Origin of the sequence: Marinomonas lutimaris, assembly GCF_019426345.1 — a bacterium.
Lineage (GTDB): Bacteria > Pseudomonadota > Gammaproteobacteria > Pseudomonadales > Marinomonadaceae > Marinomonas > Marinomonas lutimaris.
The window spans coordinates 1-57671 of sequence record NZ_JAHLLW010000004.1 but is presented as its reverse complement, the minus strand read 5'-3'; the positions used below and the strand labels follow the sequence as shown (position 1 = coordinate 57671).

The 57671-nt window shown below is 42.2% G+C and carries 57 protein-coding genes (1 of these 57 running past the window's edge); 45 read left to right on the top strand and 12 right to left on the bottom strand.

Annotated features, from left to right (window positions below; all coding sequences use genetic code 11):
• The 18 genes from frr to KPL72_RS06535 all read left to right on the top strand — a co-directional run.
• Positions 1–95 carry the final stretch of a ribosome recycling factor gene (gene frr, locus KPL72_RS06620; RefSeq protein WP_212918076.1) on the top strand. The gene continues 463 nt to the left of window position 1, outside the view, so 95 of the gene's 558 nt are visible here — the last part of the coding sequence; its start codon lies beyond the left edge, outside the window; the stop codon is at positions 93–95.
• A 49-nt stretch (positions 96–144) separates the two neighbouring features.
• The gene (uppS, locus tag KPL72_RS06615; protein WP_219702256.1) at positions 145–876 is read left to right on the top strand and encodes a polyprenyl diphosphate synthase; all 732 of its coding nucleotides are present in this window, start codon (positions 145–147) and stop codon (positions 874–876) included.
• Between the two features lie 2 nt (positions 877–878).
• Complete coding sequence (locus KPL72_RS06610; RefSeq protein WP_219702255.1) at positions 879–1682, top strand: phosphatidate cytidylyltransferase; 804 nt, start codon at positions 879–881, stop codon at positions 1680–1682.
• Positions 1682–2857, top strand: coding sequence for a 1-deoxy-D-xylulose-5-phosphate reductoisomerase (gene ispC, locus KPL72_RS06605; protein WP_219702254.1), 1176 nt, complete (start codon positions 1682–1684; stop codon positions 2855–2857). Before KPL72_RS06610 ends, ispC begins: the two co-directional genes overlap by 1 nt.
• Entirely contained in the window at positions 2854–4200 is a 1347-nt protein-coding gene (gene rseP / locus KPL72_RS06600; RefSeq protein ID WP_219702253.1) for an RIP metalloprotease RseP, read from the top strand. Before ispC ends, rseP begins: the two co-directional genes overlap by 4 nt.
• A gap of 10 nt (positions 4201–4210) precedes the next feature.
• Positions 4211–6526: an outer membrane protein assembly factor BamA gene (gene bamA / locus KPL72_RS06595; protein WP_346729497.1), complete on the top strand. Its 2316-nt coding sequence runs from the start codon at positions 4211–4213 to the stop codon at positions 6524–6526.
• A gap of 32 nt (positions 6527–6558) precedes the next feature.
• A complete protein-coding gene (locus tag KPL72_RS06590) occupies positions 6559–7053 on the top strand; it encodes an OmpH/Skp family outer membrane protein (RefSeq protein ID WP_212918082.1) in 495 nt (164 codons plus the stop codon).
• A gap of 3 nt (positions 7054–7056) precedes the next feature.
• The gene (gene lpxD / locus KPL72_RS06585) at positions 7057–8088 is read left to right on the top strand and encodes a UDP-3-O-(3-hydroxymyristoyl)glucosamine N-acyltransferase (protein ID WP_219702251.1); all 1032 of its coding nucleotides are present in this window, start codon (positions 7057–7059) and stop codon (positions 8086–8088) included.
• A 6-nt stretch (positions 8089–8094) separates the two neighbouring features.
• On the top strand, positions 8095–8532 hold the full coding sequence (fabZ, locus tag KPL72_RS06580) for a 3-hydroxyacyl-ACP dehydratase FabZ (protein WP_219702250.1): 438 nt from the start codon (positions 8095–8097) through the stop codon (positions 8530–8532).
• Positions 8532–9308 carry an acyl-ACP--UDP-N-acetylglucosamine O-acyltransferase gene (gene lpxA, locus KPL72_RS06575; RefSeq protein ID WP_212918085.1) on the top strand — a complete coding sequence of 259 codons (777 nt, stop codon included), beginning with the start codon at positions 8532–8534 and terminating at the stop codon, positions 9306–9308. The genes fabZ and lpxA overlap by 1 nt, the downstream gene beginning before the upstream one ends.
• Before the next feature lie 64 nt (positions 9309–9372).
• Positions 9373–10530 carry a lipid-A-disaccharide synthase gene (lpxB, locus tag KPL72_RS06570; RefSeq protein ID WP_219702249.1) on the top strand — a complete coding sequence of 386 codons (1158 nt, stop codon included), beginning with the start codon at positions 9373–9375 and terminating at the stop codon, positions 10528–10530.
• Positions 10530–11129, top strand: coding sequence for a ribonuclease HII (rnhB, locus tag KPL72_RS06565; RefSeq protein WP_219702248.1), 600 nt, complete (start codon positions 10530–10532; stop codon positions 11127–11129). Before lpxB ends, rnhB begins: the two co-directional genes overlap by 1 nt.
• Positions 11130–11133: 4 nt before the next feature.
• Positions 11134–14610, top strand: a complete 3477-nt coding sequence (gene dnaE, locus KPL72_RS06560; protein ID WP_219702247.1) for a DNA polymerase III subunit alpha — start codon at positions 11134–11136, stop codon at positions 14608–14610.
• A gap of 126 nt (positions 14611–14736) precedes the next feature.
• The gene (gene accA, locus KPL72_RS06555; protein ID WP_212918089.1) at positions 14737–15684 is read left to right on the top strand and encodes an acetyl-CoA carboxylase carboxyl transferase subunit alpha; all 948 of its coding nucleotides are present in this window, start codon (positions 14737–14739) and stop codon (positions 15682–15684) included.
• Positions 15685–15768: 84 nt separating this feature from the next.
• Entirely contained in the window at positions 15769–17079 is a 1311-nt protein-coding gene (tilS, locus tag KPL72_RS06550) for a tRNA lysidine(34) synthetase TilS (protein ID WP_219702246.1), read from the top strand.
• 139 nt (positions 17080–17218) lie between these two features.
• Positions 17219–17422 (top strand): DUF1656 domain-containing protein, encoded by a 204-nt coding sequence (locus tag KPL72_RS06545; RefSeq protein ID WP_219702245.1) that lies wholly within the window; start codon positions 17219–17221, stop codon positions 17420–17422.
• 4 nt (positions 17423–17426) lie between these two features.
• Positions 17427–18287, top strand: coding sequence for an efflux RND transporter periplasmic adaptor subunit (locus KPL72_RS06540; RefSeq protein WP_219702244.1), 861 nt, complete (start codon positions 17427–17429; stop codon positions 18285–18287).
• Positions 18288–18306: 19 nt separating this feature from the next.
• Entirely contained in the window at positions 18307–20352 is a 2046-nt protein-coding gene (locus KPL72_RS06535; protein ID WP_346729499.1) for an FUSC family protein, read from the top strand.
• A gap of 52 nt (positions 20353–20404) precedes the next feature.
• On the opposite strand, the gene KPL72_RS06530 is transcribed toward KPL72_RS06535, so the two are convergent.
• Complete coding sequence (locus KPL72_RS06530; protein WP_219702242.1) at positions 20405–21085, bottom strand: P-loop domain-containing protein; 681 nt, start codon at positions 21083–21085, stop codon at positions 20405–20407.
• A gap of 127 nt (positions 21086–21212) precedes the next feature.
• Here KPL72_RS06530 and KPL72_RS06525 point away from each other — a divergent pair, with 127 nt between their 5' ends.
• The gene (locus KPL72_RS06525; protein WP_212918095.1) at positions 21213–21509 is read left to right on the top strand and encodes a DUF6482 family protein; all 297 of its coding nucleotides are present in this window, start codon (positions 21213–21215) and stop codon (positions 21507–21509) included.
• Here KPL72_RS06525 and KPL72_RS06520 read toward each other — a convergent pair.
• Positions 21506–22231: a GntR family transcriptional regulator gene (locus KPL72_RS06520; protein WP_212918096.1), complete on the bottom strand. Its 726-nt coding sequence runs from the start codon at positions 22229–22231 to the stop codon at positions 21506–21508. The genes KPL72_RS06525 and KPL72_RS06520 overlap by 4 nt on opposite strands.
• Positions 22232–22485: 254 nt before the next feature.
• On the opposite strand from KPL72_RS06520, the gene KPL72_RS06515 reads away from it, so the two are divergent.
• From KPL72_RS06515 to rpoS, 13 genes are all read left to right on the top strand, one after another.
• On the top strand, positions 22486–23589 hold the full coding sequence (locus KPL72_RS06515) for an aromatic ring-hydroxylating dioxygenase subunit alpha (protein WP_212918097.1): 1104 nt from the start codon (positions 22486–22488) through the stop codon (positions 23587–23589).
• A gap of 76 nt (positions 23590–23665) precedes the next feature.
• Positions 23666–24622, top strand: coding sequence for a PDR/VanB family oxidoreductase (locus tag KPL72_RS06510; RefSeq protein WP_212918098.1), 957 nt, complete (start codon positions 23666–23668; stop codon positions 24620–24622).
• A 209-nt stretch (positions 24623–24831) separates the two neighbouring features.
• Entirely contained in the window at positions 24832–26466 is a 1635-nt protein-coding gene (gene pyrG, locus KPL72_RS06505; RefSeq protein WP_212918099.1) for a CTP synthase, read from the top strand.
• A 195-nt stretch (positions 26467–26661) separates the two neighbouring features.
• A complete protein-coding gene (gene eno, locus KPL72_RS06500) occupies positions 26662–27963 on the top strand; it encodes a phosphopyruvate hydratase (protein ID WP_212918100.1) in 1302 nt (433 codons plus the stop codon).
• Positions 27964–28072: 109 nt separating this feature from the next.
• The gene (locus tag KPL72_RS06495) at positions 28073–28351 is read left to right on the top strand and encodes a septum formation initiator family protein (RefSeq protein ID WP_012069014.1); all 279 of its coding nucleotides are present in this window, start codon (positions 28073–28075) and stop codon (positions 28349–28351) included.
• Positions 28348–29097 carry a 2-C-methyl-D-erythritol 4-phosphate cytidylyltransferase gene (gene ispD, locus KPL72_RS06490; protein ID WP_219702241.1) on the top strand — a complete coding sequence of 250 codons (750 nt, stop codon included), beginning with the start codon at positions 28348–28350 and terminating at the stop codon, positions 29095–29097. The genes KPL72_RS06495 and ispD overlap by 4 nt, the downstream gene beginning before the upstream one ends.
• A gap of 16 nt (positions 29098–29113) precedes the next feature.
• Positions 29114–29605 (top strand): 2-C-methyl-D-erythritol 2,4-cyclodiphosphate synthase, encoded by a 492-nt coding sequence (gene ispF / locus KPL72_RS06485; protein WP_212918102.1) that lies wholly within the window; start codon positions 29114–29116, stop codon positions 29603–29605.
• Positions 29602–30696 carry a tRNA pseudouridine(13) synthase TruD gene (gene truD, locus KPL72_RS06480; RefSeq protein ID WP_219702240.1) on the top strand — a complete coding sequence of 365 codons (1095 nt, stop codon included), beginning with the start codon at positions 29602–29604 and terminating at the stop codon, positions 30694–30696. Before ispF ends, truD begins: the two co-directional genes overlap by 4 nt.
• Entirely contained in the window at positions 30674–31420 is a 747-nt protein-coding gene (gene surE, locus KPL72_RS06475; protein WP_219702239.1) for a 5'/3'-nucleotidase SurE, read from the top strand. The genes truD and surE overlap by 23 nt, the downstream gene beginning before the upstream one ends.
• A complete protein-coding gene (locus KPL72_RS06470; protein WP_212918105.1) occupies positions 31417–32082 on the top strand; it encodes a protein-L-isoaspartate(D-aspartate) O-methyltransferase in 666 nt (221 codons plus the stop codon). The genes surE and KPL72_RS06470 overlap by 4 nt, the downstream gene beginning before the upstream one ends.
• Entirely contained in the window at positions 32075–33004 is a 930-nt protein-coding gene (locus KPL72_RS06465; protein WP_219702238.1) for a DUF368 domain-containing protein, read from the top strand. The genes KPL72_RS06470 and KPL72_RS06465 overlap by 8 nt, the downstream gene beginning before the upstream one ends.
• 130 nt (positions 33005–33134) lie before the next feature.
• On the top strand, positions 33135–33881 hold the full coding sequence (locus KPL72_RS06460; RefSeq protein ID WP_346729496.1) for a peptidoglycan DD-metalloendopeptidase family protein: 747 nt from the start codon (positions 33135–33137) through the stop codon (positions 33879–33881).
• 27 nt (positions 33882–33908) lie between these two features.
• On the top strand, positions 33909–34925 hold the full coding sequence (rpoS, locus tag KPL72_RS06455; RefSeq protein WP_212918107.1) for an RNA polymerase sigma factor RpoS: 1017 nt from the start codon (positions 33909–33911) through the stop codon (positions 34923–34925).
• Between the two features lie 72 nt (positions 34926–34997).
• Here rpoS and KPL72_RS06450 read toward each other — a convergent pair whose 3' ends face one another.
• Positions 34998–36437 (bottom strand): AhpA/YtjB family protein, encoded by a 1440-nt coding sequence (locus KPL72_RS06450; protein ID WP_219702237.1) that lies wholly within the window; start codon positions 36435–36437, stop codon positions 34998–35000.
• Between the two features lie 145 nt (positions 36438–36582).
• On the opposite strand from KPL72_RS06450, the gene serB reads away from it, so the two are divergent.
• Positions 36583–37494, top strand: a complete 912-nt coding sequence (gene serB / locus KPL72_RS06445; protein WP_219702236.1) for a phosphoserine phosphatase SerB — start codon at positions 36583–36585, stop codon at positions 37492–37494.
• 91 nt (positions 37495–37585) lie between these two features.
• Complete coding sequence (locus KPL72_RS06440) at positions 37586–38551, top strand: LysR family transcriptional regulator (RefSeq protein ID WP_219702235.1); 966 nt, start codon at positions 37586–37588, stop codon at positions 38549–38551.
• Between the two features lie 17 nt (positions 38552–38568).
• On the opposite strand, the gene KPL72_RS06435 is transcribed toward KPL72_RS06440, so the two are convergent.
• The 4 genes from KPL72_RS06435 to moaA form a co-directional block, all read right to left on the bottom strand.
• A complete protein-coding gene (locus tag KPL72_RS06435) occupies positions 38569–38997 on the bottom strand; it encodes a HepT-like ribonuclease domain-containing protein (RefSeq protein WP_212918111.1) in 429 nt (142 codons plus the stop codon).
• 121 nt (positions 38998–39118) lie between these two features.
• A complete protein-coding gene (locus tag KPL72_RS06430; protein ID WP_219702234.1) occupies positions 39119–40312 on the bottom strand; it encodes a molybdopterin molybdotransferase MoeA in 1194 nt (397 codons plus the stop codon).
• Between the two features lie 5 nt (positions 40313–40317).
• The gene (moaB, locus tag KPL72_RS06425) at positions 40318–40857 is read right to left on the bottom strand and encodes a molybdenum cofactor biosynthesis protein B (protein ID WP_212918113.1); all 540 of its coding nucleotides are present in this window, start codon (positions 40855–40857) and stop codon (positions 40318–40320) included.
• 13 nt (positions 40858–40870) lie between these two features.
• The gene (gene moaA / locus KPL72_RS06420) at positions 40871–41896 is read right to left on the bottom strand and encodes a GTP 3',8-cyclase MoaA (protein WP_219702233.1); all 1026 of its coding nucleotides are present in this window, start codon (positions 41894–41896) and stop codon (positions 40871–40873) included.
• A gap of 175 nt (positions 41897–42071) precedes the next feature.
• Here moaA and KPL72_RS06415 point away from each other — a divergent pair, with 175 nt between their 5' ends.
• Positions 42072–42929 carry an acyl-CoA thioesterase gene (locus tag KPL72_RS06415; RefSeq protein ID WP_219702232.1) on the top strand — a complete coding sequence of 286 codons (858 nt, stop codon included), beginning with the start codon at positions 42072–42074 and terminating at the stop codon, positions 42927–42929.
• Between the two features lie 3 nt (positions 42930–42932).
• Here the strand turns inward: KPL72_RS06415 and queG are convergent, their stop codons facing one another.
• Positions 42933–44006: a tRNA epoxyqueuosine(34) reductase QueG gene (gene queG / locus KPL72_RS06410; RefSeq protein ID WP_219702231.1), complete on the bottom strand. Its 1074-nt coding sequence runs from the start codon at positions 44004–44006 to the stop codon at positions 42933–42935.
• Between the two features lie 59 nt (positions 44007–44065).
• Complete coding sequence (locus tag KPL72_RS06405; RefSeq protein WP_012069032.1) at positions 44066–44326, bottom strand: hypothetical protein; 261 nt, start codon at positions 44324–44326, stop codon at positions 44066–44068.
• A 438-nt stretch (positions 44327–44764) separates the two neighbouring features.
• On the opposite strand from KPL72_RS06405, the gene KPL72_RS06400 reads away from it, so the two are divergent.
• The 3 genes from KPL72_RS06400 (at position 44765) to KPL72_RS06390 (ending at position 47533) form a co-directional block, all read left to right on the top strand.
• Positions 44765–46477, top strand: coding sequence for an acetolactate synthase 3 large subunit (locus tag KPL72_RS06400; RefSeq protein ID WP_219702230.1), 1713 nt, complete (start codon positions 44765–44767; stop codon positions 46475–46477).
• 1 nt (position 46478) lies between these two features.
• Positions 46479–46970 (top strand): acetolactate synthase small subunit, encoded by a 492-nt coding sequence (gene ilvN, locus KPL72_RS06395; protein WP_012069034.1) that lies wholly within the window; start codon positions 46479–46481, stop codon positions 46968–46970.
• 101 nt (positions 46971–47071) lie between these two features.
• The gene (locus tag KPL72_RS06390) at positions 47072–47533 is read left to right on the top strand and encodes an Lrp/AsnC family transcriptional regulator (RefSeq protein WP_219702229.1); all 462 of its coding nucleotides are present in this window, start codon (positions 47072–47074) and stop codon (positions 47531–47533) included.
• Here KPL72_RS06390 and KPL72_RS06385 read toward each other — a convergent pair.
• Positions 47530–48411 (bottom strand): DMT family transporter, encoded by an 882-nt coding sequence (locus KPL72_RS06385; protein ID WP_219702228.1) that lies wholly within the window; start codon positions 48409–48411, stop codon positions 47530–47532. The genes KPL72_RS06390 and KPL72_RS06385 overlap by 4 nt on opposite strands.
• A 313-nt stretch (positions 48412–48724) precedes the next feature.
• Between KPL72_RS06385 and KPL72_RS06380 the strand changes: the two genes are divergently transcribed.
• Positions 48725–49360, top strand: coding sequence for a LysE family translocator (locus KPL72_RS06380; protein WP_212918119.1), 636 nt, complete (start codon positions 48725–48727; stop codon positions 49358–49360).
• 91 nt (positions 49361–49451) lie between these two features.
• Here KPL72_RS06380 and luxS read toward each other — a convergent pair whose 3' ends face one another.
• Together luxS and yjeH are read right to left on the bottom strand one after the other, a co-directional pair.
• Positions 49452–49964 carry an S-ribosylhomocysteine lyase gene (gene luxS, locus KPL72_RS06375; RefSeq protein WP_212918120.1) on the bottom strand — a complete coding sequence of 171 codons (513 nt, stop codon included), beginning with the start codon at positions 49962–49964 and terminating at the stop codon, positions 49452–49454.
• 64 nt (positions 49965–50028) lie between these two features.
• The gene (gene yjeH, locus KPL72_RS06370) at positions 50029–51306 is read right to left on the bottom strand and encodes an L-methionine/branched-chain amino acid transporter (RefSeq protein WP_212918121.1); all 1278 of its coding nucleotides are present in this window, start codon (positions 51304–51306) and stop codon (positions 50029–50031) included.
• A gap of 157 nt (positions 51307–51463) precedes the next feature.
• On the opposite strand from yjeH, the gene KPL72_RS06365 reads away from it, so the two are divergent.
• The 6 genes from KPL72_RS06365 to KPL72_RS06340 all read left to right on the top strand — a co-directional run bounded on the left by KPL72_RS06365 (position 51464) and on the right by KPL72_RS06340 (position 57631).
• On the top strand, positions 51464–51892 hold the full coding sequence (locus KPL72_RS06365) for an Lrp/AsnC family transcriptional regulator (protein WP_212918122.1): 429 nt from the start codon (positions 51464–51466) through the stop codon (positions 51890–51892).
• A gap of 158 nt (positions 51893–52050) precedes the next feature.
• Complete coding sequence (locus tag KPL72_RS06360) at positions 52051–53718, top strand: chloride channel protein (protein WP_249422131.1); 1668 nt, start codon at positions 52051–52053, stop codon at positions 53716–53718.
• Positions 53719–53844: 126 nt separating this feature from the next.
• Positions 53845–55128, top strand: a complete 1284-nt coding sequence (hemL, locus tag KPL72_RS06355) for a glutamate-1-semialdehyde 2,1-aminomutase (protein WP_219702227.1) — start codon at positions 53845–53847, stop codon at positions 55126–55128.
• A 30-nt stretch (positions 55129–55158) separates the two neighbouring features.
• Positions 55159–55929 (top strand): CDP-diacylglycerol--serine O-phosphatidyltransferase, encoded by a 771-nt coding sequence (pssA, locus tag KPL72_RS06350; protein ID WP_219702226.1) that lies wholly within the window; start codon positions 55159–55161, stop codon positions 55927–55929.
• Positions 55930–56031: 102 nt separating this feature from the next.
• The gene (gene msrP, locus KPL72_RS06345) at positions 56032–57024 is read left to right on the top strand and encodes a protein-methionine-sulfoxide reductase catalytic subunit MsrP (protein WP_219702225.1); all 993 of its coding nucleotides are present in this window, start codon (positions 56032–56034) and stop codon (positions 57022–57024) included.
• Between the two features lies 1 nt (position 57025).
• On the top strand, positions 57026–57631 hold the full coding sequence (locus KPL72_RS06340) for a protein-methionine-sulfoxide reductase heme-binding subunit MsrQ (RefSeq protein WP_346729495.1): 606 nt from the start codon (positions 57026–57028) through the stop codon (positions 57629–57631).
• The last annotated feature ends 40 nt before the right edge of the window (positions 57632–57671 follow it).

Here is a 57671-nt window from a genome sequence, read left to right as displayed (position 1 = left end):
GTGGTCAGGATCAAGTGCAAAAAATAACGGACAAGTATGTTGCTTTAATAGAAGAGCGTCTTGCTGTAAAAGAAAAAGACTTGATGGAAATTTAATGAAAAAGGCGAGCCTTGGCTCGCTTTTTTTATTGACTAGGGTAACGCTATGTCTGAATTGGATGGCGCTGATTTTGATTCAGCTGTCAGTCCAGCTCATATTGCTATCATAATGGATGGTAATAACCGCTGGGCAAAGAAAAAACACCTTCCGAGTATTGCTGGCCATACAGCAGGAGCCGCAGCTGTTCGACGAGTGGTTGAGGCTTCAGCTAAGTCTGGTGTCGAAGTGTTGACGTTGTTTGCGTTTTCTAGTGAAAACTGGAAGCGTCCAAAGCTAGAAGTGGATGGGCTGATGACATTGTTTATGCGGTCTTTGAAGAAAGAGCTTAAACGATTAAATGAACATAAGATCAGGCTTAGAGTGATAGGTGACCTTTCTGGTTTCAGTGTAGGTTTGCAAAAGCAAATCAAAAATGTTGAAGATGCTACAAAAGACAATGATCAAATGACCTTGGTGATTGCTGCAAATTATGGTGGGCGTTGGGATATTGCTCAAGCCGCGAAAGCGGTGGCTGAACAAGTTTCACAGGGAGAGCTTTCACCAGAAGATATTACAGAGGCTGTATTAGCCGAACATATGCAATTAGCTGATTTGCCTGCGCCAGATCTGCTGATTCGTACCTCTGGAGAAGAGCGTATTAGTAATTTTTTGCTTTGGCAAACGGCTTACTCCGAGTTTGTTTTTCTTCCGGTGTTGTGGCCGGATTTTGATCAAAAACATTTTGATGAGGCTATTCGGACTTATCAAAACCGTCAACGTCGTTATGGTGGTCGATAACCATGTTACTCCCTAGAATTCTTAGTGCCATCGTTATGGCTGTTTTGTTTATTTGCGCCGTGTTTGTATTAGAGGCCTCTAGTTTTATTTTGGCTATGGGGGCTGTCGTGTTCTTGGCCGGATGGGAATGGGCGCGCTTGTCTGGTGTGACGAATCATTTCGGGCGTATTTTCTTTGCAGCTCTTATTGGGGGGATCTGCTTCTTAGTCTTTCATTATGGCGTGCAAAAGGCCTTACTCAATTTAAGCCCGATATTATGGTTGCTCGCATTATATTGGGTAATGCGTTATCCAACAGAACTAATTTGGAAACATGTTTTTAGTCGTTTGCTGTTCGGTATTCTCGTGTTGGTGACCACTTGGTCTGCTTTAGTCGTGTTAAAACAATCAGACAATTTTGTTGTCTGGGTGTTGCTTCTTATGGGCTTGATCTGGGGGGCGGATTCCGGTGCCTATTTCGCAGGGAGAGCATTTGGTAAAAGAAAGCTTGCACGCTTTGTAAGCCCAGGGAAATCCTGGGAGGGTGTTATTGGTGGGGTCGTATTAACCCAGGTTGGTGTGATTATTTTTGCAACATTAAGTGATTTCACTCTTTCTAATTGGTGCGTGTTGGCTGTTATCGCGTTAATAACATCGTTTGTTTCGGTGTTAGGTGATTTGACGGAAAGTTTATTTAAGCGCCATGAGGGGGTGAAGGACTCTAGTCATCTTATTCCTGGTCATGGTGGTATTATGGATCGTGTTGATAGTTTGACTGCCGCCGCTCCTATTTATGTTTTATTGCTTAGTTTGGCAGGATGGCTTTGATGCAAGGAATCTGCTTGTTAGGTGCAACTGGGTCGATTGGTCAAAGTACCCTAGATATTATTGCTCAGCACCCAGATAAATTTGCCTTGATTAGCGCATCGGCGAATGAAAGTGTTGATAAAATGGCGGATATATGTCGTCGCTTCGAGCCTCAGCGTGTCGTAATGGGCTCGCAAAAGGCGCGAGATGAATTGGCTCAACAGTGTCAAGGTTTAGCCATCTCGTTTGAGTGGGGGGAAGATGCTTTGGATAGCATTGCCTCTGACTCTGCTGTTGATCAGGTTATGGCTGCTATCATGGGCTTTGCTGGGCTAAAGCCTACTTTGGCTGGCATACGTGCTGGTAAGCGAACACTGTTAGCTAATAAAGAGTCCTTGGTAACCGCCGGTAAGCTCTTCATGGACGAAGTAGCTCGTCATGATGTTATGCTTCTTCCTATCGATAGTGAGCACAATGCAATTTATCAGAGTCTGCCTCAAACAGCTCGTGGTGCGCATAAGCAAGACGTTGCTAAGGTGATTTTGACAGCTTCTGGAGGGCCTTTTAGAACTTGGTCTTTAAGTGAGATGGCTTCAGTTACTCCTGAACAGGCGTGTAAGCATCCAAACTGGTCCATGGGGCAAAAAATATCCATAGATTCAGCTTCCTTGATGAATAAAGGTTTAGAGTTAATTGAGGCGTGCTGGTTGTTTGATGTCACACCGGATCAGGTGGATGTTGTTGTTCATCCTGAAAGTATCATTCACTCGATGGTGTCATATCTTGATGGGTCTGTGATTGCACAGATGGGGAATCCTGATATGAAAATTCCAATAGCTTACGGCATGAGTTGGCCAAGCCGTGTCGAGACAAATGTCCCATCTTTAAATTTGATCGATATTGCTCGTTTGAATTTTGAATCTCCTGATTTGATACGTTTCCCTAATTTGAAATTGGCCGCAGATGCTTGGTTTATGGGCGGTACAGCGATGGCTGTATTGAATGCAACAAACGAAATTGCGGTAGCGGCTTTTTTGAGTCGTCAGATTGGTTTTCTTGATATTGCAAAGCTGAATGAGCGGGTATTGATGGCAGCGAATGTGGTTACTGTGAATGACCTTGATGATGTTTTCGAAGCTGATCGATATTCACGCCATTTGGCACTGGATATGATTTCTAGCGGTAATTTTTCATGATACAGAATATTCTTTCTATTGTTGTTGCTTTAGGCCTTCTCATTACTTTTCATGAATTTGGGCACTTTTTTGTTGCTCGTCGTTGTGGTGTCAAAGTGTTGCGTTTTTCTGTGGGTTTCGGAAAACCGATTTATCGTTATGTCGGTAAAACGGGAACGGAATTTACATTGGCAATGATACCTCTTGGCGGCTATGTGCGAATGCTTGATGAGCGTGAGGGTAGTGTTCCTGCGGAGTTGAGAGGCCAAGCGTTTAATACAAAGAGTGTTTGGCAGCGCATTGCTATTGTCGCAGCAGGTCCTGTTGCCAATTTTATTTTGGCAATTGTTATCTATGCAATTGTTGCTTTGCTGGGTGTTCAATCTGTTGCTCCAAAAATCGGTTTTATTGATCAAAATACTCCTGTTTCTCAAACTCAAATTAAGGCAGGAGACGAGCTTGTTTCTCTTGCTGGTGAACCGGTAGCGTCATGGGAAGATGTAAATTTAGTGCTAGCAGGCTTGATCGGTAAAACAGGAACCATTATCGTTCGTTACCAACCTGAAGGGTTGGGTTCTTTGCAGGAGGATACGGTAGAGCTAAATCGATGGTTGGTTGGCGATGAGCCAAGTAATTTGATACGAGCGTTTGGACTATCGCCATGGCAGCCTGAAGTGCTTCCTATTATTGCTCAGGTTGTTGGTGATGGCGCTGCGTCTGCAGCAGGGTTTCAAGCAGGCGATAAGATTTTAGGGATAAATGATCAGCCTGTTTCTAACTGGCAGCAAGTTGTTGCATTGGTTCAAGCAAATCCCAATAAGACGTTGAAGGTTGATGTGCAGCGCTCGCAAGATTTTTTGGAATTATTATTATTGCCTAAATCTACCGAGCAAAATGGCAAAACGATAGGATATGCTGGATTGGCAGTGGTTCCGCCAAAATGGGATGAAGATCTTATTAGAGAACGTTACTATGGTCCACTAGAAGCCCTCTCTTATGGTGTTGCACAGACCTCTAAGATGGTATCTTTAACAGTTTCTTCTATCGGGAAGATGTTACAGGGATTGATTTCTGTTGATAATCTATCTGGACCGATAACGATTGCAAAAGTGGCGAGTGCGTCAGCAGATTCAGGTTTGCAATCTTTTTTGAAATTTATGGCTTACCTCAGTGTTAGTTTGGGGGTACTTAATTTGTTGCCTATTCCAATGTTAGATGGTGGGCATTTGTTATTTTTTGGCATTGAAGCTATTCGTCGAAAGCCTGTCTCTGAGAAAATCCAGAGTATGGCTTATCGAGTTGGTGCTTCTCTTTTATTTGCTCTAATGGCTGTTGCCATTTTTAATGATATTGCCCGCTTGTAGAGAGGTATATGTGAAAGTCGTTTCAGCAGTATTTTTGGCTTTAATAAGCGTGCAGAGTTTTGCAAAAACGGTAGAGGACGTGCGAATTGATGGCTTAGTACAAATGCCATCAGCTAGAGCATTTGATGTTATAGGCTTTGATAAAAGTGAGTCCTATGACTCCAATAAAGTGTATCAAGCGATTAACTCTCTTTTTAATACGGGTTACTTTAGTAACATCGATGTTTATGAAGATAATGACGTCTTGGTTTTTGATGTTGAAGAGCGGCCTTCAATTGGTAATTTGACGATTGAAGGTAACGATCTCATTAAAACCGAAGATTTAGAACGAGGTTTGAAGCTGTCAGGTTTGGAGGTTGGTGAGATATATAAGCCAGAAACTCTAAATCAGATAGTACAAGAGTTGCAGCGTCAGTATTACGCTTTGGGGCGTTACAGTGCGAAGGTCGATATTTCTATTGAAGATATGCCGCGTAACCGAACTGGAATTGTGATTAATATTGATGAGGGTGATACCGCTAAAATTGTTCATATCAATATTGTTGGCAATAAAGATTTTGACGAAGAAACATTAACCAAAGATTTCGAATCTGCTGAAACTGGCTCATGGAATCCCTTCAGTTCGGCTGATGAGTATGCTAAGGCTAAAATTGAAGGGGATATTAACACTCTAAAAAGCTTTTATATGGATAAGGGCTATTTAGATTTTAATGTGGTTTCAAGTCAAGTGAGTTTGTCACCAGATAAACGTGATGTTTATATCGTTATTAACGTCGATGAAGGTAAACCTTATAGTATTAATGACGTTACTTTGAGTGGCAGTTTGCCTATTGCTGAAGATCGTGTTTGGAAGCAAATCACTCAGAAAAAAGGCGACGTTTTTTCTCGTAGTGAAGTGACAAAAATTATTGAAGGTATTTCGACTGAGTTAGGTGATGATGGTTATTTGTTCACTAACGTAAATGTTATTCCTGAGAAGCTAGATAACCATACTGTTAATCTTAGTTATCAAATAGCACCAGGACCTAAGGTCTATGTGCGTCGCATCACTTTCAGTGGAAATAGTGAAACACAAGATGAAGTGTTGCGCCGTGAAATGACGCAATTCGAAGGGGCTTTAGCAACGCACTCTAAAATCCAATCATCTAAGCGTCGTATTGAGCGACTTGGTTTCTTTGGTAGTGTTGATTTACGTACACGACCTGTGGCGGGAACGTCTGATCAGGTTGACCTTGATGTTGTAGTGCAGGAGCAAGCATCAGGCAGTATTCAAGCTAGTATTGGTTATTCACAAGAAGATGGTACGGTGCTTGGTTTTGGTATTTCGAAGCGTAACTTTTTAGGAACAGGTAATAAGCTGTCTTTTAATGCGCAACGTACCAATCAAACGCAAGATTATTCTGTTAGCTACGATAATCCATACTTTACTGTAGATGGCGTGAGTCGTGGTTTCCAGCTTTTCTATAAAACTAGTGATCATGCCGACGATGATGTGGAAGATTACGATCTAGACGAAATTGGTGCAGGGGTTAGTTACGGTTATCCGATTTCTGATACTCAGCGTCTATCGTTCGGTATGACTGTAAAAGAAAGTACGGTGAAATTGGGTTATGACCCATCCAATGAAACAAAAGACTATGTGGATAATCAAGGTGATAACTATGATGACGTTATTGCAAGTCTAACTTGGAGTGATAGCGATTTGGTTGGTGGTGTATTACCGACAAATGGTTATTCAACAAAAGCTACATTAGAAGTTGCCTTGCCTGTTGGTGATCAGCAATACACTAAATTAGGTCTAACTTCTCAGCGTTTTTGGAATTTGAATGGCTCAGATTTGTGGTTGTTCCATTTGAAAGGGCGCTTAGGTTACGGTAAAGGCTATGGGGATACTGATACCCTTCCTTTCTTTGAAAACTATTTTGCTGGTGGGTCTTATTCCGTACGAGGGTATGGTGCTTCATCCTTGGGGCCTAAAAACTCTTATGATGCCGGGTCGAGCAATAGTACTTCTGCACTAGGTGGTAATATTCTGATGACAGCGTCGGCTGAGCTTATTTTCCCATTGCCTATGGTGGAGGATCATAAGTCTGTAAGAACCGCTTTATTCTTGGATGGTGGTAACGTATTTACTGATACTTGTCTTGCCGGTAATAGTGAGTGTAATGAAGGTATAGATCCCGCTGAGCTACGTTATAGTGTTGGTTTAAGTTGGACATGGATTACACCGATTGCACCTCTGTCATTTAACTTTGCACGTCCTTTGAATTCAAGAAGTGGCGATAAAACAGATTTCTTCCAGTTCCAATTAGGAACGACTTTTTAATTTGAAAAGTACTATGTAATAGGATTTTAAAAATGAAAAAACTCATAACTGTGATTTTTACTCTATGCTTTATTGGTAGTGTGCAAGCAACCGAAGTTGCTGTGGTTGATTTCAGAGCGGCTCTGTTACAAAGTAATGCTGGTCAAGAAGCGGCCAAAGAGCCTAAGAAAAAAGTGGCCGAGATGGATGCTCGCTTGAAGAAAGAGCAAGAAGATCTTGAGGCATCAGCAAAAGATTTGAAGCGTGATGAATTAACATTGTCTGAGGATGAATTCAAAAAACGTCGTCAGCAATTAGGTGAGCGCCAAAATCAAGTTCGAGCAATGGCTGCAAATATGCAGCGTCAGGCTAAAGAGTTAGAACAACAATTAATACAATCTTTGACGCCCAAAGGTGAAGCCGCTCTAAAGTCTTTGATTGAAGAGCGTAAATTAGAATTGGTACTAAATAGACAGTTAAGTTTGTATGCGGACGCAAATGCGGATATTACAGATGAATTAGTAAAACGTATTAATAAGGATAATTAATCTATGAGTTATACGCTAGGACAATTAGCCGCCAAGGTGCAGGGTGTTGTAAAGGGTGATGCTGATCTAGTTATAGATAAATTAGGGTCGCTAGAAAATGCGACTCAAAACGAGCTGAGCTTTTTAGCAAATTCCAAGTATCAAAGTCTGCTTGGGTCGACATCTGCAGGTGCAGTCCTTGTAAAAACGGAAGAGCTGGCTCAATTAGTGGGTAATGCCATTATTGTTTCCAATCCTTATTTAGCGTTTGCTCAAATATCACATCTTTTTGTGCCAGCAACACATGGTTGGTCTGGTATTCATCAAAGTGCGGTAGTATCGCCTAAAGCGACAATAGCTGAAAATGTCGTGGTAGGGCCTAATGCTGTGATTGATGATGATGTCTTGATTGCGGAAGGTTGTGTCATTGGCGCAGGTTGTGTTCTTAGTCGAGGTGTTAAAATTGGTCAGGGTTCTCGTCTATACCCTAATGTCACTCTTTATCATGATGTCGAAGTTGGTGATGCGTGCATTATTCATAGCGGTACCGTGATTGGAGCTGATGGTTTTGGCTTTGCTCCAAATGATGTGTTTTGGGAGAAAATTGATCAGCTAGGCTCTGTCGTTATCGGTAATAATGTTGAAATAGGGGCGAATTCAACAGTTGATCGTGGTGCTATAGAGAATACGCAGATAGGTAATGGTGTTAAAATAGATAACCAAGTACAAATTGCTCATAACGTCGTAATTGGCGATAATACGGCGATTGCAGGATGTGTCGGGATTGCAGGTAGTGTGAAAATAGGTGCTTCCTGTACTATATCTGGTGGGGCAGGGCTTGCTGGTCATATTTCAATAGTTGATAACACTCATATTACAGGGATGACTATGATAACCAGATCCATTGAGGAGGCCGGTTCATATTCTTCAGGTACGGGGATGGAGCCTACTGCTAAGTGGCGACGTTCAGTCGCAAGATTTAGACGAATTGATAATATGGCAAAGCAGATCTCATCACTGGGACAACAAATTAAAAAGCTTTCAGAAAAAGGTTGATGTTTAATGATGGACATAAATGAAATTCGTCAGTATTTACCTCAAAGGTACCCATTTTTATTAGTAGATCGTGTTGTTGAGTTAAATCTGAACGATTCCATTATAGCCTATAAAAATGTAACGATTAATGAGCCTTTTTTTAATGGCCATTTTCCAGACCATCCAATAATGCCCGGTGTATTAATTATTGAAGCCATGGCTCAGGCAGCCGGTGTATTGGGTTTCAAAACAATGGAGAAAAAACCAGAAGATGGTTTTATCTATTATTTTGTAGGCGCAGATAATACGCGTTTTAAGCGACCAGTTGTGCCAGGGGATCGTTTGCAATTAGAAGCAAAAATAATTACTGAAAAACGCGGCATTTGGAAATTCGAATGTAGAGCAACAGTTGACGGTCAGTTAGCTTGTTCTGCAACTATTTTGTGTGCAGTCAGGAATATATAGTGGCGATACATCCAACTACTTTGATCGATTCGAAAGCAGAGATTGACTCCAGCGTGGAGATTGGTCCTTTTTGTGTAATCGGACCGAATGTAAAAATTGGTGCTGGTAGTATTATTAAATCTCATGTTGTCATTAATGGTCATACGACAATAGGGTGTAATAATGAGATTTATCAGTTTGCTTCTGTTGGAGAAGCGAACCAAGACAAAAAGTATAAGGGTGAGCCAACACAGCTTGTGATTGGTGACAGTAATGTTATTCGTGAGAATGCGACAATTCATCGCGGTACTATTCAAGACAATGGTATTACGACGGTAGGTAGTCATAACTTGTTTATGGCAAGTACGCACGTTGGTCATGATTGCATTGTGGGTGATCACAATATATTAGCGAACTTTGCAGCCCTTGCAGGGCATGTGACAGTTGGTGATCATGTAATCCTTGGTGGATACACAGGTATTCATCAGTTTTGTCAGGTTAACTCCTTTAGCATGTGTGGTATGGGGTCAATGGTTTCTAAAGATGTGCCTCGGTATGTCATGGTTTCCGGTAGTCCAGCTAAAGCACACGGAATGAACTTTGAGGGGATGCGTCGTCGAGGCGTACCTGCAGAAGTTATTCGAGCATTACGCACTGCATACAAGACAGTATACCTAAAGGGCTTAACCTTAGAGTCTGCGTTACTAGAGCTTGAACAAGGGGATATATTTCATATTCCTGAGGTGGCAGAGTACATTTTGTCAATTCGGCGTTCAAAACGTGGAATTGTTCGATAGGCACCATGTTTTAAAAGAAAACCCCGGACTGTTTCGGGGTTTTTTATTATTAGAGGTTGTATAAATGCAAGTAACGTCTGCGACACGTTATGTGTTGGTAGCTGGTGAAGCTTCGGGTGATATTTTGGGCGCAAATTTGATTGCTCACCTAAAGATGTTACAACCAGATGCGATTTTTGAAGGAATTGGTGGTCCATTAATGGAAGCGCAAGGGTTCAATAGTATTGTGCCAATGGATCGATTGTCTGTCATGGGATTAGTCGAAGTCTTAGGGCGTCTTAGAGAGCTTTTGGGCATTCGTAAGCGCCTATATCAGTCTTGCTTAAAAAATCCTCCAACCGCTTTTATCGGTATAGATTCACCCGACTTTAATATTCCGCTTGCGAGAAAATTAAAACAAGCCGGCATACCGACGATTCATTATGTTAGTCCGTCCGTTTGGGCGTGGCGCCAAAAACGTATTTTTAATATCAAAAAATCTGTTGATCTTATGTTGGCACTTTTTCCGTTTGAATTGCCTATTTACCATGAACATAAGATTCCGGTAGTTTGTGTTGGGCATACGTTAGCGGATGATATACCTCTTGAAAGTGATGCTACTCTTGCCAGAGAAAAGCTTAATCTAGGGTCTATTAATGGTCCTATTTTTGGTATTTTACCTGGGTCTCGTGAAGGTGAAGTGTCTCGTTTGGCGCCGCTTTTTATTGAAACCATTAAGCTGATTAAGCAGAAAGAGCCATCTGCTAGATTTTTGATTCCAGCATCGAATAAAGACCGACGCAACCAAATAGAAGCAATATTGCATGAAGCTAATGCCGAAGCGATTTTAATCGATGGGCAATCACGTACGGTTATGGCGGCATCAGACGCTATCTTGCTGGCTTCTGGGACGGCCGCATTAGAGGCCATGTTAGTGAAGCGGCCAATGGTTGTGTCTTATCGGGTCAATAAGCTTACTTTCGCTATCATGTCTAGAATGGTTAAAGTTCCTTATGTTTCTTTGCCTAATTTGTTGGCTAATGAAGCGTTAGTACCTGAGCTTCTTCAGGATGATGCGACGCCAGATAATTTGGCGACACGATTGTTACAAACTTGGCGGTCTTTTATAACCGATAAAACGATTCAAGCTAAGTATCTCGATTTGCATACTATGTTACGAAAAAATGCAGGTGCGCAGGCAGCGCAAGCAATTGTTACTATGCTTGAAGGAAAAGGGAAATAATGGAGCCTTTTGTTAGTCAGGTATATTTTGGAAATTTATTGGCTGGGACTGATGAAGCTGGTAGAGGTCCGTTAGCAGGAGAGGTGGTTGCTGCTGCGGTGATTTTAGATCCTGCACGACCTATTATTGGGTTAGCAGACTCCAAAAAGTTAAGTGAGAAAAAGCGCGAAGCTTTATTTGTTGAAATACAAGAAAAAGCCTTGGCTTATGGTATTGCTAGCGCCACGATAGAAGAAATTGACGAGATAAATATCCTGCATGCCAGTATGCTGGCAATGTCTCGTGCTGTTGCTTTACTTTCCATTGTGCCTGAACATGTATTGGTTGACGGTAATCGTATTCCGCCCCATTTACCTTGTTCTGCAGAAGCTGTGGTGAAAGGCGATGCTCGGCAAGCAGCTATTTCGGCTGCTTCTATTTTGGCGAAAGTCACTCGTGATAGAGATATTCTACAAGCTGCACAGATTTACCCAGAATATGGCTTTGAAAAACATAAAGGTTACCCTACTGCCCAGCATCTAGAAGCGATTCGTTTGCATGGCATTACGCCGATTCATAGACGCAGTTTTGGTCCAGTTAAGAAGATTTTAGAGGGATAATATTTTGTCCACGTCATTTATACATCTACGAGTCCATACCGAGTTTTCCTTGGTGGATGGCTTGGTGAAAATAAAAGGCTTGCTCGGTACTACCGAGTTTATGTCTATGCCTGCTGTCGCTATTACGGACGAAAATAACCTATGTGGTTTTGTACGCTTTTATAAAGGGGCTATGGAAAAAGGCATTAAGCCTATTTGTGGTGCGGATGTTGTTGTTGCCGAAGACGATGATGTGGATTCTCGTTATCGATTTACCTTATTAGCGACATCAAATAAGGGTTATAAAAACATTATCGCCATTATTTCGAAGGGCTATCAGCTAGGGCAGGTAGAAGGTCGTCCTATCGTTCAGCGTGAATGGATAGAAGCCCATAGCGAGGATGTTATTGCATTATCTGGTGCTGGTTTTGGGGATATTGGTTACCTACTACAAAAAGGTCGACACGAGCAGGCCAAAAATCGATTGGCACATTGGATGTCAATATTCCCCAATCGTTTTTATGTCGAGTTGCAACGAACCAGTCGTCCTGGCGAAGAAAGCTATATTCATGCAGTAGTACCATTGGCTGGCGAGCTAGATTGTCCTGTTGTGGCAACCAATGACGTACGTTTTCTAAAGCGTGAGAACTTTGAGGCTCATGAAGCGCGGGTTTGTATTCATGATGGTGTGACCTTGGATGATCCGCGTCGCAAGCGTCGTTATTCCGAAGAGCAATATTTTAAAACGCCAGAAGAAATGGCGGAGCTTTTTCAAGATATTCCTGAGGCGCTAGAAAATACCGTAGAAATAGCTAAGCGCTGCAGCGTTGATGTTCTGTTAGGCGAGTATTTTTTGCCGGACTATCCTGTACCTGAAGGTATGACAATGGAGGAGTTCTTTAGCAAGCTATCTTATGACGGCTTGATAGAGCGTTTTAATTTCCTCACCAAAAAATATGGCGAACGTATCGAAAAGCGCCGTCAGGAATATTGGGATCGTTTGGATTTTGAATTAACTATTATTAACCAAATGGGGTTTCCAGGTTATTTCTTGATCGTAATGGATTTTATCCAGTGGGCTAAAGACAACGATATTCCCGTTGGGCCAGGGCGTGGTTCTGGTGCCGGTTCTTTGGTGGCTTACGCCCTTAAAATTACCGATCTTGACCCACTCGAATACGATTTACTATTTGAGCGATTCTTGAACCCAGAGCGGGTATCCATGCCTGACTTTGACATCGATTTCTGTATGGATAACCGTGACCGAGTGATCGATTATGTGTCGCGTACTTACGGGCGTGATGCGGTGTCTCAGATTATTACATTCGGTGCAATGGCGGCAAAAGCCGTGGTTCGAGATGTAGCAAGGGTTCAAGGTAAGCCTTATAGTTTAGGGGATAAGTTGTCTAAACTGATCCCCTTTGAAATAGGTATGACGCTTAAGAAAGCCTTGGAAGAAGAGCCTGCTTTACCTGAATTTTTAGCTGGCGATGAAGACGCTGCTGAAGTCATGGAGATGGCGATTTCTTTAGAAGGTGTGGTTCGTAACTTTGGCAAGCACGCTGGTGGCGTGGTAATCGCGCCAACTAAGCTAATTGATTTTGCCCCGCTTTATTGTGAAGAAGACGGTTCTGGTCTGGTTACCCAATACGATAAGAACGATGTAGAAGAAGCGGGGTTGGTAAAGTTCGACTTCTTGGGTTTGAAAACGCTAACAGTTGTAGATTGGGCCGTTAAAAATATTGACGCCATTAATAAGTTGGAAGGCAAGCCACCGCTCGATATTTCTCTGATAGATCTTGAAGATAAATCAACTTATGACCTATTGAAGCGAGCTGAAACCACCGCGGTATTCCAGCTGGAATCACGTGGTATGAAAGAATTGATTAAAAAGCTTTTGCCTTCGCGCTTTGAAGATATTATCGCCTTGGTGGCTTTATATCGTCCCGGCCCATTGGGTTCAGGCATGGTGGACGACTTTATCAATCGTAAACACGGTCGTGCTGAGCTGGCTTTCCCTCATCCAGATTATCAACATCAAGATTTGATTCCTGTATTGGAACCAACTTACGGCATTATCTTGTATCAAGAGCAGGTAATGCAGATTGCTCAGGTATTGGCTAAGTTCTCTCTCGGTGGCGCTGACTTACTTCGTCGTGCTATGGGTAAGAAGAAAGCTGAAGTTATGGCTGAGCAGCGTTTGATCTTCATGGAAGGCGCGCTTAAAAACAATGTAGATAAGGATTTATCAGGCAACATATTTGACCTGATGGAAAAATTCGCTGGTTATGGTTTTAACAAATCTCACTCGGCGGCCTATGCACTGGTTTCTTATCAAACAGCTTGGCTAAAAAATCATTATCCAGCGCCGTTCATGGCAGCGGTATTGTCTGCCGATATGCAGAATACGGATAAGATCGTCATCTTCATTGAAGAATGTCGCTCAATGAAGTTGGCATTAGAACTGCCTAACGTTAATGAGTCCGTTTTCAAATTTACCGTTAATCCAAAGGGTGCCATAGTCTATGGGCTTGGGGCGATTAAAGGGGTGGGTGAAGGTCCGATTGAAGCCATTGTAGAAGCTCGCAAAGAAGGTCCTTTCGAGCATATTTTTGATTTTTGCCAACGAGTTGGACGTAAAGTTAACAAACGTGTTATGGAGGCTTTGGTTCGTTCCGGAGCGTTTGACACTATAGGCCCGAATCGAGCAACCTTGTTTGCTTGTATTGACGAAGCATTGAAAAGAGCCGTGCAAGACGCTAAAAACCAAGATGCTGGCATGATGGATCTATTTGGTATCGCGGTAGAAGAAAATACCGAGGATGCTTATAAGGAAATCGGTATTCAGCATGAGTGGCCACCACGTCAGCGTCTTGATGGCGAGAAAGATACGCTTGGCTTGTATGTGACAGGTCATCCAATTGATGAATATGAAAAAGAGATTCGTCGCTTTGTTCGTTCAAAAATTGTGGATTTACAACCAAAGCGTGGTGATACGCAGGTTATGGCGGGTCTGATCGTTGACTTGCGTATTACCAAGAGCAAAAAAGGTGGTAACATCGCCTTTGTCACATTAGATGACCGTTCTGCTCGAATAGAAGTGACGGTATTTCCTGATAACTACGACACCTTTAAAGACGTTATTGTCAAAGATGAGGTGGTCATAGTTGAAGGTGAAATTACCGTTGATGAATTTCGTGGTGGACAAAAAGTTATTGCTAGAAATATTCTAGATATTGCTCAGGCTCGAGTTCGTTATGTGGAAGCATTGCGAATTACGTGGACGTCAGAGACAGTAACACCAACAGAAATACAGACATTAGCAAACTATATGGAATCATACCGGGGCGATGGCTGCGATGTGGTGATAGGGTTTGATACGCCGCAAGCATGTGGTGACATACGCTTGGGATCAGGTTGGAAAGTTCGTCCGGATGACGAATTAATTCACCAACTTCAGAAACAATACGGTAAACAAAATGTTCAGTTAGTGTATACTTAGACTCATTTAATAGTTTTAGCAATGGAATGCAGCGTAGCGATACGCTTGAAAAGAGCTATAGAGCAAACGGCTAGCCGCCTTTTGCCTTTGTATTTGATGGCAACCAAACAGTAGTGTAATTAAACCATGAATTTAAATTATCTCCCTTTTGAGCAGCCGATTGCTGAGCTCGAACAGAAAATTGAAGAGTTACGTTTAGTCGGTAACGATAATGAACTCAACATAAGCGATGAAATTAGTCGTCTTGAAGATAAAAAAATAGCGCTAACCAAGAGCCTATTTAGTAATTTAGGGGCATGGGAAGTTTCTCAGTTAGCGCGTCACCCAAAGCGCCCATATACTCTTGATTATATTAAGCACGCTTTTACAGATTTTGAAGAAATGCATGGTGATCGTCATTATGCTGACGACCGTGCCATTGTAGGTGGTATTGCTCGTTTAGATGGCCGTCCAGTAATGGTGATTGGCCACCAAAAAGGCCGTGAAGTAAAAGAAAAAGTACTTCGTAACTTTGGTATGCCTCGACCTGAAGGTTACCGTAAAGCGCTACGTTTGATGGAAACGGCTGAACGTTTCAATATGCCTATCGTGACATTAATTGACACACCTGGAGCCTATCCTGGTATCGGCGCGGAAGAGCGTGGTCAAAGTGAAGCAATTGCTTTTAATTTGGCAGTTATGTCTCGCCTTAAAACGCCGATTATTTCTACAGTAATTGGTGAAGGTGGTTCTGGTGGTGCTTTGGCAATAGGCGTTTGTGATGAGCTAATGATGCTGCAATACGGTACTTACTCTGTTATTTCACCAGAAGGCTGTGCTTCTATTTTATGGAAAAGTGCAGATCGTGCTTCTGATGCCGCGAAAGCCATGGGTATTACGGCTCAGCGTCTACAAGAGTTAGGTTTTGTTGATAATATTATCCAAGAGCCTCTTGGTGGTGCGCATATTTCTCATGAAGAAATGGCTCAGAGCCTAAAGAAAAATGTTCTTGCGGCGTTGGATCGTATGGAAGCTTTAACGACAGAAGAGTTGTTAGCTCGTCGTTACAACCGTTTGATGTCTTACGGTCTATAATTTTTAGTTTCTTTAAAAAGCCTCCTATATTTAGGGGGCTTTTTTGTTTCTTACGTTTAAGATGTTTTGCACCTAGACCTTATGATGAAACGTTCCATATCTAAACCACTTATTTCTGCATCTCCCCTTAGATTTAACGCTGAGTGGGTTAGCTCTGTATTTTCGACGGCGAATAAAGTCTGGATTGGTTTTAGTGGCGGGGTAGATTCTCATGTATTACTTCATGCTTTGGCGAATCAAATATCTGTTGAACAAAAACAAAAGCTCGCAGCTCTTCATGTACATCATGGTTTGAGTGCTAATGCCGATGATTGGCTAGCGCATTGTGAGGCGACTTGTGGCAAGCTTGGTGTGTCTTTTGTTGCTCAACGCGTGCAGTTAGAGGTTCAAGCTTCTTTAGAAGATGCCGCTCGTAATGCTCGTTATCATGCTTTTCAGAAGGTCATGGGTGATCAGGATATAATTTTGCTCGCTCATCATGCTGGCGATCAGGTTGAAACTGTGTTGTTTCGTTTATTGCGAGGGACGGGGGGGAAAGGATTATCTGGTATTCCATACCAAAGGTCACTTGGTAATGCTTGTTTGATTCGTCCTCTGTTAGCGGCTTCAAAAAATGATATTGAGGATTATGCTCAGCTGCATCAGCTTGAGTGGATTCATGATGAGTCTAATATTGACGAGCACTTTACCCGTAACTTTCTTCGACAAAGTGTCGTGCCTGGTCTAAAAAAGCGCTTTCCGAAAATGGAGCAAAATATCCTCTCCAGTACACGACGTATTGCGACGGATTACACTATGCTTTCTCGATTCGCACAGCAGCAACTAACGGCTTGGTGCAATGAATTTGGTGGGTTGGATCTATCTTATATTAATGATAAACCTATGGATGAGAGACTGTTTTGGTGGCGACATTTGTTACAGGGGAAAGGTGTTTCATTGACACAATCTCAGCTAGAAAGCGTAGAAGCTATGTTTTCTGCAGCAGAGGATAAGCAACCTGAATTTGAATTTCCCGGTGGTCGTATTATGCGGCATCAAAATGCGGTTTATCTTCTGCCTCCTGATAATGCTGTGAAACTGTCTGTTTTAGTCTCTGGTGAAATATTGCAGCGTCCTTTTGATAGTATTTGTGTAACTGGTAGCGATTTTTGTGTATTGAAAGTTCGTCCTCGGGGAGAGAGTTTACTGATGTCCAATGGTAAAACTCGTAAGCTAAAAAAGTGGCTTAACGATGAAGCTATCCCTAGCTGGTGGAGGGATCATCTCCCTTATCTGTATCTGGGTGATACCCTAGTTGCTATTGGCGATCTTTGGCAGCATCCAAGTTATTCTTATCTCAGGATTAAATGGCAACCGAGTTCAACGCTACCATTGCTAAAGTCCAATTCTAGCTAGTTGTTATTATTGTGTTTTTATTTAGCTGTTAGCTGCACATTTAGTTGGTGTTATCGCGATAAAATTCTATTCTTAATAGGTTATCTGTTTTTGAGTGATTCGTAACACTGTCTAATGTCTTAACGACAGGATATTTATAATGCTTCATGTGGTTGTTTTTGGTGGCTTAGAATTTAGTCCTTTGGTTGTTTATTTTCCTATTGCTTTCTTATTGGCAGCGTTAACTCGTTTTGCTCTTCATCGCTTGGACTGGCACGATCGTATTTGGCGAGTGGCTTGGTTTGAAGTGTCATTATTTGTTTGTTACTTGGCACTAACTGTTTATTTATTAGGTGGAAGATAAATCAATGGCGAAATATCTACGTATTCTTTTGACTGTGTTGGTTGTTGTGGCTGCTATTTTTGCTGGACGCTGGGTATGGAATGATTATATGCATTCCCCTTGGACTCGTGATGGCCGTATTCGTGCAGACATAGTGACGGTTGCACCTGATGTGTCTGGTTGGGTAACGAATCTGAATATCACCAATGATCAGGCCGTTAAAGAAGGTGATTTACTGTTCAGTGTTGATCAAAAGCGTTATCAAGCGGTATTTAATCAAAGTAAAGCCAACACAGAAAATGCTTTGTATTCTTGGCAATTGGCAAAACATAAGTACGAACGACGTACTGCATTGCTTAGTCAAAAAGCCATTAGCGCCGAAGATTTAGAGTCTTCTCGTATCAGTACTGAAATCGCCAAAGCAAATTATGATTTGGCTGTAGCCCAGCAAGCGACAGCTCAGCTTAATTTAGACCGAACTCAAGTGCGTGCCCCCGTGTCAGGTCATATTATTAACTTGAATTTACGTCAGGGAAATTATGTCGGCCAAGGAGCCTCGGTTTTTGCCATTGTTCGGTCTGATTCATTTTATGTAACAGGCTATTTTGAGGAAACCAAAATACCATTGGTTCATTTGAATCAAGAAGCAAAAATAACCTTGCTCAGTGGCGGTAAGCCACTAACAGGTCATGTGGTGAGTGTTGGTAAGGCTATCGCGAATACCAATACTCAAAGTAATGGCCAGCTTTTACCCCAGATTCAACAAACGTTTAACTGGGTACGCTTGTCGCAGCGCATTCCTGTAGATATCAAGTTAGATCCGTTAGCAGAAGAAACACAATTGAGCGCTGGTATGACGGCCACTATTCATCTTACTAAGCAGTAAGGAGATAGCCTTGGGAATCGTGCTTCGTAATCTGTTTTTACCTGAAAAGCAGGCGGTTATTTTTGCGCTTAAAGGTGTCATTGCTATGGCGATGGCGTTAACGATTGCTCTCTCTTTAAATCTTGATCGCCCTTATTGGGCGTTAGTTTCCGCTGTCTTTTTGCAAATGCGCCCTGAAAGTGGCTTGGTTATTGAAAAGGCCATTTGCCAAATTGTCGGCACCATTATCGGTGGCTTATTTGGCATTTTATTGTTGACTCAATTTATGCCGTATCCCTATTTGGCTCTGGGGATATTGGCGTTGTGGTTAGGTTTAAATTCAGCTTTATCTGCTATGGTGCGACAAGCGAATTTTGTTTATGCGTTTGCAATGGCTGCAGTAACATCAGAGATTATTGTACTGATGGTGATGGTAAGCCCGTCAACAGCAGACAGTCAGGCCGTGTTTGATATCGCTCAAGCTCGTGTTAGTGAGATTATTATAGGGTCCATTTGTGCAGGTGTTGTTAGTCACATGTTTTGGCCTGTCAAAGTGAAAGACAGTCTGCAGCGGCAGGCACGATTGGTCATCAATCAGACTTTACAGTACCTAGTAACCGAGCTAGATAAATCAGGTACTCACGAAACTCGCCATAAGCAAATAGATAGTATTATGGCGACATTGGGGATGGTGAGTGAAGACTCTAGCGCGGTTAGCTATGAGGGGCCAAAAGGTCCAGGGCGAACAAGAGCGGCGAATCAATTAGCCCAAAAAGTGTTATCTCTATTGGCTTTGGTGCAAATATTTGGTCGCCTGCAGCGTCGACATGCAGAGCTAATGACGCCGGCTTTAACTGAGCTTCTCGATCGATTGCGTGGGGCATTTGGGCGAATTGCAGAGTCTGATGATTTTGATTATTGCTTGGAGCAGGTTAAAGCATTACGAAGCGACCTTGCAAATTATCGTTCGAGTAATGATTTGGATGTTCCTTTCGAATCCCATATGCTGAATGTCGGTGCAGAGATTACATCTGAGCTGACTGTATTGTTGAGAGCTTATCGAGCATTGGAAGAACGGGATAGCACCTTGTTAAATGCGCCTAGTATGTTGACCTATCGAGACCCGTTAGCAGGATTAATTATAGGTGTTCGTACTACTGTTGTATTTTTGATTGGTGCTTGTATCTGGGTTAGTACAGGCTCGGCTGCGGCGCTAATGATTATGATCTTGCCAGTAATTTTTTCCATTATGCTGGCCCGATTGCCCTTGATGATCTTAAAAGTAGTTTTAAAAAGGTTGCTGGTTGGTGTTGTCGCAGCGGTTATTGTTGCGGTTTTTTTCGCGCTTAATCTCTTATCGCAAAGCTCGGGTCAGCTAGAGCTTTTATTGCTTGTGTTAGCCGCTCCGTATTTTATTGGTTTATTGCTTCTTGCTGATAGGCAAACTCTGCCATATGGTTTGGGCTTCTGTATTCCTTTTTCCATTCTAGTGAGCCCAAGTAGGGACATGAGTCGGGCTTTTTCTATCGATTATACTGTAAGCTCTGCTATGGCAATTTTTGCCGGCGTGTGTATTTTATTTTGGGTGTTTCATCTGATTACTGGGCCAAGTGTTCAATTATTAGTGCATCGTATTTTTAAAACAACCTATCAAGACTTATTGGAGATTAATCAACATACCAGTCCAACAGCTTGGTATAACCGCCGTATGGCTGATCGATTGTTGCGCCTGACAAATTATGACCAAGGTTCTAAATCGCGTGCAATTACAGATTTAGCATTAACTGCTTTAAACCTTGGGCATGTCTCCATTCGTTTGCGTTCGATTTGTGAAAGCTTGGCTGGTAAGCAGCAGCTGCGCTTATTAGAAAATTGGCAGGCTGCCTTGGCAAATGCTTTTTTATTGGCAAGTAAAGGTCGCTGTGATGATAGCTTTGAAAAAGCCAGCAGCTCTTTATATGAAGAATTGCTGGCTTTGGTGGGAGACTCTAATCAGGTTGAAGCTATTGAAGGTATGTTCTTGCGGATCAACATGACCTTTGAAAGAAGCGCAGAAGCTATTGCTGCTCAGAGAGGGAGGGGGTAAATAGGGAAAGCCATAACAAAATAAGTGGAACGGCTAAGTACCTAGAGAAACTCTAGACTCTTAATAGCCAATTCGCTTGATCTTTGTATGTCGCAACTAATTCCGCGTTCAATCCATCGCTTTGATTGATTCTATCCATGGCTTGTTCATGACTGAAGCCCCAAGCCTTCATGTGGCGTTTTGCTAAACGCTCTATTGCTACTTCGATAGGAATATCTAAAAACCAATGTTCATCGAACAGCGCTTTGGATTCTTGCCAGCCATCTTGCTGGTGGAGTAAATATAAGCCTTCAACCAGTATGACGTTTGTTTCTTTCTTTATCGATACATCATCCTCAACGGGGTCGCCAAGGGTGTGATCAAAGCTTGGCCACAAAATATCTTCTTGCTGATAGCTTTGTTTAATCTTATTAACACGTTCTACAAAGGCCGTGCTATCAAATGTCCAAGGAGCCCCTCGTCTTGCAAAAGCTTCTTCTGCATTAGGTTGGGCGCTAAGTTGAGCTTTAGATAGATGAAAGCCATCCATTGAAAGGCAAGTGACTTGTGAGTTTTGTTGCTTTGCAAAATGATCGAGTAAATATTCTGCAAGCGTGCTTTTACCAGAACCTGGTCCACCAGTTAGGCCAATTAGGGTTCGGCTTGGTTTGTTCATATAAGCTTGTATTTTATCTAAAGCGTTTTGTATATCGGTCGAACTTGCGTAGCTGTCATTAATCATATGAAGAGCCATAAATTTTCCTGTTTTTATTTTCTATCGCAGTACTTTAGCATGAACTTATTGCCATGATTCGTACTTTTATGTGAACTGAATGATGTTGAAATACGTATCTAAGGAAAAGCAGAAAAGGTGCACTGTCATGCTATTACAAGAGCTTAAAAAGATTTCTCATGTTGATAAAGTGAAACTACATTCTTTGGAGTCAAATCTATATCAGTTATCCGTGATAATCGCAGGGACAGAAGAATACATACAAACGGATCAAGGTCGTTTTCTAACAAGTCATAACAAGTTAGACCTTCAGGCCTTGTTCAAAGGTAAAAGCGTTGGAGCTATGGTGCTTTGTCATCAGAGTGCTTATGACGAAATGGTCGGACAGCCTATTGGTGCTTGTAATACATTAGAAGTGCCGCTTGGTAATACAGATTTGGCTTAAATGATCGAGTCTATATTTTTTAAAATATGCATTTTTTCGCCGTTATCTTCCATCTGGGAAAATATTTTGGCATAACCAAGTGTGGCATTGGCGTGTTCGCGCATGATAGCTTCGGCGCGGCTTCCTTGTCCGTGGGTAATGGCGTCAAATACCGCATGATGTTGCATGTGAGCGAAGTTAAAGCGGCGGTATTCTTGAGCTAGGTTGTTTCTATCAAAGGCCAGTGCGCTAACCGATGCGAAGGGTAAGTGCTCATTTCGGCTCAGTGCTTCTGATATGGCTGGGTTTAAACTGGCTTCTATAATAATTTGATGAAAGCGCTGATTCATATCGTGGTAGATGGCGAGGTCTTGCTCATTAATGCTGCCTTTGACAAACAACTCATCTCCTTGTTTTAACAGTCTTAGCAATTCATTGGTCTGTGATTTTGATAACTTATTTTCAGCTGCTTGCCTTGCAGCTAAGCCTTCTAGCACACCTCGTACTTCAATAGATCCGCTAATTTCAGCTTGCGTCACTTGACGCACAATGTAGCCACGTCCTGATAATTTCGTTAGCAAACCTTCTTGCTCTAAGGTGCGAAAGGCAATTCGTACTGGCGTACGTGATACATTCAGTTGCTCTGCGGTGGGTATTTCGACAAGCCTTTGTCCTGATTCTAGCTCTCCAGACAAAATCATTTGTCGCAATCGGCTGATTACTTGTTGTCCAGGTTTACTCATTGGAACGTACTCATTTGGAAGTGCTCATTGCTCTTGTCTCAGTGCTTTTCATGGAAAAATAATCATAACGTAAATGTAGTGAAAAGAGTAACCATTGGATCCAATACATAAACTTTTAGTTATCAATTGTTTAGCCGCAAAACTATTATTCATTATGCATAAAGTGGATCCAATTAGTGCATAACTCTATTGTTTTTTGATTTATTTTATTTATATTGGATCCAATGAATAAAAATAACAGCAGGAGAACTTCAATGAGTCAGCAAACTTTCCCTAAAAATACGTGGTATGTCGCAGCCATGTCTGAAGAGGTTGCGGGCAGCAAACCTCTTGGTCGTAAAATTTGCGGTGAAAGCATTGCTTTTTACCGTTCCCACGATAACGAAATTGCGGCGGTATTGGATTTTTGTCCGCACCGCGGAGCCGCTTTGTCTTTAGGTTATGTCGAAGAAGGTCTTTTGGTCTGTGGCTATCATGGTTTAAAAATGGGAGCTGATGGCAAAACTAAAGAGATGCCTTTGCAGCGAGTAAAAGGTTTCCCTTGCATGAAATCCTATGCGGTTGAAGAGCGTTATGGTTTTATTTGGGTGTGGCCAGGAGACCAATCTCAAGCCGATAAAACTTTGATTCCTCATTTAGAATGGGCGGTAAGTCCTGAGTGGGCTTATGGTGGCGGCTTGTATCATATCAACTGCGATTATCGTTTGATGGTCGATAATCTAATGGATTTGACTCACGAGACTTATGTTCATGCCAGCAGTATTGGGCAGAAAGAAATCGATGAGTCTCCTGTTTCTACTACGGTGGATGGCGATAAGGTTATTACCAGTCGCTTCATGGAAAATATTATGGCACCACCTTTTTGGCAAGCAGCGTTACGTGGTAATGGTTTGGCGGATGATGTTTTAGTAGATCGTTGGCAGATTTGTCGTTTCAGTCCACCTTCTCATGTGATGATTGATGTTGGTGTTGCCCATGCGGGAAATGGCGGCTTTGATGCGCCAGCTGATAAAAAAGCCAGTAGCACTGTAGTGGATTTTATCACCCCTGAAACGGAAACCTCTATTTGGTATTTTTGGGGTATGGCACGTAATTTCAAACCAGAGGATCAGGCGTTAACGGATACTATTCGTGAAGGGCAGGGCAAAATATTTTCTGAAGATTTGGAAGTGCTTGAGCGTCAACAGCAAAACTTATTGGCTTTTCCAGACTATGATTTATTAAAACTGGATATAGATGCTGGTGGTGTTCAATCAAGACGAATAATTGACCGAATTATTGCGAAAGAGCAGGCGGCGAAACAGCAACCTAAAGCGTCTTCATCGTCAAATGCACCGCTTCAAACAGCGTCATTTTAACTTAATCGATGCCAGCTAGGGGGGAGTGTAAGTTGCTCTCTAGTTTTTAAAAAAAACAATAAGTTAGGAGAGCCAGATGATTCCGGTAGTGGTAAGAAACGTTGTTACCGAAGCGCAAGGTGTGGTTCGGCTGGTGTTGGGTTCTGAGGATGGCTCTAATTTGCCGAGTTTTGAACCTGGAGCCCATATTGATCTTCATTTGCCCAGTGGTTTGATTCGTCAATATTCATTGTGTCGTATACAGCCTGAAGCGCAGTATTATGAAATCGCTGTATTAAAAGATCCGCAATCAAGAGGAGGTTCGGCAGAGGTACATTGCTTGAAGATTGGTGATGCTCTATTGATTAGTGCGCCTAAGAACCACTTTCCTTTGATAGACACAAAACGTCATAGTGTTTTGATTGCTGGTGGTATTGGTGTAACGCCTATATTGCCAATGGCGCAAAAGCTACAAAAAATGGGACTGTCTTTTGAATTTCATTATTGTGCAAGGACTCCAGAGACAGCTGCGTTTGCATCGGCATTAGAAAGTGGTTCTTTTGCTGATAAAATGCATTTTCACTTTAGTGAAGTGCCAGAATCTAGTCAAATGGATGTGGTGAGTGTTTTGTCTCGTCATGCGAATGACTCTGAATTGTATATCTGTGGTCCTGCAGGCTTTATTGATTACGTCTTATTACAGGCAAAAATGCTAGGTTGGCCTGAAGACCGTTTGCACCGAGAGTTTTTCGCAGCACCAGCCTTGGATGAAAATGTTAGCGAAAATACTCCGTTTAAAGTGAAAATCCATAGCACTGGTGAGGTTTTTGATGTCGGGGCTGATCAAAGTATTTTTGAGGTTTTGGATGAGAATGGTGTATTCCTTGCCGTGTCTTGCGAATCGGGCGTATGTGGTACCTGTCAAACAGGTGTTATAGATGGCGTTCCTGATCACAGAGATGTCTTTTTAACAGACAAAGAACACGCTCAAGGTAAGCTAGTGATGCCTTGCTGTTCTCGTTCTAAAACATCCGTCTTGGAGTTAGACTTATAGTCCTGTTTCAACTGGCTTCTTCTTTCTTAGCTTTGCTCGCGACTTCGTGCAAAGGTCTCTTGGTATGAATCTTTCACTCAATGTAAAACAACTGTGTTTTACATTGAGTGAAATGCCTTCCGATGTTATTATTTTCCCCCGTCCTGAAGGTATATTGTTATGTGCTTTCAAATCTCATTTTTTTATATTTTAAGGCGGGTTAAACACTCATGGCGACACGATATATTTTCGTTACAGGTGGTGTAGTTTCATCTCTTGGTAAAGGTTTGGCAGCAGCATCTCTGGCCGCAATCCTTGAATCTCGTGGTCTAAAAGTCACCATGTTAAAGCTAGATCCATACATCAACGTGGATCCAGGCACCATGAGTCCTTTCCAGCACGGCGAAGTATATGTCACAGAAGACGGCGCTGAAACTGATCTAGATCTTGGTCACTACGAGCGTTTCATCTCAACTAAAATGGGCAAACGCAATAACTTCACCAGTGGTCGTGTTTATCAACATGTTCTTAAAAAAGAGCGTCGCGGTGAATACCTTGGTGGAACCGTTCAAGTAATTCCTCATATTACAGATGAAATCAAACGTCGCGTTATTTCTGGTGCCGAAGGCTCAGATGTTGCTTTGGTTGAAATCGGCGGTACGGTTGGTGATATCGAGTCACAACCTTTCTTAGAAGCTATTCGTCAGTTAAAAGTAGAATTGGGTCCACGTCGCGCATTATTTATGCATTTGACTTTGGTTCCTTATATCCGTACTGCTGGCGAAACCAAAACCAAGCCGACTCAGCATTCTGTAAAAGAGCTTCGTTCTATCGGTATTCAACCTGATATTCTTATTTGTCGTTCTGAAGTGTCTATTGAAGCGCCAGAGCGTAAGAAAATTGCTTTGTTTACCAGTGTTGAAGAACGTGCGGTTATTTCTCTTCCCGATGCCGACACTATTTACCGTATTCCACAAATGTTGAATGACCAAGGCTTAGATAGCTTGATCGTTGAATATTTTAATCTAGATTGCGATATGCCAAATCTAGACATTTGGAACAAGGTAACTCAGGCTAAATTGAACCCTGAGAAGCAAATCAATATCGCCATGGTTGGTAAATACATGGAGTTGTTGGACGCTTATAAATCCTTGATTGAGGCAATGGATCACGCTGGTATTCATGCCCGTACAAAAGTGAAATTGCACTATATTGACTCCGAAAGCATTGAAGAAAAAGGTACGGAAGTACTGAAAGGAATGGACGCAATTCTCGTTCCTGGTGGTTTCGGTGAGCGCGGTGTTGAAGGTAAAATATTAACTGCTCAGTATGCTCGTGAAAACAAAGTGCCTTACTTAGGTATTTGTTTGGGTATGCAAGTAGCAGTAATCGAATTTGCTCGTAATGTGGCAAATTTAGCCGGTGCGCACAGCACCGAGTTTAATTTAAAAGCAGAGAACCCAGTTGTTGGTCTGATTACAGAATGGACTAATGCAGAGGGTTCCAAAGAAATCCGGTCAGAGGAATCCGATCTAGGTGGCACCATGCGTCTTGGCGCGCAGAACTGTAATCTTACTGAAGGCACAAAAGCGTTTGATGCTTACGGTAAAGCAGTCATTAAAGAGCGTCATCGCCATCGTTATGAAGTGAACAACTTTTATGTTGATGCATTGGAAAAAGCAGGTTTGACGATTTCAGGTCGTTCAGAAGACAACTCCTTGGTAGAAATGATTGAGATTGCTGATCATCCATGGTTTGTTGCTTGTCAGTTCCATCCAGAATTCACTTCAACACCTAGATATGGACACGGCCTGTTCAGTGCCTTTGTACATGCGGCACTTAAATACGCAGGAAAAGAAAAATAAATAGAGCCCCTCGCACGACTACTGTGCTTGCCAATACTTTGTTAAAAATAGACTCAAAATGCTCATTTATAATTTATAAACTCCGCTTTTTCGTCTATTTTTGCCTCGTCTTGGCTTCGCTCGTAACATCGTGCAAAGGACTCAGTCGTGCAAACAGGCAGTTTGTGATTTTTCATTTATTTTAAGAGGTTTGTTATGAGTCAAATCGTTGATATTAAAGCCAGAGAAGTTTTAGATTCTCGTGGTAACCCTACTGTTGAAGCTGATGTTATTTTGGCCGATGGCTCCGTAGGTTCAGCGTGTGCACCGTCTGGTGCCTCTACCGGTTCTCGTGAAGCTTTAGAATTGCGCGATGGCGACAAAAGTCGTTATCTAGGTAAAGGCGTATTAAAAGCGGTTGCAGCGGTTAACGGTCCAATCCGTGATGCTTTGATCGGTAAAGATGCCCTTGCTCAAGCTGAACTTGATCACATTATGATTGATCTTGATGGCACAGAAAACAAATCTACTTTTGGTGCTAACGCTATTTTAGCGGTTTCTTTGGCAGCGGCGAAAGCGGCAGCGATTTCTAAGAAAGTGCCATTATATGCTCACATTGCAGACATCAATGGTACACCAGGCGTTTACTCTATGCCTGTACCTATGATGAACATTATCAATGGTGGAGAGCACGCAGATAACAACGTTGATATTCAAGAATTCATGATTCAACCCGTTGGTGCACCAAACTTCCGTGAAGCTTTACGCTACGGTGCTGAAATTTTCCATGCACTGAAAAAAGTATTGAGTGATCGTGGTTTAAGTACTGCGGTTGGTGATGAAGGTGGTTTTGCACCTGATTTGTCTTCTAATGCTGAAGCCTTAGCTGTTATTAAAGAAGCGGTTGCTGCTGCAGGCTACGAACTAGGTAAAGACATTACTTTGGCGATGGATTGTGCTGCCTCTGAGTTTTACGACAAAGAAGCAAATATCTACGACCTTAAAGGTGAAGGTAAAAAATTCACCTCAGAAGAGTTCAACTTTTTCCTACAAGACCTTACTAAGCAATATCCAATTGTTTCTATCGAAGATGGTCTTGATGAGTCTGACTGGGATGGTTTCGCACATCAAACCAAACTAATGGGCGATAAAATTCAGCTAGTGGGTGATGATCTTTTCGTTACTAATACTAAGATTTTGCAGCGTGGTATCGATAACGGTATTGCTAACTCAATCTTGATTAAGTTTAACCAAATCGGTTCTTTAACTGAGACATTAGCGGCCATTAAAATGGCAAAAGATGCTGGTTTTACGGCTGTTATCTCTCACCGTTCTGGTGAAACAGAAGATGCGACGATTGCTGATCTTGCAGTTGGTACAGCGGCAGGTCAAATTAAAACGGGTTCTCTATGCCGTTCTGACCGTGTTGCTAAGTACAACCAATTGCTTCGTATTGAAGAGCAATTAGGTGGTAAAGCACCTTATAAAGGTCGTTCTGAGATCAAAGGTCAGGCTTAATATCGCTTGATTTTATAAAGGGAGAACTTGGTTCTCCCTTTTTTTATTTTTTTTTGCTTCAATTCCTTTGATAATGAGGAATGTATTTTTTAGATGTTGAGGGTGTTATATGGCACGTTTGTTAATTTTCTTCTTTGTCTGTGCCGTGGGCTATCAATCTTATCATTTGTATTTTGGTGAGCAGGGTGTTAAGCGACAAGAAGAACTGGCAAAGCAGATCGCCTATCAAGAGCGTATTAACTTACGTCTGAAACACCGTAATCAAGCCCTTAGAGCGCAAGTACATGATCTCCGCCTTGGGGAAGAGGCGGTAGAAGAGCATGTTCGTAGTGAACTTCAATACATAAAAGACGGTGAAGTGTTTTATCGGATGGTGAATAAAAAATGATCAAGCCTTTGTGGGTTATCATTCCCGCAGCGGGTGTTGGGCAGCGTATGCAAGCTAATTGCCCAAAACAATACCTCTCTCTTGCCGGACAAACTATCTTAGACCGCACTATCGAAATCTTTATTTCGCATCCGCTTGTTGCTGGTGTACTGATTGGTGTGGGTGAAAATGATGCCTATTGGCCAGATTCAAAATGGCAGCAGCACGATTTGGTTCATAGCTTTATTGGCGGTAAAGAACGAAGTGATACTGTACAGAAAGGTCTGCGTTATTTATTGGATACGGTAGACGCAATGCAGCAAGAGGTTTTGGTGCATGATGCCGCGCGCCCTTTGTTAAGCCAAGCTGCGCTGAATCGAATTATTCATCATGCCTCTGATCAAGGTGCGTTATTGGCAATGCCAGCAAAAGATACGGTGAAGCTTCAGGTATCAGATCAACCGTCGGTTGATGCCACACTTGACCGAAGTGCTATTTGGTTGGCGCAGACGCCACAGAAATTCCCTGCCCAAGCGTTATTAGAGGCATTGGAGCAAGCTCAAGCACAAGGCGTCATGGTGACAGATGAATGCTCTGCAATGGAATTTGTCGGCTGGCATCCTGATCTTGTTATTGGAGAAAGCAGTAATATTAAAATTACTTTACCTGAAGACCTGCTGATCGCAGAAGCACTTTTTTCTTATCTTTTAGGTTCTAATCTTTCTAATTCAAATAGTTCAAGTTTAAACAGTAAGTGCAATTCATAGCACAGGAGTAACTATCATGACGCCTTTTCGTATTGGCCATGGTTTTGATGTTCATAAATTTGGTGAGGGCGATCACATTGTTATTGGTGGCGTTTCTATCCCTTACTCTCAGGGCTTGATTGCTCATTCTGATGGTGATGTTGCACTGCATGCTTTGACCGATGCCTTGTTAGGCGCTGCGGCATTGGGGGATATTGGAAAGCATTTTCCAGATACCGATGTGGCTTTTGCAGGTGCGGATAGTCGGATTTTGTTAAAGCGCGCTTATCAGGAGGTACGGGCTCTCGGTTTTTGTGTGGGCAATATTGACGTCACTATTATTGCTGAAGCACCTAAAATGCGTCCTTATATTGATGCTATGCGAGCAAATATAGCCGAAGACTTAGCGGTGGATATCAGTGCTGTGAATGTAAAAGCAACGACGACGGAAAAGCTTGGCTTTACTGGTCGAAAAGAAGGCATCGCTGTCGAGGCGGTTGCTCTCATTTTTAAACAGGATCAAATATGAATACCGAATGGCGATACGCTTGGTCAAAGCCGACGGTTACCGGGGATTTGAAAACCCATGTACAAGATTTTTATGTTGAAGAACAGCTAGGTTTTGAACCTGATGGCAAAGGTGAGTTTTGTTTTGTGTTTATTGAGAAGGAAGGGGTGAATACGGATTTCCTCGCCAAGCGCTTGGCTCAAATTGCTGGTATTGCTCCGAACAAAGTGACTTACAGTGGTGTAAAAGATCGTCATGCTTGTACGCGCCAATGGTTTTGTTTGCATGTGTTAAATCAAGAACCTGATTTATCGACCATTCAGGAAGCGTTTAGAGAGCCAGAGAGTGTACGTGTAATTGCGCAGTTGCGTCATTCTAAAAAGCTTCGTACAGGCGCACATTTGGCTAATCGTTTTGTGATTAGATTACGTGGTGTTCATGGGGATTTAGACGAGCTAGAAGGGCGTTTAAATCTCATTCAACAGGCTGGCGTGCCGAATTATTATGGTCCTCAGCGTTTTGGGATAAACGGTAATAATTTGCACTACGGCAAGGACTTTGTTTTAAAAGGGCGGCAAAGTCGCCACAAATTATCAAAAACAGAATCCTTTTGGTTATCAGCTATACGTTCTTGGTGTTTCAATGAGGCGCTAAGTGATCAAGTTGAAAATGGTATGTGGATGCGTTTATGTGATGGCGATATTGCTCAGTTTCAGCATAAAGATGAGCAGTTTCGAGTGAAAGAGGTGGATGCCTTGATGCACTTGAGTGTAATGCGTGGCAGCGTAAGTCCCGTTTTGCCTATGATTAGTGAAGGTTGGGAGGCTGGTACTGGCCATCAGCGTGAACGAGTGATGAAAGCGTCTTTATCTGAGCGAATGGATTTAGTGGATGCCTTAATTGCTTTTGATCTTTCTAGAGATAGCCGACTGGCGCGCCTTGTGCCAATGAATATGGCGTGGGAATTGCTTAGAGAGAAAGAAGGGAGTGCGCAGTTAATCGTGGAGTTTTCTTTACCTAAAGGGTGTTTTGCGACCAGCCTATTGCGCGAAATGATAGATTATACGGATAAGTCAGTAGAGAAATATCATGAGAATATTGATCGCGAATGATGATGGTCTTGATGCGGTTGGCATACAAACATTGGCTAGGTATTTACGCCCAAAGTATGACCTTTTAGTGGTAGCGCCAGATCGTAATCGCAGCGGCGCTAGTAATTCTTTGACTTTATCCCGCCCTATACAGCCTATTGAGGTCGAAGAAGGGCAGTATCGTGTCGATGGTACTCCGACAGATTGTGTCAACCTTGCACTGTCTGGAGTGATTGATGGCGATGTGGATTTGGTCGTTTCAGGGATAAATCACGGTGCTAACTTAGGTGATGATGTTATTTATTCTGGTACGGTTGCTGCTGCTATGGAAGCGCGTCATTTAGGCCGTCCTGCTTTGGCAGTGTCACTGGTTGGTAATCAGCATTTCGATACAGCTGCGAAGGTTATCATGCAGCTTTTAAAAGACTCTCATACCCTTGAGTTACCGGTTGGTATTTTATTGAATATCAATGTCCCTGATGTCCCATATAGTGAGCTCAAAGGAATACAGGTGACACGTCTTGGTTATCGCCATAAAGCACAGGCACCTATTTCTGCTCAGCATCCTAGAGGCTTGCCTAGCTTTTGGATTGGTGCCTTGTCTGAACCTCATGATGTTTCTGAAGGAACAGACTTTTGTGCAGTAAACAATGGTTATGTTTCTATTACGCCAATTCATACGGATATGACTTGCCATGAAGCTAAATTACCTCTTAATAAATGGACCGACACAATAACGCTATGAGCCTGCACGATCTCAACTGGTTAGTTTCACATTCTGAATCCAAAGCCTCTAAGATGGTTGATCAGCTTAGAGATCATGGGATTACACATGAAGAATTATTAGCTCTTATGGGCTCTATTCCTCGTCATGAATTTGTGGAACCTGCATTTTCGCACCTGGCTTATTCAGCAACGCCACTTCCTATAGGTCGCAATCAAACCATTAGCCAGCCGCTTACCGTAGCGAGAATGACCGAATGGCTTTTAGCCTACTCTAGGCTTGGTCGCGTGTTGGAAATTGGCACTGGATCTGGTTATCAAACTCGTATTTTGTCGCATTTTTTTAATAAAGTTCATACCATCGAGCGTCACGAGCCGCTTTATGTACAGGCTAAAAAACGTTTGTCATCAATGGGTATTAAAAATGTCGAGTACTTATTTGCTGATGGGCAGATGGGTTGGCCTAATAAAGTAGAGATGGATGCGGTTATTATTACCGCAATGGCAAGTAAAATTCCGTTAGCCTTGACGGATTGCCTGAAGCAGCAAGGTATTTTAATTATGCCGATTGATCATCCTAGTCCACAGATAGGCTGTTGGCGTAAAGAGGGTGATCGTTGGAAGTGCTTAGGGACAGAGCCTGCTTACTTTGTACCCTTATTAGAAGGAATGGAACATGCCTAAATGGCTTAGAGTATATTTGAGTGGCGTGTTAATGGGCGCTGCAGATGTTGTCCCTGGTGTTTCTGGTGGGACGATTGCTTTTATTGTGGGCGTATATGATCGACTTATTAACGCATTGAGTGGTGTTAATAAGGCGAGTTTGGCTATGTTATTTAAAGGTGATGTAAAAGCCTTATGGCGTCATTTTGATGGCGGTTTTTTATTGCCATTAGGCGCGGGTGTTGTCACTAGTATTTTTCTACTAGCAGGCTTGATTACACATCTTTTAGCTGTATATCCAAGTTATCTGTGGAGTTTCTTTTTTGGACTTATCTTGGCGTCAGCTTATTTCTTGATTAACCAGATATTAGGATTCTCTTGGCGTCATTTTTTTGGGCTTATTGTTGGAGTGGCTGTTGGCGCTAGTTTGTCATTACTAGTACCTACCCAGTTAAATACATCCTATGTCATGGTTTTTTTCTCTGGAATGATTGCCATTTGTGCAATGATTTTGCCAGGGATCTCAGGTAGTTTTCTGTTGCTGATGATGGGGATGTACGGATTTATCTTATCAGCAGTTAAGAGTATGGATTTTGCTGTCATCTTTACTTTTGCTGTAGGTGCTCTGATTGGCTTGTTAACCTTTTCTAAAATTCTTCATTATTTGCTAAATCATGTAAGGTCTATGACTTTGTCGTTTCTTACAGGTGTTATGCTGGGGGCTCTGGTAAAAGTGTGGCCTTGGAAAGTGACGGATGCGTGGAGTTTGGTAGGTGACAAAAAGCTACCATTAGAAGAGCACCTCGTATTGCCTTGGGGGCTGCCAAACTATTATTGGCCGACTGATTTTTTGCTGCCAGTAGTGTTTGTTTTTATAGGCTTTTTGAGTGTGATTCTTATTTCTTACATATTTTTACGAAATTCGACAAATAGTAATAATTAATTTGAATTGGATATTGGGGTAAAGAATTATCTTCCGTTGCGTCTTTAAAAATCATGATTTTTCATCGCTAACTTGGTTAATAAGTCGGCTTGTTTTTTTGTGTTTTTTGCTGTCTGGATGCTCTTATGAAGTGTTGCATTATTCTGCAAAAAATAATCGAACTTATGCTTCAAATAATGCCAGTGTATCTTCTATTCCATCGTCTGGTTTTCATCGTGTTCAAAGCGGTGAGACCTTGTTTTCTATCGCTTTTCGCTACGGTTTGGACTATCGCGAGCTTGCAAAATCGAATCGTATTGATCCGCCTTATACTATTTATCCTAAGCAAAAAATTCGTTTGAATGGTGTTCAAAATACGGCGTCCTCAGCCACAAATAGTTCAACATCTTCTATCCCATTAATTGTATCAACTCCTAAAAATACAACACCCAAATCTGATCCAGTTGTTGCAATCAAAGCGCCTGAAAAATTGTCAAAAAGCGACACGAAAGACGAAAAAATATCGGGTAGTTGGTCTTGGCCTGTTGATGGAAAAGTTTCTAGGGGGTTTTCAAATGCTGGCGTTAGTAGTAAAGGTATAGATATAAAGGCTGAGAAAGGAGCGCTCGTCAAAGCTGCAGCAGATGGAACAGTTGTTTATGCTGGCAGCGGTCTTATTGGTTATGGCAATCTCGTTATTGTAAAGCACAATGATGTTTATCTTAGTGCTTACGCCTATAACGAAAGGATACTAGTAAAAGAAAAGCAAAATGTTCGGGCAGGAGACTCCCTTGCTGTCATTGGTGGTAAGGGGGAGGATAGACCGCTACTTCATTTTGAGGTTCGTCGTGATGGGCAGCCTATTGATCCGTTGGATGTTTTGCCCAAAATAAATTAAGCGAAATTAGCGTTTTAAGGAGGGGACATGAAGTTTGCAAGCATGGATAAAGAAGCAGCTAAGGTTTCGAATATTGGAGATTTTGACCTTGATACAGTAGACGACGAGCTGGTGGGTGATGAGCTTGTTGATGAGGAAATGATTGATGAAGAATTTGAGTCCGCAGTAAGCGCTCGTTATGCTGAAGCTGATTCAAGTCGTAATCTTGATGTGACTCAGTTGTATTTGAGCGAGATTGGCTTTTCTCCATTGCTTACTGCGGAGGAAGAGGTATATTTTTCTCGTCTTTCTCTAAAAGGTGATCAGAAGGCGCGTAAGCGCATGATAGAAAGTAATCTACGCTTGGTGGTGAAGATTTCCAGGCGTTATCTAAATCGGGGGCTATCTCTACTGGATTTGATTGAGGAAGGTAACCTTGGTTTGATTCGAGCGGTGGAGAAGTTTGATCCAGAGCGAGGGTTCCGGTTTTCAACGTATGCGACATGGTGGATACGGCAAACCATTGAGCGCGCTATCATGAATCAAACACGAACTATTCGTTTGCCCATTCATGTAGTGAAAGAACTTAATGTCTATTTACGAGCAGCTCGTGAGCTCACTCAAAAGCTAGACCATGAGCCTAGCGCTGAAGAAATCGCTGAAATGTTAGATTGTCCTGTCGAAGATGTGCAAAAGATGTTGGGCCTTAACGAAAAGGTTAGCTCCATTGATGCGACATTCGGCGGAGAAAATAATGACAAGAGCCTAGTTGAAATTTTAGCGGATACTATTCATCAAGGCCCAGAAGCAGATCGCCAAGACGGTGACGTCCTGCACAGTATTGAGCTTTGGCTTGATGAGTTGAGTGAGAAGCAGTGTGAGGTTATTACACGTCGTTTTGGCTTGCGTGGACATGAAGCTAGTACGTTAGAGCATGTTGGCGCTGAAATTGGTTTAACTCGTGAACGTGTTCGTCAAATTCAAGTTGAAGCGTTGCGAAAACTACGCTTGATTATGGATAAAGAAGGTTTGTCGTTGGACGATGTAATTCGTTTTGATGACTAGGTTTTCGACCAAATATAGAACTTAAAAAAACCCGCTTTAAGCGGGTTTTTTTGTGTCTTGTTTTTAATCAAGCTATAACCCGTTATCTTCTTGCTCTTCTGGATTGGTGATTTCAAGAATATGTTGATGGATTTGCTGTTTGTACTTATCAGACATGCCTTTTACCTCATAGGCCAAGATTTCTTTGCCATTATCTTCAATCACTTCTGGAAGGCCTGTGAAAACACGATTCTGGATATGGGATAATGTGAAAATATCATCACTAATGACTAATTTGTTAATACTTTCTGATTCACTTAGCTGATGAATGTTGCTTAAAAGATTTTCTATTTTATCTGGCTCGAAACGATTTTCTTTTACCATATTGGTGACTTGGATGTTGCCTTGATGCATCCCTAAATGAAAGTTTAGTTTAGGGATGTCAGTATAGAGTTCATTTTCCAATAACTTATCGACTAAGCCCAAAAATAGTTGTGCAGTGCTAACGGCATTTATATAAAGGTTATCTTCAGAGTTATGCGCACTGAAAAGTACGATAGCAGAATCATTTTTGTATTGATGGACTTGGCCTAAGTAGACTTCGCTCGCTTGAAATATTGCTCGATATATCGGTGTTAATAAGTTGGCTACTTGCAGTGGCGTCATGTCTTTATGCCATTCTTCTAAATTAAGAATATCAAAATAGAGTACACAGCTGCGTTGTCTTGATTCTTCAAAGATGGCATCGAAGTTTATTTCAAATTGAGGTTTTACCACTGGCGAGATGGTTTCTTCCGTCTTGACAGGTTGTTCAATCGCTTCTTTTGGTCGTTCTATTGATTGTATTGTTTCAACTGCTTGAAATAGTGCTTTAGCTTCTTTGTATGCAGGTACTGGTAAATCGTTTGGTTTCCTGCCTTTGCTATAGTGAATCAGGGCGGAAGAGGCTTCATTAATTGGTGCAAAAAGCCATTTTGTAATTAAGATGATTAGCAATAATGCAATCGTACAAGTAAATATGGCCACGCCAATTAATAAGTTGTTGAGATGCTGTAATGTTGCTTGAGCGGGAGTTTTGTCTAACGTAATTAATACGTGACCGACGATTTCGTCTCGGAACTTAATGCTGGAACTATACACTCTGTGGGTTTCACTAGGTCGAAAGTCTTGTTCAGATTGCATACCTGAATTACCACTATCCGCTTCAGCCAGTAGCTCGTCTTTTTTGTTATAGACTCGAGCACTCAGAATATTGTCATCGACAACGAGACGGTTGAGCAATACATTCAAGCTTAATAAATCATTGTTTAAGATAGACTGTGTAGCGTTGAAAGCGGCTTGAGTTGCTAGGCTGCTGCCAAGTACTTCGGTTTGCTGAGATAAATAATTGCCTAGCGCATGGGTCATCGTGTACCAGAAAATACACACAGTGAGGATCATGAGCGAGATAAAGGTGGCAACGGTGATGACTGATGCACTCAGTTTTTTGCGTATAAAAGCAGCGATAGCCTTGGTTTTCGATTGGGTGTCCATTCATTTCCTTCGGGTAACTCAAATGACAGTAACTAAAGTATACACATCATAACGGCCGTTTTCTGAATTCTTTAAAGTAGAACAGGTGCTTAGCGAAAAGAAAACGATTTGTTATAGTAGGCGTCTTATCGAATTAGGAGCGTTTATGTCTGCCAGTATTACTCTTATTGGTTCTTTGAACCCTGAATATCTTGAAAAATTTAACGCTTGGTTAGACGTACGAGGTCTGCAAGGGGCAATTCGTTTATTGACGGATGCTCAGGATACCGTTTCTGTGGCACAAGTTATGGTTGGTGATGGTGTAATGGATAGCGCTGCCATTCGTGCCGAGCTGTTAACCTTATCTAATGACACCGGAATTGACCATATTTATCAGACGACAATGCTAGATATTAAAGCATCAGGTATTGCTGTGTTCGATATGGATTCAACCCTGATTAAAGCAGAAGTAATGGATGAGCTTGCTGTCGAAGCCGGTATTGGTGAGCAAATTTCCGCTGTTACTGCGAGCGCTATGCGTGGTGAAATCGATTTTGTTGAAAGTTTTGTGCAGCGCTTAGCTTTGTTAAAGGGGTTGAGTAGCGAGGTCATGGATGGTGTTTATACTAGAATCCAGCACATGGATGGTATTTCAACCTTGATGAAGGTGTTACATCATTATGGTTGGCATACAGCGATTTTATCTGGCGGTTTTACCTATTTTGCAGATCGTGTTCAAGCAGAATATGGTATGTCTGAAGTGCATGCGAACGTGTTAGAGATTCAAAACAATGAACTAACAGGTAAGCATTTAGGTGATATTGTCGATGGTGAGCGTAAGAAGCGTTTGTTGACGAATATTGTGGCTGAGCAAGGCGTTGATTGGCAACAGACGATTGCTTGTGGCGATGGTGCTAACGATTTGCTGATGTTAAATCATGCGGCTTTAGGTGTGGCTTTGCATGCTAAGCCTTTGGTTCGAGAGCAGGCACCATGTCCTATGAATAACCTTGGTCTAGAGGGGATTTTATATTTATTAGGTATGACATCTGAACAAATTAGAGCGTTGTCTGTTTAGTCATTCATCATCAGGCGTCATTTGTTAAGGTGCTAACGTAATTTTTTGTACTTGCGATAGAGACAGCTATTGTCCCCTTTAAAAGCTTGTTATGATTCTTAGTTATAATGATAACAAGCTTTGTTGGGGTGTTGTTTTGTCAGAAATACGTTTGTCTGATATAGATTTGAATCTGCTGTATGTTTTTCAGGTTTTAATTGAAGAGCTGAATGTTACCAAAGCGGCCACGCGACTTAATGTTTCTCAGCCAGCTGTCAGTCGTTCACTATCTCGACTACGTGATGTATTCGATGACCCATTGTTTATACGCACCTCTCATGGCTTGTCTGCTACTGCTAAGACTCAAGGCTTGTCACCACTTTTAGCAGATACGTTAAAGGGCCTCGAAAGTCTTATACAGCCGAGTAAATTTACTCCCGAAAATAGTAAACGTCGGTTTATTTTATCGACTACTGACTTTGGCACTCTAACCGTTTTGCCTAAAATTCTTGACCAATTTCGGCAAAAAGCCCCTGATGCTATCTTGGATGTAAAGTCTTGGAATGAAGATATGGTGGCTGAATTAGATCAAACGAGCATTGACGTAGCGGTCGCTGTTTTGTCTAAGGAGCCTCCAGCTGGTATTCGAGCAATGCGCTTAAAGAGCGATCGTATGGTGTGTTTAGCGCGTAAAGGTCACCCTAGCATTCAAGGTGAATTAACCTTAGAAAGCTATTTGCAAGCAAGTCATGTGCAAGTGGTGTTAGGTCGTCGAGAGTATTTCGCTGTTGATCGAGAATTAGATAAATTAGGACATAAGCGTCATGTTGCTGTGCATTTGCCTAATTTTGTGCCGGCCGCAAGAGTGGTAATGGACAGTGATTTGTTACTGACTGTTCCAAAACTTTTTGCTGAAGATATGGCGGCAACGGTATCTGAAATAGTGGTATATGAGCTGCCATTTGCTTCGCGTGAATTTGATTATTCGATGATTTGGCATGAACGCTTCCAACATGATGCCGCTCATGTTTGGTTTCGAGGATTATTAAGGCTGGCTTTTCTTGAGGCCTCTGCTTAATTTAAAATTTTTGACGCTTAACAAGGTGAACTTGATAAGCGAGTAATCCACTCTTTTGTTAATACTTCTACTAAGCTGTAGCGTCTAAGTGTCATGGCTTCTTCTAAATCTGCAAAATTCTCGTCTAGGTAGTCGTGAAGGATTTTGTCCCTTAAAGCGATGAGAGATCTAATTTGTTCCGCCTGTTCATAGGTAACATCTTTATTCGCAATAAGCGCGTTTAGAACCTCTTTACGTGACGAGATCTCGGTTTTGTAGTGGTGTTTTAGAACATAGCGAGCAAGATCTAGCATAGAAGCGACAAGTAGCTGAAAAGAATGCTCAATCACCATATTTTCATCTTTTGAATACGTGATAGTTCTCGCACCCTTTCTAAAAGCATCGAGTCGCTTGATCATCGCGTGCTGATGTTCATATAGGGATGTTTCCCATTCTACGTCTCTCATATTCTTTGCCTCTTTTGAGTGCTAATTGATTTTAGTATCTTTCAAATCAAGAGAACCAGCATACTGATTTTTCAGCATGCTGGTTCTCTTAGTCTAGGTGAGTTATGAAGAAAGAGGAAAGTTAGAAAGCAGAGAAAGGATAAAAAGGATAGGAATGACCGTACTCTACTTGTGTATTGGCTTTTACGTGCAAGTAACCTTGGCTTTCAGCCGCAGCGAGAAGCGCACCAGAGCTTTGTTGTGGATGCGCATAAGCTAATCCATCTTTTCCAATGAAAACTCGTAAGAACTCGTCTCGTTGGATCGTTTTGTTACGGTTGAAGCCTGCATCGACATGATAAGACTGGGGGAGTTCAGCAATTTGACCGGAACAAATAGACAGCAAAAGTTGTGCGAACCAATGATAAGTCACTAAGGTCGAGCTTGGATTCCCAGGTAGCCCAAGGAAGGGGACACCCTGAAGTGTTGCATGAACGAGTGGCTTGCCTGGCTTAATGGCAATTTTCCATAAATGTACTTTTCCTAGCTTTTCTAAGGCACCTTTCACATGATCTTCCTCACCGACAGAAACACCGCCAGATGACAGAATAACATCGCAGGATTGTATCAAGGTTTTTAGGGCCGCTTTAGTGTCTTCTACTGTGTCTGCTGCGTGAATACAGTGGCTGACATTATGGCCTGCTTGAGTGACAAGCGCGCTTAACATTGGACCGTTTGAGTTGTAGATTTGCCCAGCTTTTAGATTATCGCCGGTAGGAATCAGCTCATCACCTGTTGTTAGTATTCCGACATTGAGTTGCTTGTAGACGATAACTTCAATGATCCCAAGGCTAGACAAAAGGCCAATGTGTATTGGCGTGATTTTTTCACCTGATTTAACGACCGTTTGGCCGATCTGCATATCTTGCCCTAACGGTCTAATATTGTCGCCAGTCGTCGGCTGTTTACTGAAGATGACTTTGTCACCTTCAAGCTCGGCATTTTCTTGCATTATCACGGTATCTGCGCCACTTGGGATATTCGCACCAGTGAAAATACGCGCACAAGTGCCCGGCATTAAAGGCTTAGGGTGTTGGCCGGCTGCAATTCGTTGACTAACGTTAAAGCGCTTACCAGCGTGCCAATCAGCACAGGCAAGAGCGTAGCCGTCCATCGCACTGTTGTCGTGAGGAGGAACTGATATTCCTGCGATAACGTCCGTTGCGAGAATGCGTCCAACTGCGTTTATAAGGGGGATTGTCTGCTGTTCCACACGAATGCTAGCGCTGCGCTTAATTTCTTCTAGAGCATCTTCAAAGGCAAGTAAAGTAGACATGTAAACTATGCCTCATGTTGGTTTGTTGTGTATGGGCCAATCAACATGCTGACAAAATTACAGGGTCTATGAGAGGCATTAAGTTGCTCTTCTAAAATACCATTCCATGCTGTTTTGCAGGCACCGGTAGAGCCAGGCAAACAGAACACCAGTGTTTGGTTAGCTAATCCAGCAATCGCGCGCGATTGAATGGTGGATGTGCCGATTTCTGTATAAGAAATTTGTCTAAATAGTTCACCAAAGCCTTCGATGGTTTTATCAAATAGTGGCGTCATGGCTTCTGGAGTGCTGTCGCGTGAATAAAAACCTGTCCCGCCAGTGATCAAAACCACGTGGGTTTGTTTGTCGGCAATCCAGTTTGATACGACGGCGCGCATTTGGTAAACATCGTCTTTCACTAGCTTTCTTTCATTGAGTGTGTGACCAGCCTTAGTCAACAGTTCAATTAGAGCGTCACCGGATGTGTCTTCTGCAATAGATCGAGTATCAGAAACGGTTAAGACGCTGATATTTAGTGGACGAAAAGGTGTCGGTGTTTTAGCCATGGGAATTCCTTGTTTAGCCTCCTGTAGCGCTCATAAAGCGTAAAATTTGCGGGGCTTCATCGAGATTAAAATGATGTTTTTCAGGTTTGAGTGCTAGTGCTTCAATAATCGCGTTTTCTAGTTCTGTTGAATTATGGTTTTTTGAATCTAATGGCGTTGAGCAATATGAGCTATTGCGCAGTACGGTTTTTAAATCTTTTGCATGTTCATTGCCGAGGCAGAGTAATAAACGGCCTTCAGCTGTCAGCCTGACGCGATTACAGGTATCGCAAAAGTTATGGCTGTGTGGCGAAATCACACCGATTTTGTGGTCATAACCTGCTACCTGATAATAGCGGGTTGGGCCGCTTGTGGTTGACGAGCTTGGCGTGAGTTTATAATGTCTGCCAAGCGTATTGATGACGTCGTCACTAGACAAGTAAGTTGCTGCTCGGTTATGGTCAGTGATAACGCCAAGCGGCATTTCTTCTATAAAACTGATGTCCATTTTTCGTTCTAAGGCAAATTGAGCCAGATCAAAAAGCTCATCATCATTATGATTTTTAAGCATCACACTGTTAATTTTTAGGCGTTTAAACGGCAGTTTGCTGGCAGCTTCTATGCCATCGATAACTTGTTGAAATTTATCTCTGCGAGTTAAGGCGTAAAATCGTTCTGCTTTAAGGGTATCAAGGCTGATGTTGATACGCGATACACCAACATCGAGTAGGCTTTGTGCCATTTTATAAAGTTGAGAACCGTTGGTGGTAATGGTGAGTTCTTCTAAGCCTTCAGTATTGGCTATTTGCTCAATTGCCCAAAGGATATTTTTGCGTACTAAAGGCTCGCCACCCGTAATTCGAATGCGCTTGGTGCCCATAGATATAAAGGTTTTGGCCACGTGAACAATTTCTTCTAAAGACAATATATGGTCTCTAGGCATGAAAGTGACATCTTCATCCATGCAATAGGTACAGCGAAAATCACATCGGTCAGTGACGGAAATGCGTAGGTAGTCTATTTTTCGACCAAATGGATCGATTAAAGCGGACGTTGACAAGAAAAATTACCCTTTATATATAAGTGTTCATCAAAGCAAAAAAATGCCTATTTAGCAAAGCGCTAGAAAAGATTTCGATAAGATTTTTAATATTATTTTAGTTTATGATGGTTTTATTCAGGTCGTCACTGAAAAAATGGCAAAACATGGATAATCATATACATAGGGGGAAATGGTGAATCAAGTCGTTAATCATCTAATCGGTTTGTTAAAGCTGGAGCGTGTGTCTGCGACTCAGTTTATTGGTCGTAGTCAGGATATCGGCTTTCCCAAGTTATTTGGTGGTCAGGTTATTGGTCAAGGCTTGAGTGCGGCCACTCAAACAGTTGAAGGGAGATTTCCGCACTCTCTACATTGTTACTTCTTGCGTCCAGGGGATTCTTCTCACCCAATTGAATATGAAGTGGAAACAGTTCGAGATGGTCGCAGTTTTAGTGTTCGTCGAGTGATAGCTTCGCAATTTGGTAAAAGTATTTTAGCGATGACAGTCTCCTTTCATATTGAGGAAGAGGGGTTAGTTCATCAGGATGCTATGCCAAATGTTCCAGGTCCTGAGTCATTTAAGTCTGAGCTATCGCTCTATCGTGAGCATGCCGATGAGATTCCATCGAAAGTTAGGGATTTGTTCACGGCGGATCGACCTATTGAATATCGAATCGTTGAAAATCAAAACCCTTTTCGACCAAGACCTGGAATTGCAAAACGACATATGTGGATTCGTAGTGTGTCCGCTCTGCCTGATGAGGCGTTAATTCATCAGTCTATGCTGGCTTACACGACGGACTATGGCTTCATTGAAACTGCCTTGATGCCTCATGGTATTTCAATTGGAAGCCCTTACCTTACAGCAGCGAGTTTGGACCACGCTATCTGGTTTCATCGTCCATTTAGATTAGATGAATGGCTACTTTATGTAGCGGATTCGCCATCGGCAAGTTCTGGCAGAGGGTTTGTGCGCGGTCAGATCTTCAATCAAAAAGGTGAGTTGGTGGCATCCACTGCTCAGGAAGGTTTGTTGCGCTATTCCAAATAGGAGTTAAGGCTTGTGTTGCTTTAATGCCCAGACAATGTGCTCTTTCACTAAATCAGAAGAGTGAGAGAGTGCTTTTTCTAGTGTTTGGATAGTTGCTTCATTACTTGGGGCATTGCCAAGCGCGACAGCGATATTACGGCGCCAGTTTTCAAATCCCGTGCGACGAATTGGGGAGCCTTCAGTATTTTTTAAAAAGGTTGCTTCGTCCCATTCAAACAGCTCAATCAGATCGGCAGAATCCAAATTGTGTCTTGGTTGAAAATCTTCTTCTTGGGTATATTTTGCGAATTTGGTCCAAGGACATACTAGTTGGCAATCGTCGCAGCCAAAAATACGGTTCCCCATTTTACTGCGTAGGTCTTCTGGAATAGAACCTTTGTGTTCTATGGTCAGATAGGAAATACATTTTCCAGCATCAAGCACCCAAGGTTCCACAAAGGCATCAGTAGGGCATTGTGTCAGGCAGGCTGTGCAACTACCACAGTGTCTAGTTTCAGTAGCCTTATCGACAGGAAGCGGCAGGTTAGTAAATATTTCACCGAGCAAAAACCAGCTGCCCGCTTTTGGCGTTAGTAATAAGGTGTTTTTGCCAATCCAGCCCATGCCGGCTTGTTCCGCAATTTGTCTTTCCAGAATAGGCGCGCTATCTACAAAAGCTCTGTAGCCATGATCGCCAACTTGTTGCTCTATTTTCTTAGCCAGTTGAGTAAGGCGTTTGCGAATTAATTTATGGTAGTCGCGCCCCAAGGCATAACGTGCAATATAGGCTTTGTCTTTGGTTTTTAGTCTTTCGACTGTTTTGACCGATTGGGGAAGGTAATGTATGCGAAGTGAGATGACACGGCGCGTCCCTGGATGGAGTTGCTCTGGGTAAAAACGCATGTCGCCATGATTGGCAAGATAGTCCATACCTGCATGGTATTGGTTATTCAGCCATTCATTAAATTCATCTTTGTATTGCGCTAGATCAGGCTCGACAATACGGGCTTCGGCAAAGCCCAATTCAATTGCCCATGATTTGATGTCATCAGCAAGTTGGCTTAATTCTTTTGGGCTGGATAAAGACGAAGGAAGCAAGGGAGTACCAAAACATTGGACGCTAGGCTAAAAAGCAGCCTAGCGTGAAGAACAAAAAATTAGTAAAGCTGAGAGTCGCCTTTAACAACATCCATCAATAGCTTGATGAACTTACGATCGGCTTCCGTGTGTTCTTCTTGGATTTTAATGGTGGTTTGGTTGGACACTTCTTCTGCAATACGTTGATAAGCATTTGGCTGGTTGATATTTTCTTTGGCGATACGGACTAATTCTCCAGCGAGTTCTGGATCCATAAGCATCTTACGAAAACAGCGCAAAAATTCATCAATAACTCGTTGTTGGTTAAGCTCATTAGCCATGGTAAAACTCCTAATCAATTTATGCCGCTATGACACCATGAAGCGTAGGTTAGAGCAAGTTTTTATACGCTTTGTGTTGACAAATCTGAGGCACAAAGACAAAATGAAACGCAATATAATTCGACGACACCATGTCGATGACTCCTTTTTATGGGCCACTAGCTCATCTCAGTCAGATTCGTTCTGATAAGCACAAGTGTAGAATGGCGCAATATTGTTGTCCTATACTTCTCCTCGCGAAAAGACGCGGGCAGTGTAAAAACTGCGATTTATTGCGTTTGAGTGTTTCTTACTTTTAGATAAATGTTCCTTATTTTTAAAAGTTACCTCAGTTAGTTTAGCAAACTTCGTTCTATCAACTTTAATCTGCTTGTCTTATGCGGTTACAATAGCTGCACTAAAATTAAAAGACAGATAAATACTATAGAGGGTAACAAGGTGGAGTTATTATCCGGTGGTGAAATGATCGCCCGCTTCCTCAAAGATGAGGGAGTTGAATATATCTATGGTTATCCAGGTGGAGCCGCACTTCATATTTACGATGCTTTGCATCGTCAGTCTGACGTAAAGCATATTCTGGTTAGGCATGAACAAGCTGCAACGCATATGGCTGATGGCTATGCACGTGCCACGGGCAAAGCGGGTACGGTTCTTGTAACATCGGGTCCAGGTGCAACTAATACTGTTACTGGTATTGCGACGGCTTATATGGACTCTATTCCCATGGTCATTATTTGTGGTCAGGTTATGAGCTACCTGATCGGCGAAGATGCGTTCCAAGAAACCGATATGATTGGTGTATCACGTCCAATTGTGAAGCACAGCTTTACGGTTAAGCATCCTTCTGAAATTCCTATGATCATGAAAAAGGCTTATCACATTGCCAGTACTGGTCGTCCTGGCCCTGTTGTGATTGACGTGCCAAAAGATATGACCATGCCAGGTGATAAGTACGAATACAAATACCCAGAATCTGTTTCTATTCGCTCTTATACGCCACCAACGAAAGGTCACAGTGGTCAGATCAAAAAAGCAGTCGATTTGCTGTTAGCCGCTAAGCGTCCAATCATCTATGCTGGTGGTGGCGTTATTATGGGCGGTGCGTCTGATTCTTTGGTGAAACTGGCTAAGTCTTTAAACGTACCTGTAACTAATACCTTGATGGGCCTGGGTGGATACCCAGGAACAGATAAGCAGTTTGTTGGTATGTTAGGTATGCATGGCGCATACGAAGCGAATATGACCATGCATCACAGTGATGTGATTTTGGCTGTTGGCGCTCGTTTTGATGATCGTGTTACAAATGATCCTGATAAATTTTGCCCTGGCGCAAAAATTATCCATATTGATATTGATCCTGCTGCTATTTCTAAAACCATTCGTTCAGATGTGCCAATTGTTGGCCCTGTTAGTCAGGTTTTAGAAGAAATGCTGTCTTTGGTTGAAGGTCAAAGTTCAAACACAGAAGCGCTTGTTGGTTGGTGGAAGCAAATCAATGAATGGCGTTTAGTGCACGGTGGTCGTTATGACACGAGCAGCGAAAAGATCAAGCCTCAAGCAGCGATCGAGGCGTGCTGGCGTGCTACTAAAGGCGATGCTTATGTTGCGTCTGACGTAGGCCAGCACCAAATGTTTGCCGCTCAGTATTATAAATTTGATAAGCCAAACCGTTGGGTTAACTCTGGTGGTTTAGGCACGATGGGTTTTGGTCTTCCTGCTGCAATGGGCGTGAAGATGAACTTCCCTAAAGAAACCGTAGTTTGTGTAACAGGTGAAGGCAGTATTCAAATGAATATTCAAGAGCTTTCTACCTGCTTGCAATATGGTTTACCGGTTAAAATCTTGTGTTTGAACAACGGTTACTTAGGCATGGTTCGCCAGTGGCAAGACATGAACTATGAAGGTCGTTACTCAAACTCCTACATGGATTCATTGCCTGATTTCAAAATACTGATGGATGCTTACCGTCATAAGTATGTTGAAATTCGAACTAAAGATGAACTCGATGCCAAGATGGAAGAAGCGTTTGCAATGACAGATCAATTGGTCTTCATTAACTGTTACGTGGATCCAGAAGAGCATGTATATCCAATGCAAGTGCCTCGCGGCTCTATGCGAGATATGTTCTTGAGCAAGACGGAGCGTACCTAATATGCGACATATTATTTCTGTATTGATGGAAAACGAGCCGGGTGCTTTGTCGCGAGTAGTTGGTTTGTTCTCACAGCGTAACTTTAACATCGAATCATTGAACGTAGCGGCAACGGATGATCCAACCTTGTCTCGCCTTACATTGACGACATTTGGTTCAGATCAGGTTGTAGAGCAGATCACCAAACAACTTAATAAGTTGATTGATGTGGTGAAGCTGGTGGACTTGACTGAAGGTCAGCACATTGAGCGTGAGTTGATGCTGGTTAAGGTTCGTGCTACTGGTGCTCAGCGCGCTGAAGTGAAACGTACAGTTGATATCTTCCGTGGCAACATTGTGGATATGACGCCGTCTATTTATACGATTCAAATCGTTGGTGAGTCAGATAAACTTGATGGGTTCTTACAAGCGTTGGGCGGCGCTCATTTGCTTGAAGTAGTTCGTACTGGTGTATCTGGTATCGCTCGCGGTGAAAAGACACTGTCTTTATAATCGTCTACTATTTTTGTAGTGGTCTTATAGATAGACTGAAAAAGCCGCGCTTATCCGCGGCTTTTTTTATGCGTAAATGATGGGTATTAAGTGAGGGTTAAATGGATAAAACGAATTGGAAACTGCTCAAGTTGCTAGAGCAGAATGGCCGTTTGACCTACGCAGAATTGGGTAAAATGGTTCATCTGACTGCACCAGCGGTCGCAGAGCGAGTTCGAAAGTTAGAAGAGTCTGGTGTGATTACTGGTTACGGTGCAAAAATTAACCTAGAGAAAGTAGGAATACCTATAACAGCCTTAGTTGAATGTCAGGTTTACCGAACCAAAGAGCGTGAATTTAAAGCATTAGTGCTTAGTCTGGATGAGGTGATCTCTTGCCATAATGTAACGGGGCCTTACGCTTTTGTGCTTCGGGTTGCGGTACGTTCTATGTCTTTATTGGATGAGTTATTAGAGCGTTTAATTGATCTGAGTGATACGAATACCATGATGGTGCTTTCAACTCCAGTTTCACGAGAAATGCCGGTGAATATTGAAAAAGGAGTTGAAGCTGATATCAATTAGGGCTGTTGGGCAAGCTTTATAGCTGTTTTTGCCTGGCGTAGCCATTGGCTAATAATCATCCCTGTCATAATAAAGCCACAACCAACCAGAGCACGAGTTGAAAGGATTTCCTCCATAAATATCCAGCCACCTAATGCGGCAAATACCGCTTCAGATGAGAGAATAAGAGCACTGACACTAGGCGAAACATTTTTTTGCCCTAGTGTTTGTAATGTGAAGGCAATGCCAGATGAAGCGACGCCGGCATAAACTAAAGGCCACCAAGCCATTCTGATGCCTTCAAGCGTTGGGGTTTCTAATATGAAGGCGCTGATAGAGGCTAATATCGTTGCTACGAAGAACTGAACGATAGAAAGTGGTAAAGCGGATACATATCGAGAAAGGTAGCCAATTAATAAAACATGACCAGTCCAAAAAAGAGTACCTAGTAGCTCTATCGCATCGCCTTTATTGATGGATAGGTTTGGCCCAACGGTTAAACTGTAAAGGCCAACTAACGCTAGTCCTACTCCAATCCAAGTATGTCTCTCGGTTTTATGGCCCAGCAGAAGTCCTAATATCGGTACGAACACAATATACATGCTGGTGATGAATCCAGCATTCCCTGCCGTAGTGTATTGCAAACCTATTTGTTGACACGTAAAGCCCAAGAACAAGCAGCTTCCTGCAGCGAGCCCCCCTAACCAAAGCTTTCGATTATTTTGAGATTGCTTGGGTTTAAAAATAAACAATAAAGGTAAAAGCGACAATGTTGCTAATAGAAAACGCATAGCGTTAAAGCTGTGTGGCCCAAGGCTTTCCATGCCAACACTTTGGGCGACAAAGGCAAAGCCCCAAATGGCGGCGGTGGCCCATAAAAAAATATGTGCAATAGACATAGCTAATCCCTAATTATTGGTGACGGAGTGGTTATTTTACGGAGTGAGGGTAAGTTTCCACAGATAAAATAAAAGGTTATTCGAGCGCTTAGCTTTGGATAAAAAAGTAAATTTAAGGTTTTGCTTTTGCAATGCAGAGTTCTAACTAATTGATTTTCGGACATCTTAATATATTTACTTTTGTGTCACCTAAAAGGTTAAAAAATAGGCTGACAGGCGAATTATTAGGCTGTACAGTTGCGCCAAATTATATGGTCGATTTTAGCTGTTAATTTAGACCGTCTTTAGCTCAATTTTAAGAGAATTAATTGTTATGACATTCAGTGTTTGGTTGGCAACGGCGCCGTTGTTAATGTTGCTGTCTTTAGGGCCCGGCCCAAATAATTTTACTGCGATGCACAATGGCATTCAGGTTGGCGCGACTAAAGCTGTTATTGCTGTGGTTGGTCGAAATCTAGCTTTTAGCATCTTGATGTTAATTTCCGCGCTAGGTTTAGGGGCTATTATTGTTTCTTCTAGCTTTTGGTTTAGTGTTATCAAATGGTTCGGTGTCGCTTACCTGTTTTATGTTGGCATCAAAACATGGCGTAGTGCAGCCATGGTGCTTGAAGAACATGAAAGTGAAGTCGGAATCAAGGCGAAACGTGGACACCTTGCGAGAATGCGCCAAGAGTTTTTAGTAGCGATCGGCAATCCTAAAGCGGTATTGCTTTTTACGGCTATTTTTCCGCAGTTACTGGATCTTAGTCAGCCTGTTCCTATGCAGTTTTTCTGGATGGGATTAACTTTTTGTTGTACGGAGTTTATTGCGGCTTATATTTACGCAATGAGCGGCAAGCAGATTCGCCGTTTGATTCGCAGCCCTAAAGGTATGAAAAACCTTAACCGCGGAATGGGCAGTGTGTTCGTTTTGGCGAGTGCTTTTTTAGCAACGGCAACACGTTCTTAAAAAGTTTGTAGTGTAATTTAAATAAAAAAAGGTGACGCTAGGTCACCTTTTTTTATTTTTTACATTTTGTGTTTTAGCTTAAATAACTTTTTTAGCTGTGTTCTTTTAAGAACTCTTCGCTTAGGTACAACTCTTCGTTACTGTTTACTTTCACATCACGGTCTAGAATCATTTTCGCGATTTCTTGCGCTTCTTCTAAGGAATGCATTTCGTAAGTGCCGCATTGGTATTCGTTCAACTCTGGAATGTCAGATTTAGCTTTTACTTTCAATACGTCTTCCATTGCTGCTTTCCAAGAAGCAGCAACAGTGTCTTCAGAAGGTGTGCCGATTAAGCTCATGTAAAAACCAGTACGGCAACCCATTGGCGAAATGTCGATAATTTCGACGCTATCACCATTTAGGTGTTCACGCATGAAGCCAGCAAACAAATGTTCTAGCGTATGGATACCTTTTTCAGAAAGGATCTCTTCATTTGGCACGCAAAAACGTAAATCAAATACTGTGATGTCATCACCTTTAGGTGTAGACATGGATTTAGCAACACGAACGGCTGGTGCATCCATACGAGTGTGGTCGACACGGAAACTGTCTAATAATGGCATAAAATCTCTCCTACTGAACTCAACGGAATCATCGTTGCTTTATAAATGGTGATATCAATTGCCGTTATTGTACATGAAGTTTTGAACCTTTGATCGGACTTTTTGGTGATCGTAAATATTCATAACTGAGAGCTAAGCAGAAAGCGATAATAGCAAACAGCATGCTTTGACCAATGAAAAACACCATGCAGCTACAGCTTATTAAGGCAACTATAGCCAATATTTGGGCTGCACGATTGACTAATTTGAAAGCGGCAACGCAGGTTAATGTGTAAATAAGCAGAAAGCTGCCGTTTGTCATTTCAATGAACCATGACATTTTCCAGTCAGAGACCTCTGAAAACACAATAGAGAATAAAGTGATTAAACCAACCAGTAATACTGCTTTTTCAGGTGCGCCATTTTTATTAAGCCCGATAAAAGTTTTAGGTAAGGCGCCTTGCTGTGCCATAGATTGCACCATACGAGAGAAACCTAAGATATAAATGGCCACGTTGGCGAAGGCGATAATATAAGCGCCAACAGCAAAGAATCGACTGCTCGTTTCGCCCATTAATTTGCTAACTAACAATGCTAGAGATTGGCTGTTGGTAATTTCGTCGCCGTAAGTGTGATGCCAAGCAATGAGTAGTACTAAACTTAGGTAAGCAAGAATAACTATAGTGATGCCACCCAGTAATGCGATTGGGAAATCTCTGGTTGGATTTTTGAACTCAGCGCCCATATGGGCCATGACTTCAATGCCTAAGAAACACCAAAATATAACGCCTGTGGCGTAAAGTGTTTGTTGCCACTCAACGGCGGTTACGGGTGCTTCAATAACTTGGCGACTGTCTAAAATATCACCAATATAGCAAAGCCACAAAATAGTACCAATCATCACGATGACAATAGCAGTTTGAAACCTAGCTGAGGTTTGCATGCCTACGATGGCAAAGAAAAGCATGCCAGCAAGGGTTAATAAACTAAAGGCAAGAATCCATTCATCAGATGTTTTAAAAATAATGGTCAAATACGCCGCTGCGACCTTTATAGCAACTGCAGGGCCAACCAATAGAATACTTAAAAACAACCAGCCCACTGCTTTTTCATAGCGCGACCCAAATGCTCGACCAATATAATGTGATGCTCCTCCAGCGGAAGGATACTTGGAGCCAAGTAACGCAAAAATAAATGCAATTGGGATAATCATTGTGGCGGTGATTAACCAAGCATAAAAAGCAAAGGATCCCGCCTCTGCAACAGACATGGCGGGCAAGATCATCAGGCCAGTACCAATAAAGGTAGTTACCGTCATTGCTATGCCTTGTAGCGGGCCAAGAGTTTTTTGGTATTGGTTCATTTGTTTGCCTTTACTTGTTAAATTCTGTAGCTGTTATTTGTTGTCGCTAAGGATAAAATACTTATATTAGCAATACGCTATACAAGTTGACCCCATTAAGGCGCATTTTGCCGGAATGACCGTCAAGTTGAATAACTAATAATAAAAGGGGGGTTGGGTGGCCGATCATTATGATCAAAAAATATTAGCTTTACTGGTTGACGATGCTCGGCTTTCTGTTTCAGACATTAGTCGGCAAGTTAATTTATCTCGTTCTGCGGTGACAGAGCGCATTCGTCGCATGGAAGATAATCGAACCATCACTGGCTATCATGCACATACTTCGGTTTCAAAAGAAGACGGCGTTACTGCTTATTTGGCCTTAACTTTTAGACCTTTGTCTTGCGATCTTGTGCAGCCTTTGATTGAGGCTATTCCAGAGGTAAAGCTTGCCCATTCTATTAGTGGTGATTTGGATTTGTTGCTTTTAGTTCAAGCGAGCTCCATGGCACGTTTAAATGCGATTCGTAGTGAGATGGACAGCTGGCCGAACCTTCATAAAATAGTGACGCACATGTGCTTATCAAATCGTCTTGATCGTTGGTGAGTCGTATTTTAGAGGCTCTGTCAGAGCAATTGCGAATTTATCTGATAACTGCTTGAATTGTGTACAAAATCCGCCCGCGTTATAAGTGAGGTCGTGCTCTGAAAAGGTTAAATTTAAGAGAAAGGTGGTCTAGTAAGGCAAAGTCTTACGATGATTTATTGATTCTGGCAATACTTGGTGCCTTGTGTGGTTTACTAAGTGGGCTTTTGATGGTGTTTTTTTATGCCGTCATTTATTTACCTACTCGATACTTTATCGGTGCTGATTTTGATTCTTTTGAGTCTTTGGCTGTTGAGTGGCGTGTTGGACTTTCTTTTGCTGCTTGTGTTGTTTTGGCGCTGCTTTTTACATTGCTGCCGAACCGATTACATAAAGTGGGTGTTCCTTATGTTGTTGAACGTCTAAATTATCATCATGGTAATTTGCCTGTGTGGAATGCGGTGGTGCAGTTTTTTTCAGCGGCAATAGGTTTGGCTGGTGGTCTTTCAATTGGTAAGGAAGGTCCTGCTGTGCACCTTGGTGCGACACTTGGTGGCTACTTGGCGGGAAAAGCAAAATTGCCTCAGTATGGCGTTGAAACCTTATTGGCCTGTGGTGTTGCCGGAGCGATTTCAGCGGTATTTCAAACGCCTTTAGCGGGTGTTTTGTTTGCCTTTGAAGTGATTTTTCTGGAATATCGACAGCGTTATGTTTTACCTGTTTTGCTCTCTTCTGTTATTGCTACCTTAGTAAGTCATTATGTTATTGGGCCTTTGGATATATTTAGTGTCGAAAGTATCTCTTCTGTGTTGCTTTCGACTGATTTATTTGTCGCTTGCTTTGTCTTAGTTGTTTTTATCGTATTACTGTCTGCTTTGTTTCTTCATACGCAAAAGAGTCTTTGGCGGTTCAGTGGTGTATCTGTTTGGTGGCGTTTTTCTTTAGTGGCAATTGCCACGTCTTTTGCAGCTATTTATTTGCCGGAATCATTGGGCAGCGGTTACCTTTCTCTTTCTCGTTTATTGTCTGGTGATTTAATTTTATATTCCCTGCTGTTATTGATTTTAGTTAAAACGGTCTTGACTGCTTTTACTATAGGTCTGGGAATTCCGGGAGGAATGATAGGGCCGACTTTTATTATTGGTGGATTGGCAGGTGTTCAGGTTGCTTTGGTGTTTGATGATAGAGTAGCGGATGTGGCTTTATTCGCATTACTAGGAATGGCGGCTATGATGGCGGCTAGCTTTCAGGCGCCATTAACAGCTTTGGTTGCTATTATAGAGATGACCCATTCGTCGGAAGCGATCGTTCCTGCGTTGTTTGTTATTGTATTTTCTTGTCTGTTGATGCGAGTGTTTTTTCATCAGGAATCTGTGTTTGTCGAAAGATTGAATTTTATGGGAATGTCTTCGACTATTAGCCCTTTTCAGCGATATCTGCGACACCATACAGTTAAGCCAGTTGCTGAAGAGGTTTTGCTTCTGCCTAAAATCGTTGCTATTGAACAGGTGAAAGATTTAGCGTCAAGTATGGTAGACTATGTAGTTTTCGAGATTGAAAACGAGCGGCGTTTGGTCCGTAGAATTGCTGTATTGGATACATTGAAAACTTTGGAAGAAGGCCCTCAGTTATGGCTTGTTTCAGAGGACGATAGAGTGAAGATGAACTTATCTTTGGCATTAGAGTCGACTCTTGTTTCTGTAATTGATGAGCCTCCTTCATTAGAGGCTATGTTGGGTTGGTTTCAGGAAACAGGTTTGCCAGAGGTGCTGGTGGCGGTATCTGATTCTTCTTTTAGTCTGGTTTCTCGTCATCGTCTCGATCAGTTTTTGTTAAAAAGTGACTAGTTGCACCTGTTTTTTAGTAGGGGGAGTGTTTTCTAGTTCTTTATTAAAAGTTTTATTGGCAGTAATGCTTCTTATGTTAAAGCTTGCTTGCTTTTGTAAATTATCAGTTATGGGATTTGAATAAATATGAGTCGTTCAGAAGATCTATACGCACGTGCCCAACACCGTATTCCTGGAGGTGTTAACTCTCCAGTTCGAGCTTTTAATGGTGTCGGTGGTACGCCTATTTTTTTCCAGCGTGGGGAAGGGGCTTATGTCTATGATGAAGACAAAAAACGCTATATAGATTATGTAGGTTCTTGGGGGCCAATGATTTTAGGTCACTCGCACCCAGATGTGTTAGATGCGGTTAGAAAGCAGCTTGATTTTGGTTTGAGCTTTGGTGCCCCTACAGAAGTTGAAATCACAATGGCAGAGAAAGTCTGTGAACTTGTTTCTTCTATGGATATGGTGCGCATGGTGAATTCGGGTACCGAAGCCACTATGAGTGCGATCCGCTTGGCTCGTGGTTATACCGGACGCGATAAAATCGTTAAGTTTGAAGGTTGTTACCATGGTCATTCAGATTCTTTGCTTGTTAAAGCGGGTTCTGGTGCATTAACGCTTGGCGTTCCGAATTCTCCTGGTGTACCTGCAGATTTGGCGAAACATACTATTACACTGCAATACAACGATATTGAAGAAGTGACTCGTTGTTTTGCAGAAATCGGGGATCAAATCGCTTGTATCATTGTCGAACCTGTTGCTGGCAACATGAACTGCATTTTGCCAGTTGAAGGGTTCCTTGAAGCCTTGCGTCAAGTTTGTGATGAATCAGGCGCTGTATTGATTTTTGATGAAGTTATGACTGGTTTCCGTGTTGCCCTTGGTGGTGCGCAGGATCACTTTGGCATTGTTCCTGATCTGACAACACTAGGTAAAGTTATTGGTGCTGGTATGCCGGTTGGTGCTTTTGGTGGTAAACGCGCCATCATGGAATGTATTTCACCGTTAGGTCCAGTTTATCAAGCGGGTACCTTGTCTGGTAATCCTGTTGCGATGGTGGCAGGTTTGGCTGTTCTGAACAAAATTAGCGAAGAGGGCTTCCATCAGGCTTTAGGTTCTAAGGCTGGTCGTCTTATATCAGGATTGAAAAAAGCCGCAGATGATGCAGGCGTACCTTTCTGCGTGGTTAGTGTTGGTGGAATGTTTGGTTTCTTCTTTACTGAAGCTGAGGCGGTTAAGACATTTGCGGATGTGCAGAAGTGTGATTTAGGTAAGTTTAAAGCGTTTTTCCACTATATGTTGGAAGAGGGGGTGTATTTCGCTCCTGCAGCGTTTGAGGCTGGATTTATCTCTCAAGCTCATACAGAAGAAGATATCGACTACACAATAGAAGCTGCTAAGCGTTCTTTTGCTAAGCTAGTATAAATAATTCGTTAAATAAGGAAGGTTTGTAACATGTCTATTGATGATATGAAAAAATCACCGGTTGATGAAATCGAAGACATAGACGTCGGCGATGAGAAAAAACAGCCGCATAAGGGTGTGTATCTATTGCCAAACTTGTTTACTACGGCTGCACTTTTTTCGGGGTTCTATTCCATCATTGCTGCGATGAATGAAAACTTTACTCATGCTGCTGTCGCGATATTTATTTCGATGATATTTGATGGCTTGGATGGGCGTGTTGCGCGTTTGACTCATACTCAAAGTGCATTTGGTGCTGAGTATGATTCCCTTGCTGATATGGTCTCTTTTGGTATTGCGCCAGCGCTTGTTGTATTTACTTGGTCTTTGGCACCACTTGGTAAGATTGGTTGGATTGCTGCATTTATCTATGCTGTTGGTGCCGCTCTTCGTTTAGCCCGATTTAATACCATGCTTGGTGTTGAAGAGAAGCGTTATTTTACGGGATTACCAAGTCCTGCTGCTGCAGCTCTTGTGGCCGGGGTTATATGGGCTGCCAATGACAAAGGTGTTTCTGGTGAAAGTGTGGCAACGCTGATGGCATTACTAGTTCCTATTGCCGGTTTATTGATGGTTAGCAACGTAAAATATCGTAGTTTTAAAGATCTTAATTTGAAGGGGCGTGTGCCTTTTGTAGTGCTCCTTATTGCGGTTTTAGTTTTGGTGTTAGTCGCTCTAGAGCCTGCTTTAGTGCTGATGAGTGTTTTCTGTCTTTATGGTTTATGGGGCCCACTTGGAATTGTGTTTAAGCGACTTCGCTAGGCAATGTGGCAAAAAAAGAGCATTCTTTTATAATTCGAGTGCTTTTCTGAACTAGTGGCGTGTCCCCTTGTCCATTATTCTAATAATAGAAGGGGTCATGCTATGCTGATTTTAAATAAAAAAACGTCTGATTGCTCTGAATCAGAAGTAACCGATAAGTCTATTTACTTAAACCGTCGTCAATTTATGAAGGCGACGGGTGGGATTGCTCTTGGTGTGGGAGGGATTGGTAATGTTGCTGCAGCCCTTCAAGAAGGTAATCCTTTATCTCCACCTTCCTCTCTTAAATCTTCCTTTGCAAATATAGCTGAAACCACGTTTGGTAAAGACGATAAAGTGTCTCCTTACGATGTCGCCACTTCCTATAATAATTTTTACGAGTTTGGCTATGGTAAAAGTGACCCTAAAGATCGATCTTCTGAATTCAAAACGACTCCTTGGACAATAACGGTAGAGGGTGAAGCTGGAAAGACCGGTGTTTTTGACCTTGATGATATTATTAAAGAGTCAATGCTAGAGGAGCGTATATATCGTCTTCGTTGTGTTGAAGCTTGGTCTATGGTTATTCCTTGGGTTGGCATTTCTCTTGCGACAGTTCTACAGAAATTTGAGCCAACATCTAAAGCAAAATATGTTTACTTTGAAACCTTGTATGATCCTAAGCAAATGTCAGGTCAACGTGGTGGTGGACTGGATTGGCCATACCGAGAAGGGTTGCGTATTGATGAGGCAATGAATCCCCTGGCATTTCTTGCTGTTGGTATGTATGGGAGTATATTACCCAATCAAAATGGGGCGCCAGTTCGCTTAGTTCTACCTTGGAAATATGGTTTTAAAAGTATTAAATCCATAGTGAAAATTCGCTTTGTTGAAACAATGCCCGAAACCACATGGAGTATGTTGGCTCCTAATGAATATGGTTTTTACGCAAATGTGAATCCTAATGTGGATCATCCTCGCTGGTCTCAAGGCCAAGAGCGGCGATTACCGGGTGGTGTTCTATTTCCTAATGTAATTGAGACAAAGATGTTCAATGGCTACGAGGAAGAGGTCGCAAGTTTATATACTGGTATGGACTTGAAAAGGAACTATTAGCGTGTCGACATTCTGGGATAGAAAAGAAAAGCCATATATTGTCATTCTATTTTGTTTGCCCTTTGTGTGGATGTTTGTCTCTTTGTTGATGGGGCAATACTTTCCAGATCCTGGCAAGCTATTGATGAGACTTAGTGGGATTTGGGCATCTGTAGCTGTTGTAGCTGTTATGGCGATGACATTGATTGGTAAAGTGAAGTCGTTTAGATTCATTAATCGATATCGTCGTTTTATTGGATTGACGGCCTTTTTTTATGCTTTGCTTCATTTCGTTATTTATTTGGTTTTATTTGCGGGATTAAGTTGGACTTGGATAAGTTCTGATTTAGTTGAGAAGCCCTATATATATGTTGGTACTTTGGCTCTGGTTATTCTGGCTGTATTAGCGTTAACAAGTACGAAGGCAATGATTCGTAAGCTAGGAAAGAAGTGGAAACCTCTTCATCGATTAATGTACCTAGCGGCGATTGGTGTAATTGCTCATCTATGGTGGCAGGTTAAAGATGATATTTCGTTGGCTCTTTATTTTTCTGTGTTTTTAGTGCCCTTGTTAATCATGAAAATACCCACACTTCCTAGCTATAAGAAACTTTTTAAGAAAACTTAAAAAAAGAGCTTGCGCTAAAACTTCTAGGCTGTATTATACG

What these genes read in the sequence shown, in the direction of transcription:
- uppS (WP_219702256.1), top strand. Translation starts at nt 145, where the DNA reads ATGTCTGAATTGGATGGCGCTGATTTTGATTCAGCTGTCAGTCCAGCT.
- KPL72_RS06610 (WP_219702255.1), top strand. Translation starts at nt 879, where the DNA reads ATGTTACTCCCTAGAATTCTTAGTGCCATCGTTATGGCTGTTTTGTTT.
- ispC (WP_219702254.1), top strand. Translation starts at nt 1,682, where the DNA reads ATGCAAGGAATCTGCTTGTTAGGTGCAACTGGGTCGATTGGTCAAAGT.
- rseP (WP_219702253.1), top strand. Translation starts at nt 2,854, where the DNA reads ATGATACAGAATATTCTTTCTATTGTTGTTGCTTTAGGCCTTCTCATT.
- KPL72_RS06590 (WP_212918082.1), top strand. Translation starts at nt 6,559, where the DNA reads ATGAAAAAACTCATAACTGTGATTTTTACTCTATGCTTTATTGGTAGT.
- lpxD (WP_219702251.1), top strand. Translation starts at nt 7,057, where the DNA reads ATGAGTTATACGCTAGGACAATTAGCCGCCAAGGTGCAGGGTGTTGTA.
- fabZ (WP_219702250.1), top strand. Translation starts at nt 8,095, where the DNA reads ATGATGGACATAAATGAAATTCGTCAGTATTTACCTCAAAGGTACCCA.
- lpxB (WP_219702249.1), top strand. Translation starts at nt 9,373, where the DNA reads ATGCAAGTAACGTCTGCGACACGTTATGTGTTGGTAGCTGGTGAAGCT.
- rnhB (WP_219702248.1), top strand. Translation starts at nt 10,530, where the DNA reads ATGGAGCCTTTTGTTAGTCAGGTATATTTTGGAAATTTATTGGCTGGG.
- accA (WP_212918089.1), top strand. Translation starts at nt 14,737, where the DNA reads ATGAATTTAAATTATCTCCCTTTTGAGCAGCCGATTGCTGAGCTCGAA.
- tilS (WP_219702246.1), top strand. Translation starts at nt 15,769, where the DNA reads ATGAAACGTTCCATATCTAAACCACTTATTTCTGCATCTCCCCTTAGA.
- KPL72_RS06545 (WP_219702245.1), top strand. Translation starts at nt 17,219, where the DNA reads ATGCTTCATGTGGTTGTTTTTGGTGGCTTAGAATTTAGTCCTTTGGTT.
- KPL72_RS06540 (WP_219702244.1), top strand. Translation starts at nt 17,427, where the DNA reads ATGGCGAAATATCTACGTATTCTTTTGACTGTGTTGGTTGTTGTGGCT.
- KPL72_RS06530 (WP_219702242.1), bottom strand. Translation starts at nt 21,085, where the DNA reads ATGGCTCTTCATATGATTAATGACAGCTACGCAAGTTCGACCGATATA.
- KPL72_RS06525 (WP_212918095.1), top strand. Translation starts at nt 21,213, where the DNA reads ATGCTATTACAAGAGCTTAAAAAGATTTCTCATGTTGATAAAGTGAAA.
- KPL72_RS06520 (WP_212918096.1), bottom strand. Translation starts at nt 22,231, where the DNA reads ATGAGTAAACCTGGACAACAAGTAATCAGCCGATTGCGACAAATGATT.
- KPL72_RS06515 (WP_212918097.1), top strand. Translation starts at nt 22,486, where the DNA reads ATGAGTCAGCAAACTTTCCCTAAAAATACGTGGTATGTCGCAGCCATG.
- KPL72_RS06510 (WP_212918098.1), top strand. Translation starts at nt 23,666, where the DNA reads ATGATTCCGGTAGTGGTAAGAAACGTTGTTACCGAAGCGCAAGGTGTG.
- pyrG (WP_212918099.1), top strand. Translation starts at nt 24,832, where the DNA reads ATGGCGACACGATATATTTTCGTTACAGGTGGTGTAGTTTCATCTCTT.
- eno (WP_212918100.1), top strand. Translation starts at nt 26,662, where the DNA reads ATGAGTCAAATCGTTGATATTAAAGCCAGAGAAGTTTTAGATTCTCGT.
- KPL72_RS06495 (WP_012069014.1), top strand. Translation starts at nt 28,073, where the DNA reads ATGGCACGTTTGTTAATTTTCTTCTTTGTCTGTGCCGTGGGCTATCAA.
- ispD (WP_219702241.1), top strand. Translation starts at nt 28,348, where the DNA reads ATGATCAAGCCTTTGTGGGTTATCATTCCCGCAGCGGGTGTTGGGCAG.
- ispF (WP_212918102.1), top strand. Translation starts at nt 29,114, where the DNA reads ATGACGCCTTTTCGTATTGGCCATGGTTTTGATGTTCATAAATTTGGT.
- truD (WP_219702240.1), top strand. Translation starts at nt 29,602, where the DNA reads ATGAATACCGAATGGCGATACGCTTGGTCAAAGCCGACGGTTACCGGG.
- surE (WP_219702239.1), top strand. Translation starts at nt 30,674, where the DNA reads ATGAGAATATTGATCGCGAATGATGATGGTCTTGATGCGGTTGGCATA.
- KPL72_RS06470 (WP_212918105.1), top strand. Translation starts at nt 31,417, where the DNA reads ATGAGCCTGCACGATCTCAACTGGTTAGTTTCACATTCTGAATCCAAA.
- KPL72_RS06465 (WP_219702238.1), top strand. Translation starts at nt 32,075, where the DNA reads ATGCCTAAATGGCTTAGAGTATATTTGAGTGGCGTGTTAATGGGCGCT.
- rpoS (WP_212918107.1), top strand. Translation starts at nt 33,909, where the DNA reads ATGAAGTTTGCAAGCATGGATAAAGAAGCAGCTAAGGTTTCGAATATT.
- KPL72_RS06450 (WP_219702237.1), bottom strand. Translation starts at nt 36,437, where the DNA reads ATGGACACCCAATCGAAAACCAAGGCTATCGCTGCTTTTATACGCAAA.
- serB (WP_219702236.1), top strand. Translation starts at nt 36,583, where the DNA reads ATGTCTGCCAGTATTACTCTTATTGGTTCTTTGAACCCTGAATATCTT.
- KPL72_RS06440 (WP_219702235.1), top strand. Translation starts at nt 37,586, where the DNA reads ATGATTCTTAGTTATAATGATAACAAGCTTTGTTGGGGTGTTGTTTTG.
- KPL72_RS06435 (WP_212918111.1), bottom strand. Translation starts at nt 38,997, where the DNA reads ATGAGAGACGTAGAATGGGAAACATCCCTATATGAACATCAGCACGCG.
- KPL72_RS06430 (WP_219702234.1), bottom strand. Translation starts at nt 40,312, where the DNA reads ATGTCTACTTTACTTGCCTTTGAAGATGCTCTAGAAGAAATTAAGCGC.
- moaB (WP_212918113.1), bottom strand. Translation starts at nt 40,857, where the DNA reads ATGGCTAAAACACCGACACCTTTTCGTCCACTAAATATCAGCGTCTTA.
- KPL72_RS06405 (WP_012069032.1), bottom strand. Translation starts at nt 44,326, where the DNA reads ATGGCTAATGAGCTTAACCAACAACGAGTTATTGATGAATTTTTGCGC.
- ilvN (WP_012069034.1), top strand. Translation starts at nt 46,479, where the DNA reads ATGCGACATATTATTTCTGTATTGATGGAAAACGAGCCGGGTGCTTTG.
- KPL72_RS06390 (WP_219702229.1), top strand. Translation starts at nt 47,072, where the DNA reads ATGGATAAAACGAATTGGAAACTGCTCAAGTTGCTAGAGCAGAATGGC.
- KPL72_RS06385 (WP_219702228.1), bottom strand. Translation starts at nt 48,411, where the DNA reads ATGTCTATTGCACATATTTTTTTATGGGCCACCGCCGCCATTTGGGGC.
- KPL72_RS06380 (WP_212918119.1), top strand. Translation starts at nt 48,725, where the DNA reads ATGACATTCAGTGTTTGGTTGGCAACGGCGCCGTTGTTAATGTTGCTG.
- luxS (WP_212918120.1), bottom strand. Translation starts at nt 49,964, where the DNA reads ATGCCATTATTAGACAGTTTCCGTGTCGACCACACTCGTATGGATGCA.
- yjeH (WP_212918121.1), bottom strand. Translation starts at nt 51,306, where the DNA reads ATGAACCAATACCAAAAAACTCTTGGCCCGCTACAAGGCATAGCAATG.
- hemL (WP_219702227.1), top strand. Translation starts at nt 53,845, where the DNA reads ATGAGTCGTTCAGAAGATCTATACGCACGTGCCCAACACCGTATTCCT.
- pssA (WP_219702226.1), top strand. Translation starts at nt 55,159, where the DNA reads ATGTCTATTGATGATATGAAAAAATCACCGGTTGATGAAATCGAAGAC.
- msrP (WP_219702225.1), top strand. Translation starts at nt 56,032, where the DNA reads ATGCTGATTTTAAATAAAAAAACGTCTGATTGCTCTGAATCAGAAGTA.